General features: G+C 62.9%; 43 protein-coding genes and 1 tRNA gene (1 of these 44 cut by a window edge). 18 read left to right on the top strand and 26 right to left on the bottom strand.

Translation table 11 applies throughout. The features are described from left to right. The 3 genes in view from J3P97_RS12500 to J3P97_RS12490 are tightly spaced (at most 10 nt apart) and all read right to left on the bottom strand, a layout consistent with a single transcriptional unit that may run on beyond the window. Nucleotides 1–192, bottom strand: the 5' end (the start) of a protein-coding gene (locus tag J3P97_RS12500) for a DUF1028 domain-containing protein (RefSeq protein WP_434604794.1). It extends 483 nt beyond the left edge of the window; only the first 192 of its 675 coding nucleotides appear in the window; it begins with the start codon at nt 190–192; the stop codon falls past the left edge of the window. 10 nt (nt 193–202) lie between these two features. After that, complete coding sequence (locus J3P97_RS12495) at nt 203–613, bottom strand: RidA family protein (RefSeq protein WP_092327904.1); 411 nt, start codon at nt 611–613, stop codon at nt 203–205. Next, nucleotides 613–1,917 carry a flavin-containing monooxygenase gene (locus J3P97_RS12490; RefSeq protein ID WP_434674323.1) on the bottom strand — a complete coding sequence of 435 codons (1,305 nt, stop codon included), beginning with the start codon at nt 1,915–1,917 and terminating at the stop codon, nt 613–615. The genes J3P97_RS12495 and J3P97_RS12490 overlap by 1 nt, the downstream gene beginning before the upstream one ends. 428 nt (nt 1,918–2,345) lie before the next feature. On the opposite strand from J3P97_RS12490, the gene J3P97_RS12485 reads away from it, so the two are divergent. The 6 genes from J3P97_RS12485 to J3P97_RS12460 are packed head-to-tail and all read left to right on the top strand — an operon-like array spanning nt 2,346 to nt 7,311. Continuing rightward, the gene (locus tag J3P97_RS12485; protein WP_434674322.1) at nt 2,346–2,768 is read left to right on the top strand and encodes a nuclear transport factor 2 family protein; all 423 of its coding nucleotides are present in this window, start codon (nt 2,346–2,348) and stop codon (nt 2,766–2,768) included. Then, nucleotides 2,765–3,520, top strand: a complete 756-nt coding sequence (locus tag J3P97_RS12480) for an SDR family NAD(P)-dependent oxidoreductase (RefSeq protein ID WP_434604788.1) — start codon at nt 2,765–2,767, stop codon at nt 3,518–3,520. The genes J3P97_RS12485 and J3P97_RS12480 overlap by 4 nt, the downstream gene beginning before the upstream one ends. 3 nt (nt 3,521–3,523) lie before the next feature. After that, on the top strand, nt 3,524–4,771 hold the full coding sequence (locus J3P97_RS12475; RefSeq protein ID WP_434674321.1) for an NAD(P)/FAD-dependent oxidoreductase: 1,248 nt from the start codon (nt 3,524–3,526) through the stop codon (nt 4,769–4,771). Continuing rightward, on the top strand, nt 4,768–5,583 hold the full coding sequence (locus J3P97_RS12470; protein ID WP_434674320.1) for a DUF1365 domain-containing protein: 816 nt from the start codon (nt 4,768–4,770) through the stop codon (nt 5,581–5,583). The genes J3P97_RS12475 and J3P97_RS12470 overlap by 4 nt, the downstream gene beginning before the upstream one ends. Continuing rightward, nucleotides 5,555–6,823 carry a class I SAM-dependent methyltransferase gene (locus tag J3P97_RS12465; RefSeq protein ID WP_434604782.1) on the top strand — a complete coding sequence of 423 codons (1,269 nt, stop codon included), beginning with the start codon at nt 5,555–5,557 and terminating at the stop codon, nt 6,821–6,823. The genes J3P97_RS12470 and J3P97_RS12465 overlap by 29 nt, the downstream gene beginning before the upstream one ends. Then, a complete protein-coding gene (locus J3P97_RS12460; protein WP_434674319.1) occupies nt 6,820–7,311 on the top strand; it encodes a DUF2878 domain-containing protein in 492 nt (163 codons plus the stop codon). Before J3P97_RS12465 ends, J3P97_RS12460 begins: the two co-directional genes overlap by 4 nt. Before the next feature lie 16 nt (nt 7,312–7,327). Here the strand turns inward: J3P97_RS12460 and J3P97_RS12455 are convergent, their stop codons facing one another. The 3 genes from J3P97_RS12455 to J3P97_RS12445 form a co-directional block, all read right to left on the bottom strand. Beyond that, a complete protein-coding gene (locus tag J3P97_RS12455; protein WP_434674318.1) occupies nt 7,328–7,633 on the bottom strand; it encodes a DUF6482 family protein in 306 nt (101 codons plus the stop codon). Beyond that, nucleotides 7,630–8,196, bottom strand: coding sequence for a chalcone isomerase family protein (locus J3P97_RS12450; protein ID WP_434674317.1), 567 nt, complete (start codon nt 8,194–8,196; stop codon nt 7,630–7,632). The genes J3P97_RS12455 and J3P97_RS12450 overlap by 4 nt, the downstream gene beginning before the upstream one ends. Nucleotides 8,197–8,286: 90 nt before the next feature. After that, nucleotides 8,287–9,342, bottom strand: a complete 1,056-nt coding sequence (locus tag J3P97_RS12445; protein ID WP_434674316.1) for a LacI family DNA-binding transcriptional regulator — start codon at nt 9,340–9,342, stop codon at nt 8,287–8,289. A gap of 127 nt (nt 9,343–9,469) precedes the next feature. On the opposite strand from J3P97_RS12445, the gene J3P97_RS12440 reads away from it, so the two are divergent. The 3 genes from J3P97_RS12440 to J3P97_RS12430 all read left to right on the top strand — a co-directional run bounded on the left by J3P97_RS12440 (nt 9,470) and on the right by J3P97_RS12430 (nt 12,615). Beyond that, nucleotides 9,470–10,393, top strand: a complete 924-nt coding sequence (locus tag J3P97_RS12440) for a TIM barrel protein (protein ID WP_434674315.1) — start codon at nt 9,470–9,472, stop codon at nt 10,391–10,393. Nucleotides 10,394–10,413: 20 nt separating this feature from the next. Further along, a complete protein-coding gene (locus J3P97_RS12435) occupies nt 10,414–11,583 on the top strand; it encodes a Gfo/Idh/MocA family protein (protein WP_434674314.1) in 1,170 nt (389 codons plus the stop codon). Nucleotides 11,584–11,712: 129 nt separating this feature from the next. Then, nucleotides 11,713–12,615, top strand: coding sequence for a sugar phosphate isomerase/epimerase family protein (locus J3P97_RS12430; RefSeq protein ID WP_434674313.1), 903 nt, complete (start codon nt 11,713–11,715; stop codon nt 12,613–12,615). Nucleotides 12,616–12,625: 10 nt separating this feature from the next. On the opposite strand, the gene J3P97_RS12425 is transcribed toward J3P97_RS12430, so the two are convergent. Next, nucleotides 12,626–13,084, bottom strand: a complete 459-nt coding sequence (locus J3P97_RS12425) for a metallophosphoesterase family protein (protein WP_434674312.1) — start codon at nt 13,082–13,084, stop codon at nt 12,626–12,628. 128 nt (nt 13,085–13,212) lie between these two features. On the opposite strand from J3P97_RS12425, the gene J3P97_RS12420 reads away from it, so the two are divergent. From J3P97_RS12420 to J3P97_RS12400, 5 genes are all read left to right on the top strand, one after another. Beyond that, nucleotides 13,213–14,781, top strand: coding sequence for a sensor domain-containing diguanylate cyclase (locus tag J3P97_RS12420; RefSeq protein WP_434568608.1), 1,569 nt, complete (start codon nt 13,213–13,215; stop codon nt 14,779–14,781). A 104-nt stretch (nt 14,782–14,885) separates the two neighbouring features. Continuing rightward, entirely contained in the window at nt 14,886–16,889 is a 2,004-nt protein-coding gene (locus J3P97_RS12415) for a peptidase U32 family protein (RefSeq protein WP_434674311.1), read from the top strand. A gap of 347 nt (nt 16,890–17,236) precedes the next feature. Further along, entirely contained in the window at nt 17,237–18,976 is a 1,740-nt protein-coding gene (locus tag J3P97_RS12410) for a dipeptidase (protein ID WP_434674310.1), read from the top strand. A 212-nt stretch (nt 18,977–19,188) separates the two neighbouring features. Then, the gene (locus J3P97_RS12405; RefSeq protein ID WP_434674309.1) at nt 19,189–21,846 is read left to right on the top strand and encodes an excinuclease ABC subunit A; all 2,658 of its coding nucleotides are present in this window, start codon (nt 19,189–19,191) and stop codon (nt 21,844–21,846) included. A 455-nt stretch (nt 21,847–22,301) separates the two neighbouring features. Further along, the gene (locus J3P97_RS12400) at nt 22,302–27,914 is read left to right on the top strand and encodes a putative Ig domain-containing protein (protein ID WP_434674308.1); all 5,613 of its coding nucleotides are present in this window, start codon (nt 22,302–22,304) and stop codon (nt 27,912–27,914) included. A gap of 870 nt (nt 27,915–28,784) precedes the next feature. Here J3P97_RS12400 and J3P97_RS12395 read toward each other — a convergent pair. The 4 genes from J3P97_RS12395 to gabP all read right to left on the bottom strand — a co-directional run bounded on the left by J3P97_RS12395 (nt 28,785) and on the right by gabP (nt 34,900). Beyond that, complete coding sequence (locus J3P97_RS12395; protein WP_434568613.1) at nt 28,785–30,134, bottom strand: TolC family outer membrane protein; 1,350 nt, start codon at nt 30,132–30,134, stop codon at nt 28,785–28,787. 2 nt (nt 30,135–30,136) lie between these two features. Further along, a complete protein-coding gene (locus J3P97_RS12390) occupies nt 30,137–31,507 on the bottom strand; it encodes an HlyD family type I secretion periplasmic adaptor subunit (RefSeq protein WP_305494847.1) in 1,371 nt (456 codons plus the stop codon). Next, complete coding sequence (locus J3P97_RS12385) at nt 31,500–33,221, bottom strand: type I secretion system permease/ATPase (RefSeq protein ID WP_434674307.1); 1,722 nt, start codon at nt 33,219–33,221, stop codon at nt 31,500–31,502. The genes J3P97_RS12390 and J3P97_RS12385 overlap by 8 nt, the downstream gene beginning before the upstream one ends. Before the next feature lie 278 nt (nt 33,222–33,499). After that, the gene (gene gabP / locus J3P97_RS12380) at nt 33,500–34,900 is read right to left on the bottom strand and encodes a GABA permease (RefSeq protein ID WP_434568616.1); all 1,401 of its coding nucleotides are present in this window, start codon (nt 34,898–34,900) and stop codon (nt 33,500–33,502) included. A gap of 400 nt (nt 34,901–35,300) precedes the next feature. Here gabP and J3P97_RS12375 point away from each other — a divergent pair, with 400 nt between their 5' ends. Beyond that, on the top strand, nt 35,301–36,404 hold the full coding sequence (locus tag J3P97_RS12375; RefSeq protein WP_434674306.1) for a sigma-54 interaction domain-containing protein: 1,104 nt from the start codon (nt 35,301–35,303) through the stop codon (nt 36,402–36,404). A 206-nt stretch (nt 36,405–36,610) separates the two neighbouring features. Here J3P97_RS12375 and J3P97_RS12370 read toward each other — a convergent pair whose 3' ends face one another. The 6 genes from J3P97_RS12370 to sfnG all read right to left on the bottom strand — a co-directional run bounded on the left by J3P97_RS12370 (nt 36,611) and on the right by sfnG (nt 43,067). Then, nucleotides 36,611–37,936: an ABC transporter substrate-binding protein gene (locus tag J3P97_RS12370; RefSeq protein WP_434674305.1), complete on the bottom strand. Its 1,326-nt coding sequence runs from the start codon at nt 37,934–37,936 to the stop codon at nt 36,611–36,613. A gap of 48 nt (nt 37,937–37,984) precedes the next feature. Then, the gene (locus J3P97_RS12365) at nt 37,985–39,052 is read right to left on the bottom strand and encodes a branched-chain amino acid ABC transporter permease (protein WP_434674304.1); all 1,068 of its coding nucleotides are present in this window, start codon (nt 39,050–39,052) and stop codon (nt 37,985–37,987) included. A 9-nt stretch (nt 39,053–39,061) separates the two neighbouring features. After that, nucleotides 39,062–39,943, bottom strand: a complete 882-nt coding sequence (locus J3P97_RS12360) for a branched-chain amino acid ABC transporter permease (protein WP_434674303.1) — start codon at nt 39,941–39,943, stop codon at nt 39,062–39,064. A gap of 67 nt (nt 39,944–40,010) precedes the next feature. Further along, nucleotides 40,011–40,793: an ABC transporter ATP-binding protein gene (locus tag J3P97_RS12355; protein ID WP_434674302.1), complete on the bottom strand. Its 783-nt coding sequence runs from the start codon at nt 40,791–40,793 to the stop codon at nt 40,011–40,013. Next, complete coding sequence (locus J3P97_RS12350; RefSeq protein WP_434674301.1) at nt 40,790–41,956, bottom strand: AMP-binding protein; 1,167 nt, start codon at nt 41,954–41,956, stop codon at nt 40,790–40,792. The genes J3P97_RS12355 and J3P97_RS12350 overlap by 4 nt, the downstream gene beginning before the upstream one ends. A 13-nt stretch (nt 41,957–41,969) precedes the next feature. Further along, nucleotides 41,970–43,067 (bottom strand): dimethylsulfone monooxygenase SfnG, encoded by a 1,098-nt coding sequence (gene sfnG / locus J3P97_RS12345; protein WP_434674300.1) that lies wholly within the window; start codon nt 43,065–43,067, stop codon nt 41,970–41,972. Nucleotides 43,068–43,448: 381 nt separating this feature from the next. Between sfnG and J3P97_RS12340 the strand changes: the two genes are divergently transcribed. Then, nucleotides 43,449–44,693: an acyl-CoA dehydrogenase family protein gene (locus tag J3P97_RS12340; protein WP_434674299.1), complete on the top strand. Its 1,245-nt coding sequence runs from the start codon at nt 43,449–43,451 to the stop codon at nt 44,691–44,693. On the opposite strand, the gene J3P97_RS12335 is transcribed toward J3P97_RS12340, so the two are convergent. Further along, entirely contained in the window at nt 44,635–45,660 is a 1,026-nt protein-coding gene (locus J3P97_RS12335; RefSeq protein ID WP_434674298.1) for an alpha/beta hydrolase, read from the bottom strand. The genes J3P97_RS12340 and J3P97_RS12335 overlap by 59 nt on opposite strands. Next, on the bottom strand, nt 45,660–46,100 hold the full coding sequence (tspO, locus tag J3P97_RS12330) for a tryptophan-rich sensory protein TspO (RefSeq protein ID WP_434674297.1): 441 nt from the start codon (nt 46,098–46,100) through the stop codon (nt 45,660–45,662). Before tspO ends, J3P97_RS12335 begins: the two co-directional genes overlap by 1 nt. Nucleotides 46,101–46,347: 247 nt before the next feature. Between tspO and J3P97_RS12325 the strand changes: the two genes are divergently transcribed. After that, nucleotides 46,348–47,487 carry an epoxide hydrolase family protein gene (locus J3P97_RS12325; RefSeq protein ID WP_434674296.1) on the top strand — a complete coding sequence of 380 codons (1,140 nt, stop codon included), beginning with the start codon at nt 46,348–46,350 and terminating at the stop codon, nt 47,485–47,487. 66 nt (nt 47,488–47,553) lie between these two features. On the opposite strand, the gene J3P97_RS12320 is transcribed toward J3P97_RS12325, so the two are convergent. Both J3P97_RS12320 and J3P97_RS12315 read right to left on the bottom strand, forming a co-directional pair. Continuing rightward, nucleotides 47,554–49,866, bottom strand: coding sequence for a hypothetical protein (locus tag J3P97_RS12320; RefSeq protein WP_434674295.1), 2,313 nt, complete (start codon nt 49,864–49,866; stop codon nt 47,554–47,556). 24 nt (nt 49,867–49,890) lie between these two features. After that, nucleotides 49,891–49,965: transfer RNA gene (locus J3P97_RS12315), tRNA-Lys, on the bottom strand. Between the two features lie 533 nt (nt 49,966–50,498). Here J3P97_RS12315 and J3P97_RS12310 point away from each other — a divergent pair. Next, nucleotides 50,499–50,780, top strand: coding sequence for a fructose-bisphosphate aldolase (locus J3P97_RS12310; RefSeq protein WP_434623957.1), 282 nt, complete (start codon nt 50,499–50,501; stop codon nt 50,778–50,780). Nucleotides 50,781–51,182: 402 nt separating this feature from the next. Here J3P97_RS12310 and J3P97_RS12305 read toward each other — a convergent pair whose 3' ends face one another. From J3P97_RS12305 to J3P97_RS12285, 5 genes are all read right to left on the bottom strand, one after another. Continuing rightward, nucleotides 51,183–51,404: a formate dehydrogenase subunit delta gene (locus tag J3P97_RS12305; RefSeq protein ID WP_434674294.1), complete on the bottom strand. Its 222-nt coding sequence runs from the start codon at nt 51,402–51,404 to the stop codon at nt 51,183–51,185. Continuing rightward, nucleotides 51,401–54,277 (bottom strand): formate dehydrogenase subunit alpha, encoded by a 2,877-nt coding sequence (gene fdhF, locus J3P97_RS12300; protein ID WP_434674293.1) that lies wholly within the window; start codon nt 54,275–54,277, stop codon nt 51,401–51,403. The genes J3P97_RS12305 and fdhF overlap by 4 nt, the downstream gene beginning before the upstream one ends. Then, nucleotides 54,274–55,833: a formate dehydrogenase beta subunit gene (locus J3P97_RS12295; protein WP_434674292.1), complete on the bottom strand. Its 1,560-nt coding sequence runs from the start codon at nt 55,831–55,833 to the stop codon at nt 54,274–54,276. Before J3P97_RS12295 ends, fdhF begins: the two co-directional genes overlap by 4 nt. Beyond that, nucleotides 55,827–56,309: a formate dehydrogenase subunit gamma gene (locus tag J3P97_RS12290; RefSeq protein ID WP_434674291.1), complete on the bottom strand. Its 483-nt coding sequence runs from the start codon at nt 56,307–56,309 to the stop codon at nt 55,827–55,829. Before J3P97_RS12290 ends, J3P97_RS12295 begins: the two co-directional genes overlap by 7 nt. A 310-nt stretch (nt 56,310–56,619) precedes the next feature. Then, nucleotides 56,620–57,513, bottom strand: a complete 894-nt coding sequence (locus tag J3P97_RS12285) for a LysR family transcriptional regulator (protein WP_434568629.1) — start codon at nt 57,511–57,513, stop codon at nt 56,620–56,622. Nucleotides 57,514–57,671: the final 158 nt, after the last annotated feature.

Below are 57,671 nucleotides of genomic sequence, written 5' to 3'. Positions count from 1 at the left end.
CGCCGTCTGGCCGGCGGCCAGTTCATCAAGAATCAGCGGCCCCAGGGCCGGCAAGGTGATGTTCTGGCTCGACACGGCACCGGCACCGGCCCGCAGCCAGGGGCAACGGGCGCCGACGGCGATGCTCGATGAGCTGATGGCGATGCCCAGCTGGCCGGTCTCGGCGCAGCGCCCAACGATGGAAAACGTCATGTCGTGCTCCTCATTCGGGAATGACCGCAATCACGTCGATTTCCATCAGCCATTGCGGCTGGCCGAGGGCGCTGACCACCAGCCCGGTGGAAATCGGGAACACGCCCTTGAGCCATTTGCCGACCTCCTGGTACACCGGCTCGCGGTAGCGCGGGTCGATCAGGTAGGTGGTGGTCTTGACGATATGGCTCAGGTCGCTGCCGGCTTCCTCCAGCAGTTGCTTGACGTTGCGCATGGCCTGTTCGGCCTGGGCCCGTGGGTCGCCGAGGCCCACCAGTTGACCGCTGAAGTCAGTGCCAACCTGACCGCGCACATACACGGTATTGCCGGCGCGAACCGCCTGGCACAGGTCGTTGTCCAGCGTCTGGTTCGGATAGGTGTCTTTGGTGTTGAACATGCGGATGCGAGTATGAGTAGGCATCAGCGGACTCCCATGAGGCTGGTTTTCGAAGGTTGCGACTGGCGCTGGGAGGCATCCCGGTAATCGAGATAGGTGCGCTGCTTGATGATGTGGTCGCTGATGTGCCGGGCGTCGTGCCACACGCCCCAGATGAACGCCGAGCCCCGCCGCGACAGCCATGGCAGGCCGACGAAATAGAGGCCCGGCTCGCTGCAGACCCCGCGCTGATGCCGTGGCTTGCCGTTGGCTTTGAACGCATCGACTTTCAGCCAGCTGTAATCCACCGAATACCCGGTGGCCCAGATGATGGTGCTGATGCCCGCCTCGATCAGATCCAGTTCCAGGATCGGCTGGGTCATGCATTCGGGGTCGGGCAACAACCGACGTGCCTCGGGCTCGGGCGGCAGGTCCAGGCCGTTGCGCGCGATGTAGGCATCGGCGGCGTCAAGCAGTGCCAGGTAGTTTTCATCGCCACGGGCAATGTTTTCATTGAGGTTGGGTTCAAAACTCACCGTGCTGCCGTTGAACGCGCGGGTCAGTCCCACCAGCGTGATGCCCTCATGGGCCAGCCGCCGGAAATCCACGGTGTGCCCGCCCCGCGCGCCACTCACGGCGATGGTCACGTGCTCCTTGCCCGGCTTGACCGCTTCGGCGTCCCACTCGCCCAGCACCCCCAGCCACCAGCAGAAATCGCGGTTGCGATAGGCCCGCGGCGGACGATCATGGGCGCCCACCGAGAGGTAGACCCGCTTGCCGGCGCGCTGCAATTCATCGGCGATCTGCACCCCCGACGACCCGGCGCCGACCACCAGCACAGCGCCTTCGGCCAACTGCGCGGGGTTGCGATATTGCGCCGAATGAATCTGCGTCACCGTGGCCATGTCAGGCGCGATGGGCGGGATGACGGGCCGCTGAAATGGCCCGGTGGCGACCACCACGTTGGTAGCCTCGATCCGGCCGTCCGACGTTTCAATGGCGAAGCCCGGGCGACCGGCATTGCGCTCGACGCTGCGCACCTCCACGCCGGTGCGGATCGGTGCGTCGAATTTGCGCGCATAGGCTTCGAAGTACTCGGCCACCTGGTCCTTGGAAGCAAAGGCGTCCGGATCGAGCCCTTCGAATTCCAGTCCTGGAAAGCGGTCATGCCAGGCCGGGCCATTGGCAACCAGCGAATCCCAGCGCGCCGTGCGCCAGGCTTCGGCAATGCGGTTGCGCTCCACCACCAGATGCGGCACGCCCTGGCGGCTCAAATGTTCACTCATGGCGACACCGGCCTGGCCGGCGCCTATTACAAGCGTATCGATAAGTAGGGTTTCAACGGGCATGTCTGGGCACTTCCGGCAGAGGGTCTGGTTCAGGTCGGCATGGCGCCGCCTCGGGTTCTGGTTTCTTGTTGTTCGAAACGAGCTGTCGAGGCGATTGTGTTGGCAGGTGGGGATTTGCGAAACGAGGCTTTTTATTGCGGCTGGGAAGGAAAAAACTGGCAGGCAAAAAACTGCGCCAAGCAAGGGCGGCGCGGGCAAAAACGGGTAGATAAAAGCGCTTTAACGGTGCATTCAGACCGGTCGAGCCGCAAACGCCTTGAGCTCAGTTTCTCGTGTTGGCGTTGAACGGCTGGGTATCCAGCCACGCCTGAGTAAATTGTACTAAATCGCAAAATACTTATACAAAACGCTTTAACTCGTACAATCCATGCAGTACGCTCCGAAAACTTGTACATGAACAACATTATGTACAACTTTCGGAGCCTGACATGTCCGCATTTCTCAAGGGTTTCGCCCACGTCTTCGCCGCATTGGACGCCAGTCGCCTGGACCAGCTCGACAGGCTCTACAGCGCCGACGTGCTGTTCCAGGATCCGTTGCACCGGATCGAAGGCCTGCCTGCCCTGCGCGAATATTTCGCGCAGCTCTACGCCAATGTCAGCGACCTGCACTACGACTTCCATGGATATGACGAAATCGCTCCCGGCGAAGGTTACCTGCGCTGGACCCTGCGCTTTCGTCACCCACGCTTGAACGCCGGCGCGCCGGTCGAATTGCCCGGCTGCAGCTACCTGCGCTGGAATGATCGGGTCTATTCGCACCGGGACTTCTTTGATGCCGGCGCCCTGCTCTACGAGCACTTGCCCGTGTTCGGGCCGCTCATTCGCTGGCTCAAGCGGAGGCTGGCATGAGCCGCATCTGGCTGACCGGCGCCAGCAGCGGCATCGGTGCCGAACTGGCGAAGGTGTTGCTTGAACAAGGTCATCGCCTGGCGTTGAGCGCGCGGCAAGCCGGCCCGCTGCAAGCATTGGCCGACCGTTATCAGGATCAGGTCCTGGTGCTCCCGGGCGACTTGACCGACCGGGATCAGGTAGTCGCGATCATCCAGCACATCGACCGGGAATGGGGCGCCCTCGATCAGGTGATTCTCAATGCCGGCACGTGCGAATACCTGGAGCCGGGACACTTCGACGCGCGCCTGGTGGAACGGGTGCTCAATACCAACCTGCTGGGCACCTGCCACTGCCTGGACGTCGCCCTGCCCTTGTTGCGTCGAGGCCAGAACCCGCATCTGGTCGCGGTGTGCAGCGCAGTGACCTGGCTGGCCCTGCCGCGCGCCGGTGCCTACGGCGCATCCAAGGCCGCGTTGCGCTACCTGTTTGAATCGTTGCGCATCGACCTGGCAGACGAGGGCATCGACGTCACGCTGGTCAGCCCCGGATTCGTTGATACGCCGCTGACCCAGCGCAATGACTTCGCGATGCCCATGTGCTGGCCGGCCGAACGCGCGGCCCGGCACATCGCACGGCGACTGCCTGCCCGCCCTCTGGAAATCGCGTTTCCGGGGTTGTTCATCGTGGTCATGCGTCTGCTCGGGCATCTGCCCGCACGCTGGCGGCTGGCGCTCGGCCGGCGCCTGGCGCGCAAATCCGGGGAGGCTTGAAGCATGCGCATCGCAATTATCGGCAGCGGTATCTCGGGCCTCACCTGCGCCTATCTATTGTCTCGCCAGCATCAGGTCAGTCTGTTCGAAGCCGACAACCGGATCGGCGGGCATACCCATACGGTGGATGTCGAATGGGCGGGCCAGCGCTATGGCGTAGACACCGGCTTCATCGTGTACAACGACTGGACCTACCCCAACTTCATTCGCCTGATGGACCAGTTGGGCGTGGCTTCGCGCCCGACGGAGATGAGCTTTTCGGTGCATGACCCGGCCAGCGGCCTGGAATACAAGGGCCACACCCTGGGCAGCCTGTTCGCCCAACGACGCAACCTGCTGTCGCCGGGGTTCTGGGGCATGCTCCTGGATATCCTCAGGTTCAACCGGCAGGCGACCGCAGACCTGCTGGCGCAGCGCATCGATGCCTCGACCCGGCTGGGAGATTACCTGCACGCCCAAGGTTACGGCCGACGTTTCATCGAGCAATACATCCTACCCATGGGGTCGGCGATCTGGTCGATGTCACCGGCTGGGATGATGGAATTCCCGCTGCAGTTTTTCCTGCGTTTCTGTCACAACCACGGCCTGCTGTCGGTTGACCAGCGTCCACAATGGCGGGTGATCGAAGGCGGATCGCGCGGCTATATCGAGCCGTTGTGCGCGGGTTTGCGCGAGCATATCCACCTCGATTGCCCGGTGCGCCGGGTAAGCCGTGACGCCGATGGGGTCACCGTGCACAGCCGTCGTGGTATCGAACGGTTCGACAAGGTGGTATTCGCCTGCCACAGCGACCAGGCCCTGGCTTTGCTGGAAACAGCCAGCGTCGCTGAAGCCGAGGTGCTCGGTGCGCTGGCCTACGCCCGCAACGAAGTGCTGCTGCATACCGATACCCGCCTGTTGCCGCAGCGCCGAAATGCCTGGGCGAGCTGGAACTATCGGCTTGGCGGCCCGCGCGAGGCGCCGGCCGCGCTGACCTACAACATGAACATCCTCCAGGGCCTGGATGCCCCCGTGACGTTTTGCGTGAGCCTCAACCAAAGCGAGTCGGTGGACCCGGCCCAGGTACTCGCGCGCTTCGACTACGCCCATCCCCAATACAGCCTCGCCGGCGTGGCCGCACAGGCACGCCAGGGCGATCTGCAAGGACGCCAGCACAGCTATTTCTGCGGTGCGTACTGGGCCAACGGTTTTCATGAGGACGGCGTGGTCAGCGCGCTTGCCGTGGCGCGGCATTTCGGAGAAACCCTTTGAACAGCAGTCTGTGTCACGGCTGGATCGGCCACCGGCGCCAGACGCCACGGGTGCACGCGTTCCGCTACCCGATCGGCATGCTTTACCTGGACCTCGCCGAGCAGGAACAGGTGCTCGGCCTGTCGCGCTTGCTGCGCCCGTGGCGCATGGCCCCGTTGTGCTGGCGTGAACGTGATTACCTGCCGGCCCTGACCCGTGAAGGTATTCCGCTGATCCAAGCGGTGCGGACGATCGTCGAGCAGGCTCTGGGATCGGCTCCCAAAGGCGCGATCCACCTGCTGACCCAACCGCGCAGCTGGGGCCTGTCGTTCAACCCGGTGAGCTTCTATTTCTGCCACGAAGCCGACGGGCGCCTGGCGGCAATTCTCTGCGAAGTGCGCAACACCCCCTGGCGCGAGCGCCACCATTATGTGTTGCCGGTAAGCCCTGGCGAGGCCCATGCGTTCCAGGTCGCCAAGGCGTTCCATGTTTCACCCTTCCTGCCACGGGACATGGATTACCGCATGCGCTTTTTGATCCAGGACACCTGCATCCGCGTACGCATGGAGAACTGGCGTGCCGGCCACAAGGTGTTCGAGGCCGACCTTGCCTTGCAACGTGCGTCCCTGGACGCGCCGGCATTGCGTCGTTATTTCCTGGCCTTCCCGTGGATGAGCCTGCGCACCGTTAGCGCCATTTACTGGCAGGCGCTGCGCCTGCTTTTCAAACGCACGCCCCTGCACGACCACCAGGCCAGCCATGGCGACCTGAGTGTCGGCGAACCTGTCCATGAGGATCCTGACGATGTCCGAACCCACCCTGAGCGTCACTAAGGCCGGCGGTACCTGCCCATTGAGCGGCGGTCTGTTCAAACAGGCCGTACTCGCGCAACTGCGCCGTTTGCGTCATGGCCACCTGCGCCTGATGCTGGAGGGCGAGCCCCTGAGCTTCGGCGACGCGACCAGCCCATTGGTGGCCGACATCGAGATACTCGACAACGCCGTTTGGGGCATGGTCGCTGGCAACGGTTCGATCGGTGCCGCCGAGGCTTATATTCAGGGTTACTGGCGCAGCAATGACTTGACTGCCGTCACTCGCCTGTTCGTCGCCAATCTCAGCGTGCTCGACGCGATGGACAGCGGCCTCGCTCGCCTTGGGCGGCCGTTGCTGCGCGGATTGCACTGGCTCAACCGCAACAGCCGTAAAGGCTCGCGGCGCAACATCATGGCCCACTACGACCTGGGCAACAGCCTGTTCGAACGCTTGCTCGACCCGACCATGATGTATTCGGCGGCCATGTTCGAAAATCCCGACCAGAGCCTCGAACAGGCGCAGATCAACAAACTCCAACGCATTTGTCGCAAGCTCGACCTGCGCCCAGGTGACCATCTGTTGGAGATCGGCACCGGTTGGGGCAGCCTGGCTATCCATGCCGCCACCCACTATGGCTGTCGGGTCACCACCACGACGCTTTCCGAGGAGCAGTACGCGCACACGTGCCAACGTGTCGAGGCGCTCGGCCTGCAACAGCGCATCGAAGTGCTGCGCAAGGACTACCGCGACCTGGAGGGACGCTTCGACAAACTGGTGTCGATCGAGATGATCGAAGCGGTCGGCCATCGCTACCTGCCCGAATACTTCCGCTGCTGCGCCGCGCTGCTCAAGGACGACGGGTTGATGCTGTTGCAAGCCATCACCATCCGTGACCAACGCTACGAGCAGGCCCGCCGCTCGGTGGATTTCATCCAGCGCCACATTTTTCCAGGCGGCGCGTTGCCCTCGCTGTCGGTGTTGTTGCAAACCGCCAGCTCCCAGACGCCGCTCAACCTGTTGCACCTGGAGGACTTCGGCGAGCACTACGCGCGCACGCTACGGCACTGGCACGACAACTTCCGGCAATCGCGCCAGGCCTTGCTGGAGCTGGGTTATGACGAGACGTTCCAGCGCCTGTGGGAGTTCTACCTGTGCTACTGCGAAGGCGGATTCCAGGAGCGTGCGATCGGTGTCGCGCAACTGCTGTTCGCTGCGCCAGCGGCTCGCCCGGTGCCCTTGCAGGAACACCTGCAAGGATGAAGAGCCGCAGCTGGTTGATAGGCAATGCGCTCTGGCTGCAATTGGGCTGGTGGGGCTGTGTATTGGGTGCGCAACAGCCCGCATGGCTGCTGGCGGTCGTCGCCGGGTTAGGCGTCCACCTGGGGTTGTGTCCCGATCCGAAAAGCGAGTGCCAGGCGCTGTTGCGTGTCGGGGCGAGCGGGATGCTGTTGGACGGGAGCCTCGGCGCCCTGGGCCTGTTCGGGTTCAACGAGAGCCCCTTGCCCTTGTGGCTGGCCCTGCTCTGGCTGGTCTTCGCCACGGGTTTACGGCATAGCCTGGCCTGGGCAGGAAGACCCGTATGGCGTGGCGCCCTGGCGGGCATGCTCGGTGGCCCTCTCGCCTATTGTGCCGGCGCTCCGCTGGCTGACGTGACGCTGCCGCTGGGCGTAACCGGCACCGCGTTGATCCTGGCACCGTTATGGGCGATGTGGCTGCCATTGGCCGTGCGTCTGGCCGACCCGCGCTGATCCGGCGCGGCGGTTCTTACCAAGGCTCATCGAGGAAAATCGGCAACCGTAACGGCGCGATCGGCTCTTCACGCTGGCCGCACATTTCATCATGGACGACCTGCTGCACCAGCATGCAAGGCAAGCGTGGAACGTCACGCAGCAGCTCGCGCAGATGCGTCGTGGAGCGCACATGCAACGTACGCCCCGACTCATCGAGCAATGTGCGTGTTTGTCCATCCAGCTGAACTCGCAGCAGGTAGATGCCGCCCTCCAGCGACAGCAGCTCCAGCCCGACGACTCGCCCCTCCACAGCCAGCGCAACCAGATCCTTCAGGGTCATGGCGTACTGCTCCTGGCGCGGGTTGGATCAAGCCCGAGCAAACGCTGACGCAGTTCGGGTTCACGGGTACGAGGATCAAGCCAGATGGCAAAAAAATGTCGGGCAAACAGCGGATCGTTGACCTCTTGAGATAGGCGCCCATCGACATAAAAGCGTGCCCCTTTTCCAGGCAGGTTCAGCCCGGTGATTCGGGTGCCAGGCTTGACGTCGACAAAGGCCCGCCGCATATGCGCCGCCCAGGCGTCCATGCGCTGCGCCCCGAAGGGCGTAGCGCTGACGCGCTGGATTTCTTCGAGACTGGTTTCAACCAAGGCGTGCCGGGGGATCGTGCGTCGGTAAACCAGTTCCAAGGCAAAAGGAGTGTCCAGGCTCGGAGTAGGCGCCGCGCTCCAGAGCCGGGCCTGATAGAGATCAAAACCATACCAGCGAAACTCCGCCTCACCGACCAGACGGGCTTGGGGCAACTCAGCCCGCCAATCCGCAGCGGCGTGGTTGGCGCACAACGCCAAGGCGAGACTGACGATAGCGAGCAGCCCTCTGTCGGCTGCGAAAAAGCTGTGCATTGACGAATTTCCGGATTCTCAGAGGTCTCCGATAATTGTACAAAATGCACAACTTGTACAGATACTGTATAAAAATTGCAGAACGCTTCGCTAAACGCTTTCCTGCACATCAACCTGAAGCGGAACCACTCTCCTGGTCACCGGCCCTGTCGGCGCGGTTGTTGCGGCCTCGACCAAGGCATCGACAGCCTGTTCGGCCAGCGTCACCACCGGGTGGGACAACACTGCCTGGACCAAGCCGGTTTTCAACGCTTCGCGCGTGAGCGGCGTGAGGTCATGACACACCACGACGGGCAGGCGCTGTTGCTGTGCCTGGAAGCTGCGCAAAGCCCGCAGCACTCCGGCAATGCCGCCGCCCGCCACATAAAGCCCCGCCAGATCGGGCTCAGCCGTGAGCAAGTCGAGGGTGTTGCCATAGGCGAACTCATCGTCTTCCAGGGTCAGGCGCGAGGCCAGCAGTTCCCATTCGCTCGAATGCTCCACCAGATAGCTGCGAAAGCTCAGCTCGCAGAGTTCCTGGCACTGGAAGCGCTGGCTGCTGAGCATGACCACCGCCGGTCCGGGCTGCCTGGCGAGGCGGCCGATGAACCAGCCCGCCGTACGGCCCGTGAGGCGGTTATCGAGACCGGCATAACCGGTGCCGGCGGTACTCGACAATTCCGACAGCAGCGCAACCACCGCAATGCCCGTCTCGCGCAGCTGGCCAACGGCCTCGCGTACCCGAGGATGGTCGACTGCCACCACCCCCAGGCCGTCCACCTGATCGCGCAGCGCCAGGATGCGTTGCGCCACGTTGACCGGGTCGAGATCGTCGAGATAACCGATGACCACGCGAATCCGCGCGCGGGTGCAAGTCGCGGCGGCGTTTGACAGCGCGTGAGCCAGCCCCTGGTAAAAGGGCACGCCGCTTTTTTGCAACAAGAACCCCAGACGCAACGTGGGACGGTCGTTGAGCACACGCTGCTCGATCACGCCCTTGGCATGGAAGCCCAGTCGTGCGGCGGCGGTGGCGATGCGCTGGGCGGTATCGGCCCGCACATCGGCACGCAGGTTCAGCACCCGATCGACGGTAGACAGGCTGACCCCGGCTTCGCGAGCGACATCGGCCATGGTGGGACGCAGTTTGCGCCGTGGATTTTCTGACATGTCTTGACACCTCTGCCCGGCATCATGAGGGGTTTTGACAGATTAAGCCACGCCCCCATGGCCGCCCTTCCGGCAACCCAATAGCATCAGGGCCAAGCCAATAAAAACAATGTCGCCGGAGTGCTCCATGACGATCCACATCTGCACCGCGCCTTGCTGCTGGGGCGTCGACGACGTCAACAACCCGTTCCTGCCGCCATGGCAACGCGTGCTCGACGAGGCCGCCAAGGCCGGTTATCGCGGTATCGAGCTTGGGCCCTACGGATTTCTGCCGCTGGACGCCGGCATCCTCGAACCAGCCTTGTCCAAGACTGGCCTGCAAGTGGTCGCGGGAACGATTTTCGATGATCTGGTGAGCCCGCCCAACCTGCCCGAACTGCTGCGCCAGACCCATGGCATCTGCACGCTGCTCAAACAATTGCCGCCGATGAAGCAGCAAGCAGGCCAGCGCTTTGCCGGTCCCTACCTGGTGATCATCGATTGGGGCCACGACGCGCGCGACTACGCCGCCGGACACTCGGACCGCGCGCCCCGCCTGGACGATGCGCGCTGGAGCGCAATGATGACGCACATTCGCGCCATCGCCGAGATCGCCTGGCACACCTACGGCATCCGTGCCGTCATCCATCCTCACGCTGGCGGCCATATCGAATTTGCCGATGAACTGGCGCGCCTGGTGGATGACATTCCCCATGAAACCGCCGGGCTGTGCCTGGATACCGGCCATCTCTATTACGCAGGGATGGACCCGGTCGCATCGCTGCGCACCTACGCCCATCGCCTGGACTACCTGCACTTCAAGGATATCGACCCGACGGTTTTCGATCAGGTGCTGAACGAACACATCCGTTTTTTTGCCGCCTGCGCCCGTGGCGTGATGTGCCCCATCGGGCGTGGTGTCATCGATTACCCGGCGTTGCACAGCCTGGTGCAAGAGCTGGGTTACCACGGCTGCATCACCGTTGAACAGGAACGCGACCCACGCAACGCCGCGGCCAGCCTGGACGACGTGGCAGCCAGTCGCGCTTACCTCGCCAACATCGGCTTCTGACCCGCACAAGGACCTCTCTCATGATCAACGGCAGCAAAACCCTTGCACGGCCTATCCGCTGGGCCATGGTCGGCGGCGGCGAGCACAGCCAGATCGGCTACATCCACCGCTCGGCCGCCCTGCGTGATCGCCACTTCGAGCTGGTTGCCGCCGCGCTGGACATCGACCCCGACCGTGGCCGGGCCTTTGGCGAACAGTTAGGCATCGACCCAGCGCGCTGCTACGCCGACTACCTGAGCCTGTTCGAACTTGAGGCGCAACGGCCCGATGGCATCCAGGCGGTATCGATCGCCACACCCAACGGCACGCATTACGCCATCACTCGCGCCGCGCTTGAAGCCGGTTTGCACGTGGTCTGCGAGAAACCGCTGTGCTTTACCCTGGAAGAGGCCGAAGCGTTGCGAACCCTGGCGCGATCCAGAGGACGCATCGTCGGCCTCACCTATGGCTATGCCGGGCACCAGTTGATCGAACAGGCCCGGGCGCTGATCGCCGCACAGGAGCTGGGTGAAATTCGCATGGTGCACATGCAGTTCGCCCACGGTTTTCACAGCGCACCGGTGGAGGCGCAGAACCCGGCGACCCAGTGGCGCGTCGACCCGCGCCAGGCCGGGCCCAGCTATGTGCTGGGGGATGTCGGCACTCATCCGCTGTACCTGGCGAAGGTGATGCTGCCCGAGCTCAGGATCAAGCGCCTGATGTGCAGCCGGCAAAGCTTCGTCGCCAGCCGCGCGCCGCTGGAAGACAACGCCTACACCTTGATGGAATACGAAGGCGGCGCCATGGGCATGGTCTGGTCAAGCGCGGTCAATGCCGGTTCCATGCACGGCCAGAAGATCCGCGTGATCGGCTCGCGGGCAAGCCTGGAATGGTGGGATGAGCGCCCCAACCAGCTCAGCTTCGAAGTCCAGGGCCAACCCGTGCAAACCCTGGAGCGCGGCATGAGCTACCTCCACCCAGACGCCCTGCTGGATGACCGTATCGGCGGTGGCCATCCCGAAGGGTTGTTCGAGGCCTGGTCGAACCTTTATCGGCGGTTCGCCCTGGCCATGGACGCCGCCGACCGTGGCGACGCCGAGGCGCTCGCCGCCCTGCGCTACCCCGGCATCGACGCCGGCGTGGACGGCGTGCGCTGGGTCGAACGCTGCGTGGAATCAGCCAACCAGGATTCAGCCTGGGTTGCCTATTAACCCCCCGTGGCGAGGGAGCTTGCTCCCGCTCGATTGCGCAGCAATCGCAAAAAAAGGGGCCGCTGCGCAGCCCAGCGGGAGCAAGCTCCCTCGCCACGGGCAACCGGTGTTACCTCATGGAGAACAACAATGAAAATCGCCCTCGATCCCTACATGCACCGTCACCTGAGCCTGCCGGACCTGTGCCGCAAGACCGCCGAGCTCGGCTTCGAATACCTTGAACTGTCGCCCCGGGAAGACTTCCTGCCGTGGTGGGTCCGCCCACGCGCCCACAAGGAGCGCATCGCCGAATTCAAGAAAGCCTTGCGCGACCATGATCTGCACCTGGCGTCGCTGCTGCCGATGTACCGCTGGGCCAGCCCCCACGAGGATGAGCGCCGGGCCGCAGTGAACTACTGGAAGGAAGCGATCCAGGTCGCCGTGGAGATGGGTTGCACGACGATGAATTCGGAGTTCGGGCGCGGACCGTCGCCGGATCGCGGGCACAAGGTCAGTTGTTGCGGCGGCGTACACAGCCATGAGTCCAGCGAAGCGGCCTGGTGGCGCTCCATGGAAGAATTGGTGCCGATCCTGGAATCGGAGGGGGTCACATTAAACGTCGAGCCTCATCCGGAAGACTGGTGCGAGACGCTGCACCCGGCCCTGGACATGCTCAAGACCCTCGGCTCGAACAACGTCAAGTTCCTCTATTGCACGCCGCACACGTTCTATTTCGGCGACGACATGAAAGCCATGATCGCCGAAGCCGGATCGATGATCGCCCATGTCCACATCGCTGATACCTACAACCACAAGGCTTCGTCGGGGCTGCGCTACATCGTCAACCCGCCCGGGGCGAAAGTGACCGTGCACCAACACATGGACATGCACCAGGGCGAGATCGACTGGGACCTGTTCTTCGGCGAGTTGGCCAAGACCGGCTTCGACGGCATCGTTACAGCGTGCGTGTTCGGCTGGGAAGAACGCGCGGATGACTCGGGGCGGTTCATGCGCCAGGAAATCCAGGCGTACGTGGACAAGTACTTCAAGTAGTCCGGGCCGATCAGGCGAGCAACGGCACGATACGCGGCTCGATCGCCTGTTCGCTTACCTCCAGCAACGCCAGCGTCACCGGCAGCTTGAACCGCCGCCGGCCGGCGCTGCCAGGGTTGAGGTAAAGCCGCTCGCCGCGCCATTCGATCAAGGGTTTGTGCGAATGGCCGGTGATCACCAGCCTCACATCGGCATCAAGCAGCGCCGGCACATCGGCGATGTCATGGACCAACAGCACCTGCCACCCGCCGAGTTCGAATTGCAGGCTGTCGGCGATATTCCCTGCCCAATCGGCACCGAGGTCGTTGTTGCCCCGCACTACGTGCAGCTCGCCAATGGCGGCCAACGTCTCGAGGATCTCCGGGCTGCCGATATCACCGGCATGAATAATCCGCTCGCAGCCTTGCAGCGCGGCCGTTGCTTCGGGGCGCAGCAGGCCATGGGTATCTGAAATCACGCCCACTTTCATGAAACCTTCCTCCCCTACGGTGTGTCGTCAGCTGTAGCTGCCTCGTCGCAGTTAGCTAACGTGCTGAAATCGAATAGGATAGGCTGCGCGCTGAAGCGCCAAGCCCTGTCGTGTAGAAGGATATATCAATGCTCGGACGCAAACGGCCGGAGCCCGGGATTGAAAGCCCCGATCAAGCCTTTTCCCCGCAAGCTGTGCGGGCCGGGGCTGCATTTCGGCTGACCGTGAGTTTCATGCTCGTGGTAATCGTGGCTTTCCTCGCGGTCGAAGGCTGGCGCACCTGGCGAGACTATCGGGCGGCTTTTGCATCTGCCCGCGATTCGGTGACGAACCTGGCGCGGGCGACGGCCCAACACGCCGAAGACACCATCCGACAAGTGGACGTGGTCACCGCCGCCCTCGCCGAACGCGTGGAAGGCGACGGCCTGCAGAACATGGACATCCCGCGCATTCATCGGCTGCTGGTGCAGCAGGCCGCGATCATGCCGCAGTTGCACGGACTGTTCATCTACGGCCCGGACGGCCAATGGCTGGTGACGGACAAGGAAGTGATTCCGGAAATGGCGAACAACGCCGACCGCGACTACTTCCAGTACCACCGCACCCACGAGGATCGAGGCGTACGTATTGGCGATGTGGTCAAGAGCCGATCCACCAACGACCTGATCATCCCCATCTCCCGCCGCTTGAACAACCCCGATGGCTCGTTCGCCGGGGTGATGCTCGGGACGGTCAAGGTCAGTTATTTCGTCGACTACTACGGCGACTTCAAGATCGACGGCAAAGGCGCGCTGGTCCTGGCCAAGCGCAGCGGTACGATCCTGGTCCGCCGGCCTTTCGTCGCGGCGGTGATCGGCAAGAGCCTCGTCAACAGCGTGATCTTCCGGGAGCATCTGCCGACTTCCAACCAGGGCGTCGCCGAAGCCAGGGCCGTCGTCGACGACACCGAGCGTCTGTATGGCTACCGGGCCCTGACCACCTACCCGCTGGTGGTGGAAGCCGGCCTGTCGCGGGAATCGATCATTGCCCCGTGGCGTCGTGACCTGCTCAAGACCGGCCTGGTACTGGTATTCCTGATCGCGATTCTGGTCGGCTTCGGGCTCATCGTCCTGAGCCAGTTGCGCTACCGCATGACCATGGAAACGCAGATTCGCAGCGCCCACCAGGCCATGCGTGACATGGCGTTGACCGACAGCCTGACCGGGCTGGGCAATCGCCGGCGGCTGGACATTGCCCTGGCCGACGAGCTACGCCTGGCCAAACGCCAAGGCTCGTCCCTGGCCCTGATCATGCTCGACGTCGATTACTTCAAACGCTACAACGACAAGTACGGCCATGCCGCTGGCGACGATTGCTTGCGGGCGATTGCCGGCGCGATCGGACAGACCATCAAGCGACCGGGAGACCTGGCCGTCCGCTATGGAGGTGAAGAGTTCACCGTGCTGCTACCGAACACGGACAGCGCAGGTGCGGCCAAAGTGGCGCAGCAAATCCTTGAATCCGTCAGGGCCTTGAACATTGAGCACGGCGACCACCCGCTGGGGATCGTGACGATCAGTGCCGGCATCACCACCTGCCAGCCGAGCAGCGAGGACGTCAGCCCTGCGATGCTGATCAAGGCCGCCGACGCCTTCCTGTACCTGGCGAAGAACACCGGGCGAAACCGCTGGTGCAGCGCCGGCGCCTCCCAGGCCTGACCGCATATCGTCGATTTCAGCCAACACTGGCCTGCACAGGTGCCGATCCGGCGGCTGGCGGCTACAATGCGCGCTTCGACCGTGACCAGCCTGACTAAAAAAACATGTCCTTGCCTAAACATCATCTGGAATTGCTCAGCCCCGCCCGCGACGTGACCATCGCCCGCGAGGCCATTCTGCATGGCGCCGATGCCGTGTACATCGGTGGCCCGAGTTTCGGCGCGCGTCACAACGCCTGCAACGAGGTGAGCGATATCGCCGGGCTGGTGGAATTCGCCCATCGCTACCACGCCCGGGTGTTCACCACGATCAACACGATCCTGCACGACAACGAGCTGGAGCCGGCCCGCCAGTTGATCCATCAGCTCTACGACGCCGGCGTCGATGCGCTGATCGTCCAGGACCTCGGCGTGATGGAGCTGGACATCCCACCGATCGAGCTGCACGCCAGCACCCAGACCGACATCCGCACCCTGGCCCGGGCAAAGTTTCTCGACCAGGCCGGTTTCTCGCAGCTGGTATTGGCCCGCGAGCTGAACCTGCAGGAAATCCGCGCCATTGCCGACGAGACTGATGCGGCCATCGAGTTCTTCATTCACGGCGCGCTGTGCGTGGCGTTTTCCGGCCAGTGCAACATTTCCCATGCCCAGAACGGGCGCAGCGCCAACCGCGGCGATTGCTCCCAGGCCTGCCGCCTGCCCTACACCCTCAAGGATGACCAGGGCCGGGTTGTCGCCTATGAAAAACACCTGCTGTCGATGAAGGACAACAACCAGAGCGCGAACATCCGCGCCCTGGTCGAAGCGGGCGTGCGCTCGTTCAAGATCGAAGGTCGCTACAAGGACATGGGCTATGTGAAGAACATCACCGCCTACTATCGCCAGCGCCTCGACGATGTCCTCGAAGACCGCCCGGACCTGGCCCGCGCCTCCAGCGGCCGCACCGCGCATTTCTTCGTGCCGGACCCGGACAAGACCTTCCACCGTGGCAGCACCGATTATTTCGTCAGCGAGCGCAAGATCGACATCGGCGCCTTCGACTCCCCGACGTTCACCGGCGTGCCGGTGGGCGTGGTGGAAAAGGTCGGCAAGCGCGACCTGCAAGTGGTGACCTTTGATCCGCTGTCCAACGGTGACGGCCTCAACGTGCTGGTCAAGCGCGAAGTGGTTGGCTTCCGGGCCAACATCGCCGAACCCAAGGGTGAATTCCTCGACGAGGACGGCAAGCAGCGCTACCGCTACCGCGTCGAGCCCAACGAGATGCCGGCCGGCCTGTACCAGTTGCGCCCCAACCATGCGCTGAGCCGCAACCTCGATCACAACTGGCAGCAAGCACTGCTCAAGACCTCCGCCGAGCGTCGCGTCGGCCTGGCCTGGGTCGCTCGTCTGAGCGAGGAACGCCTGGAGTTGACCGCCACCAGCGAAGAAGGCATCAGCGCCAGCGTCGCCCTGGACGGTCCCTTCGGCCTGGCGAACAAGCCGGAGCAGGCCCTGGAGCAATTGCAAGACCTGCTCGGCCAATTGGGCACCACCGAATATCACGCCACATCGATCAAACTGGATGCGCCCCAGGCTTATTTCATTCCCAATTCCCAGCTCAAGGCCCTGCGTCGCGAGGTCATCGAAGCTTTGACCGTAGCGCGTGTCGCGGCGCACCCACGGGGCGGACGCAAGGCCGAGACTATGCCGCCGCCGGTATACCCGGAGTCGCATTTGTCATTCCTGGCCAACGTCTACAACCAGAAGGCCCGGGACTTCTACCACCGCCACGGGGTCAAGCTGATCGACGCGGCGTTCGAAGCCCATGAGGAAACCGGCGAAGTCCCGGTGATGATCACCAAGCACTGCCTGCGGTTTTCCTTCAACCTTTGCCCCAAGCAGGCCAAGGGCGTCACCGGCGTACGCACCAAGGTTGCGCCGATGCAGTTGATCCATGGTGATGAAGTGCTGACGCTGAAGTTCGACTGCAAACCCTGCGAGATGCATGTGGTGGGCAAGATCAAGGGGCACATCCTTGACCTGCCGTTGCCCGGTAGCACGGCGCAGCCGGTGGTCGGTCATATCAGTCCGGAAGACTTGCTCAAGACGATTGTGCGTGGAGCGCATTGAGCCAGATGGATCTCGATTGACTGTGCTGTTCTGTTCGCGAGCAGGCTCGCTCCCACAGTAGCCTTGAGCTTCTCCCGGACTGCCCCCTGGTTGGTGTCCAACTTTTTGATGGCAGTCCACCCTGTGGGAGCGAGCCTGCTCGCGAAAGCGGTGAGTCAGCTTGGAGAAATTCTGAATTTGCAGCCTCATCGCTCGCTCCCACAGGGGATTTTCATTTCTGCGCCGTTTTCGCTTTGTCGGGCGACAGATTCTGTTCAAAGGGCTCCCCTATCGCGCATTCATGATGCTAGGTTGTAAGTGATTGTTTCATACCGTCACTTTTTCCCTGCAAAGGAATGCCTCCCACCATGAACTTCCCGTTCAAGCGTCTCGCTATCGCCACCCTCGTCCTGTCCAGCCTGTCGTCTTTCTCGATGTCGGCCTACGCCAACATTTCCGCGCAACAGAGCGCGACCCTGGTCAAAAATTTCACTGATAGCTCGGTCAACGATTTCCGCCAGTTCCTCGCAAGCGTCGCCAATAGCGAAGTGGCAAAAACCGCCAACCTCGGCCCGGCCATCAGCGCCTTCCAGGGCAACAAGACCCTGTCGGCGGAACAGCAGAACGAAATTCATCGCCTGCTGGGTATCTACGCCCGGGTAAAGTACGGCAAAGCCGCCACCGAAACCTTGCGCCAATTGGTGGAAATCCCGACCTATCGCAAGGACGGCGTTGCCCAGCATGAGAACCCTGAATTTCTCAAGATCGCCGACAAGATCAAGAGCCTGGCCGAGTTCTTCAACCTGAACTTTCGCAACATCGACAACCGCGTCTACGAGATATCCCTCGAAGGCTCGGGTGACGAAGTAGTGGGCATTCACGCCCATGCCGATGTAGTGCCGGTCACGCCGGAAAACTGGGTGCTCAAGGACGGCACCAAGCTTGATCCCTTCAAGGTCACCTTGGTGGGTGACCGCATGTATGGCCGCGGCACCGAAGACGACAAGAACGGCATCGTCGTGGCGCTCTACGCCATGAAGATCATCAAGGAAGAAAAACTGCCACTGGCGCGCGACTTCAAGCTGCTGGTCGATACCACCGAGGAAACCACCGGCGACGCCATTCCTTATTACTTCGAGCGTAACCCGACCCCGAACTACAACCTGGCGCTGGACGGCAGCTACCCGGTGGTGATTGCCGAGAAAGGCTATGGCACGGTCATGGCGAATTTCCCGCGCCGGGCGGCACAGGGTCAAGGTGCCGAGATCACGGCGTTGACGGGCGGCATGGCGACCAACCAGATCCCGTCGACTTCGGTGGCAACCTTTACCACGGACAAGCCCGCCGAGCTGGCTGCCAGCCTGGTCAAGGCGGGCACCGACTTTGCCAAGGCCAATGGCGGCGACTTTCAAGTGGCCAGCGAGGTCGTCGATAACACAGTCAAGCTGACCTTCACCGGCGTTTCGGCACACTCCTCCGAGCCCGAGTCAGGCGTCAACCCGGTCGCCAGGATGCTGATATTCATCAATGGCCTGAACGGCACCGTTGGACTCAAGCACAATCACATCACCGACGCCGCCCGCTATGCCGCCGACAACTGGGGCCTGGATTACCTGGGGAAAAAACTCGGCATCGGTTTTTCCGACGCGTTCATGGGTCCGCTGACCGCCTCGCTGACCTACGTCGGGATGGATGACAAGGCCTTCAAGCTCGCGGTCAACCTGCGGGTGCCCGTGGGCAAGCCGACGCAAGCGCTGAAGACTGAAATTGACGACAGACTTTCGGCCTGGGCGAAGAAATCCAAGGTTGCCGTGGCCTTCGAAAACTCCATCGATGAGCCGATGTACCGCAATCCCGAAGGTGAATGGGTCAAGGCGCTGCTCGCCGTTGCCACCGAAAATCTCGGCATGGAACACAAGTTCGGCACGTCTGCCGGCGCCACCTCGGTTCATGATCTGCCCAACGGCGTACAGTTCGGCCTGGCCATGCCCGACGTCAAGTACACCGGGCACAACGATAACGAGTTCAAGACCGTCGAGCAGTTCCTGCTGGACCTGCAGGTCGTGACCGAGATGATGGGGCGGATCGGGCAGTTGCCGAAGCTCTAAAGATGCGTGGCGAGGGAGCTTGCTCCCGCTCGGTTGCGCAGCGACCGCAAGATTTTTGGGGCTGCTGCGCAGCCCAGCGGGAGCAAGCTCCCTCGCCACGGGGTTCTCCTTGATCGTTCAAGCTGAGCCAGCGCTTTTCGCAAGCAAGCTCACTCCCACTCGCCACACCACAACGCCCCGAAGCGCACCACGACATACTCAAGGAATACCCGATGCCGCCACGCTCCGCCCCCGCTTCAACTGCTGCCTTGCCCGCGGGTACCGGTTTCGTCCGGGTGCGTGGCGCCCGCGAACACAACCTCAAGAACGTCGACGTGGACATCCCCCGCGATGCCCTGGTGGTGTTCACCGGCGTGTCGGGTTCCGGCAAGTCATCGCTGGCCTTCTCCACGGTTTATGCCGAAGCCCAGCGCCGCTATTTCGAGTCGGTCGCGCCGTACGCGCGGCGTTTGATCGACCAGGTGGGCGTGCCGGACGTGGACAGCATCGAGGGCTTGCCGCCGGCGGTTGCCTTGCAACAGCAACGCGGCACGCCCAGCGCACGTTCCTCGGTGGGCAGCGTCACCACGCTGTCGAGCCTGATCCGCATGCTCTACTCCCGCGCCGGCAGCTACCCGGCGGACCAGCCGATGCTGTACGCCGAGGACTTCTCGCCCAACACCCCGCAGGGCGCCTGCCCGGAGTGCCACGGGCTGGGACGGGTCCATGAGGTGACCGAGGCGTCCATGGTCCCCGATCCGTCGCCGACCATCCGCGAACGCGCCGTGGCGGCCTGGCCCATGGCCTGGCAAGGCCAGAACCTTCGCGACATCCTGGTGACCCTGGGTTATGACGTCGACGTTCCCTGGCGCGACCTGCCGAAAAAGCAGCGCGACTGGATTCTGTTTACCGAAGAGACCCCCACCGTCCCGGTATATGCAGGGCTGACCCCAGCCCAGACCCGCGAAGCGCTCAAGCGCAAGCTCGAACCCAGCTATCAAGGCACCTTCAGCGGGGCCCGACGCTATCTGTTGCACACCTTCATGCATTCGCAAAGCGCGCAGATGCGCAAGCGCGTGGCGCAATACATGCGCGCCAGCCCCTGCCCGATGTGCGAAGGCAAGCGCCTCAAGCGTCAGGCATTGACCGTCACCTTCGCGGGCCTGGACATAGCGCAGTTGTCCAACCTGACGCTGCTGGAACTGGCCGAAGTGCTCAAGACCGTCGCGGCCCCTGACTATCTGGAGCAACCCGAAGAGCCGGGCGATGTGCTCACCCACAGCCAGACCCGAGAGGCCCGCGAGCAACGCGCCGCCCGCGGCGACAACCCGCACGCCGGCGGGCCGGATGCGCGCCACACGCCGAACCGGTCCCTGGAAAAGCGCCTGGCGGCCCAACGCATCGCCGCCGAATTGTTGGAGCGGATCGTCACGCTGATCGACCTGGGCCTTGGCTACCTGGCCCTGGAGCGCAGCACGCCGACGCTGTCCTCCGGCGAATTGCAGCGCCTGCGCCTGGCCACCCAGCTCAATTCCCAGCTGTTCGGGGTCATCTATGTCCTGGACGAACCTTCCGCCGGCCTGCACCCGGCCGACAGCGAGGCGCTGTTCGGCGCCTTGCAACGCCTGAAGGCCGCAGGCAATTCCGTGTTCGTGGTCGAACACGACCTCGACACCATGCGTCGCGCCGACTGGCTGATCGACGTCGGCCCGGACGCCGGTGAGCAAGGCGGCAAGGTCCTCTACAGCGGACCACCCGATGGCCTCGGTCAAGTGCCCGAGTCCCGGACCCGCGCCTACCTGTTCGGCGAAGACCGCGCCACTGCGCGCATCCCCCGCGAACCCGAGGATTGGCTGCGCCTGGAAGGCATCACCCGCAACAACCTCGACAACCTGAGCGCAGCGTTTCCACTCGGTTGCTTCACGGCGGTGACCGGCATTTCCGGGTCGGGCAAGTCCAGCCTGGTCAGCCAGGCCATGCTGGACCTGGTCGGTGCCCATCTGGGCCAGGCCAGCCCCAACGCGGAAGCCGAGGAGCAGAGCCTGGAAGACGAACCGGTGCAAACCAGTGGCGGCCGGGTCAGCGCCGGGCTCGACGCAATCAAGCGACTGGTGCAGGTCGACCAGAAACCCATCGGCCGCACGCCGCGCTCCAACCTCGCCACCTACACGGGGCTGTTCGACCACGTACGCAAACTCTTCGCCGCCACCGAACAGGCGCAGGCGCTGGGATTCGATGCCGGACGGTTTTCCTTCAACGTCGCCAAGGGTCGTTGTGAAACCTGTGAAGGCGAAGGCTTCGTCAGCGTCGAGCTGTTGTTCATGCCCAGCGTGTATGCGCCCTGCCCGACCTGTCATGGGGCCCGCTACAACCCGCAGACCCTGGACGTGACCTGGCAGGGGCTGGACATTTCCCAAGTGCTGCAACTGACGGTGAACCAGGCTCTAGAAGTGTTCGCCGAACAAGCGTCGGCCAGGCGCTCGTTGCAAGTCTTGCAAGACATCGGCCTGGGTTATCTGCGCCTTGGCCAACCGGCCACCGAGCTGTCCGGAGGCGAGGCGCAGCGGATCAAGCTGGCCACCGAGCTGCAACGCAAGGCTCGGGGCGCGACCCTTTATGTATTGGATGAGCCTACCAACGGTCTGCACCCCCAGGACGTGGATCGCCTGCTGGTGCAGTTGAATCGCCTGGTGGATGAAGGCCATACGGTGGTTGTGGTGGAACACGACATGCGCGTGGTGGCGCAGAGCGACTGGGTCATCGACATCGGCCCGGGAGCCGGGACACAGGGCGGGAACGTGGTGGTGTGCGGTGCGCCAGAGGTCGTTGCGGACTGTGACGAAAGCCGTACCGCGCCGTTCCTGAAACGAGCTTTGCAACCCGCACGATGAACCGTGGCGAGGGAGCTTGCTCCCGCTGGGCTGCAAAGCAGCCCCACAGGCAATCACTTCATTTCGCCAGGCACACCGCAGCGCCTGGTTTGCGGCGGCTGCGCCACCGAGCGGGAGCAAGCTCCCTCGCCACGAAAGCACTCTTCACATGGCGCAGCTAGCGCCTCATCACCCTGTGGGAGCGAGCCTGCTCGCGAAAGCGGTGTGTCAGCTTGCATCGAAGGGCCTGGAATAGCGTTTTCGCGAGCAGGCTCGCTCCCACAGGGAACATCGTTCGCACCAAAAAGCGTCAATGAAACGTTACACATCGACAACCCACACAACCGTCTATCAGTTTTTTGACACTTCGCCGATATGCGGTCACAACTTTTTCGCTCCGCTGGGTCATAACACGGTGGTCGCCGATGGAATATTGGCAGTCACTTAGGTTTTTAGCCTGATACGGAGATAAGTCCATGATTTTCAACGTACAAGATTTTGGCGCCAAAGGAGATGGCGTCACCGACGACACGGCGGCCATTCAAAGCGCGATCGATGCGGCAGCGGCCGCAGGCGGTGGCCAGGTGTACATGCCCACCGGCACCTACATCGTTTCGGGAGGCGAGGAACCCTCCGATGGCTGCCTGATGCTCAAAAGCAACGTCTACCTGTACGGCGACGGCATGGGCGACACCACGGTCAAGCTGGCCGACGGATCGGACACCAAGATCACCGGCATCATCCGCTCGGCCTATGGCGAGGAAACCCACGACTTCGGCGTCAGCAACCTCACCATCGACGGTAACCGCGATGCCACCACCGGCAAGGTGGATGGCTGGTTCAACGGTTATATTCCCGGCGAGGAAGGCTACGACTCCAACGTCACCCTCGACAGCGTCGAGATCAAGGACTGCTCCGGGTACGGCTTCGACCCGCATGAGCAGACCGTCAACATGGTCATCAAGAACAGCGTGTCCCACGGCAACGGCCTGGATGGCTTCGTCGCCGACTTCCTCAGCGACAGCACCTTCGAAAACAATATTGCCTATGACAACGACCGCCACGGTTTCAACGTCGTCACCAGCACCCACGATTTCACCATGACCAACAACGTCGCCTACAACAACGGCGGCAACGGCATCGTGGTGCAGCGCGGCAGCGAAGATATTCCCTCTCCCAGCAACATCACCATCACCGGTGGCGAGGTCTACGGCAACGGCGCCGAAGGCGTGCTGGTCAAGCTGTCCAGCGACGTGACCGTCACCGGCGTCGATATCCATGATAACGCCAGCGCCGGGATCCGCATCTACGGCAGCAACCATGTCGAGGTCATCGACAACACCCTCAACAACAACTCGTTGGGCGGCGCGGTGCCGGAAATCATCATCCAGTCCTACGACGATACCCTCGGTGTGTCCGGCAAGTACTTCAACGGCAGCGACAACCTGATCCAGGGCAACGTCATCAGTGGCAGCAACCTGTCTACCTACGGCGTCGCCGAGCGCAACGAAGACGGCACCGATCGCAACGCGATCATCGCCAACACCATCAGCCACACCAGCAAGGGCGCAACGCTGGTCTATGGCGATGGCAGCTATGTCAGCGCCACCGTGCCGATGACCACCGTGCAAGGCACGGCGGGCAACGACGTCCTCACGGGCACCGCCGCCAGCGAAATTTTCTACGGCGCGGCCGGCAACGACACCATCAATGGCGCGGCCGGGAGCGATATCCTGGTGGGCGGCGCGGGCGTCGACAAACTCACCGGTGGCACGGGCGCCGATACGTTCCGCTTCACCAGCCAGTCCGACAGCTATCGCAATGCAACGGCAAGCTTCGACGACACCATCACCGATTTCGACGTGACCCAGGACAAGATCGATCTTGCCGGCCTCGGCTTCACCGGCCTGGGTAACGGTCGCGGCGGCACCCTGCAAGTCAGCTACAACGCCAGCAGCGACCGCACCTATATCAAGGACTACGACGCCGATGCCAGCGGCAATCGCTTCGAACTGATTCTCTCGGGCAACCTGGCGAGCACCCTGACCGCGAGCAACTTCATCTTCAATCGGGTCATCACAGGCACCACCGGCAGCGACTCATTGTTGGGCAGCGACGCCGCCGATACCTTGCTCGGCCTGGCCGGCAACGACAGCCTCAGCGGTGGCGCGGGCGACGACAAGCTCGACGGTGGCGCCGGCATGGACACCCTCACGGGCGGCGCCGGGGCGGACACCTTCGTGTTCGCCAACCGGCTGGACAGCTACCGCAACTACAACACCGGTGGCGCCAACCTGGGCGATTTGATCACCGACTTCAACATCGCTGCCGACAAGATCGATCTCTCCGCCATGGGCTTCACCGGCCTGGGCGACGGCAAGAACAATACCGTCTACCTGGTGCTCAACAGCGCCGGCACCAAGACCTACATCAAATCCCTGGAGGCCGATGCCAACGGCAACCGCTTCGAAGTGGCACTGGACGGCAATTACCTCAACACCCTGACCAGCGCCAACTTCGTCTTCGCGACAACATCGCCGACCAACCAGGCACCGGTGCTGGCCACGCCATTGCTGGACCAGAACGCCAGTGAAAAGACGCCCTTCAGCTACGTGGTGCCGGCCACCAGTTTCACCGATCCGGACAATGACAGCCTCAGCTACACCGCCAAGCTGGCCGATGGCAGCGCCCTGCCCAGCTGGCTGACGTTCGATGCCGCCACGCGCACCTTCAGCGGCACGCCACCCGACACGGCATCGGGCACTTACTCGATCCGCGTCACCGCGACCGACGGCAGCAACGCGACCGTCAGTGACAGCTTTACCCTGGCGGTGCAGGACGTGCCCGGCTCGGTGGTAATCAACGGCACGCCGAACAACGACACGTTGACCGGCACCGTCGCCAACGAACAGATTTTCGGTGGCGCGGGCAACGACACCCTCAATGGCGCAGCGGGCAACGACATCCTGGTGGGCGGCACGGGCGTGGACAAACTCACCGGAGGCACGGGCGCCGATGTGTTTCGCTACACCTCCAAGCTCGACAGCTACCGCACCGGTTCCACCAGCGCCAGTGACCAGATCCTCGATTTCGACGTGGCCGCCGACAAGATCGATGTCGCGGCGCTGGGCTACACCGGCCTGGGCAACGGGCTCAACGGGACGCTGCAAGTCAGTTACAGCTCGTCAACCAACCGCACGTACCTGAAGGACCTCACGGTCGATGCCAACGGCAACCGCTTTGAAATCTCCTTGGCGGGAAATTTCGTCAGCAGCCTGACCGCCAATCACTTTGTCTTCGCCGACCAGAACACCCCGACCAACGTGGCGCCGGTGGTAGTCACTCCGCTACTCGACCAGAACGCCAGCGAAAGCACGCCGTTCAGCTACACGGTGGCCAACAACAGCTTCAGCGACGCCAACCAGGACGTGCTGACCTACACCGCGACCCTGGCCAATGGCAGCGCCCTGCCCTCATGGCTGAGCTTTAACGCCAGCACGCTGACTTTCAGCGGCACGCCCACCAGCACTGCATCCGGCAACTACGACGTGCTGGTCAAGGCCACCGATCCGTCCGGCGCATCGGTCAGCGACAGCTTTGCCCTGGTGGTCGCCGATGCGCCCGCCAACACCATCACCGGCACGGCCAATGCCGAAAGCCTCAACGGTACGGCAGGCGCCGACCTGATCCTCGGCCTGGGTGGCAACGACACCATCAAGGCTGGGACCGGTGCCGACATCATCGACGGTGGCGCCGGAAGGGACTCGCTGTATGGCGACGCCGGCGCTGACACGTTCCGCTACAGCAACCTGTCCGACAGCTACCGGGACTACGACACCGGTGGCGTCACGGCCACGGACACGATTTATGACTTCACCGTCGGCGTCGACAAGATCGACGTCTCCGGGCTGGGTTTCCTCGGCCTCGGCGACGGTAGCAACGGCACGCTCTACATGACGTTGAATGCGGCCGGCGACAAGACCTATGTCAAGTCCAGCCAGGCTGATGCCGATGGCAACCGTTTCGAGATCGCCCTGAACGGCAACTACCTCAACACCCTGACCGCCAGTGATTTCGTCTTTGGTGAACGCGCCCAGCAGGACATCCTATATCTGCCGACGCTCGGCCAATCCAACGCACGCCTGCTGCGCATGAGCGAGGATGACGATCAGTCCGGCACCTCGATGCTGGTCAATGACCTGAACAAGTACACCACCTATGACGTGCGCAGCCAGTTCAGCGACGCCGACGGCAACGGCATTGACATCGCAGTGGGTGGCAGCACGGTCAACGGCTTGTCGACCCTCGGCGCCGAGGAGCTGAAGTTGTGCTGGTGGCTGACCGACACCAACCAACCCGGGCCGGCATTGCTGCGCGCCGTGACGTTGTTGCGCGACCAGCTCACGGAACTCAAGGCCATCGACAACGTGACCATGGGGATCATCTGGGGCCAGGGCGAGGAAGCCGCCCAGGAAATCGCCCGCTCCACCGACAAGGCAGCGGCTGCGGCGGCCTACAAGGCGTCGACGCTGAAGGTCTTCGATTACCTGCACGCCCAACTCGGCAATTTCAACGTGTACCTGATGGAAACCGGTCACTACGAGCAGGACGCCGCGCGCGCCCGTGGTTACTCGGAGGAAAAGATTGCTTCCATCGTCGAGGGTGTGGGCTACGTCCGCGCCGTCCAGGAAGCCATCGCCGCCGAGCGCGCCGATGTGAAACTGGCGGTGGACTACAACGACCTGCCCTTGCGTTATGAAGTCGATCCGTTGGTGTATCCCGACGATGTCTGGCACCTGCACGAGGAGTCAGCGGAAATCGTCGGCCAGCGCCTGGCGGACTACATCGCCAATGACCTTGGCTTCCAGGGCAACCCCAACGACAACAACAGTGTGCAGGACATTTTCGACGGCGCGCAGAACGAGGGCGGGAAGATTTCCGGCACCGACCAGGCCGACACCCTGGTGGGCAGCTCCGGCAACGACATACTGGACGGTGACCTGGGTGCCGACTCGTTGACCGGCGGCGATGGTAACGACATCTACGTCGTCGACAACGCGTTCGACAGCGTGGTGGAAACCAACACCTCGACTTCGCAGATCGATACGGTACAGGCCTCGGTCAGTTGGACCCTGGGCGCCAACCTGGAAAACCTGGTGCTGACCGGCGTGTCGGACATCGACGGCACCGGTAACGAACGGCGCAACTTCATCACCGGTAATGCCGCCAAGAACGTGCTCGATGGCGCAGTGGGAGCGGACAGCATGAGCGGCGGCGACGGTAACGACACCTACTACGTCGACAACGCCAGCGATACCGTGATCGAGACCAGCAGCAACCCGGTGTCCGGCGGCATCGACGGCGTCCACAGCAGCCTCGCTACCTACACCTTGGGCAACAACGTGGAGAATCTGTACGTCGACAGCGCCGGGGCCGCCAACGGGATCGGTAATGCGCTGAACAACACGCTGTTCGCAGGTACGGGCGACAACATCCTGGACGGACGCGATGGTAACGACACTGTCTCCTACGACCGGGCCCTGGCCGGGGTGACCGTGAACCTGTCGACGTCCGCGCAACAGAACACCGTGGGTTCCGGGCTCGACACGCTGAAGTTCATCGAGAACCTGACGGGCAGTGCCTACGCGGATACGCTGTCAGGCAACAGCGCCGGGAACATCCTCAACGGCGGTGCCGGCAATGACACACTGGTGGGCGGCTCGGGCGATGACCGGCTGATCGGCGGCGCCGGCACTGATAACCTCACCGGCGGCACTGGCGCGGATACCTACGCGTTTACTGCGCTGTCGGACATGGGCGTCGGCGCCGCGCGGGATGTGATCAACGGCTTCAAGACGGCTGAGCTGGATAAACTGGACTTCACCGGCCTGGACGCCAACCCGCTGACCGCCAGCATCGATGCCTTTACCTTCATCGGCAGCAACGCCTTCGACGCCACCAACGCCACCGGCCAGCTGCGTTTTGTCGATGGCATCCTCTACGGCAGCATCAATGCCGACGCCACCGCCGAGTTCGAGTTCGATCTGGTGGGCGTCAAGGAGCTGCACGCCAGCGACTTCACCGCCTGAGCGAACGAGGGGGCTGCTGCGCAGCCCAGCGGGAGCAAGCTCCCTCGCCACAACAGCACTGATGAAGCAAATCCTTGTGGGCAGGAGGCATTGGGCCCCAGGGCAGTGCCCCTTGTGGGAGCGAGCCTGCTCGCGAAAGCGGTGTGCCAGGCTGAACGACATTGAATGTACTGCCGTCATCGCGAGCAGGCTCGCTCCCACACGGTGCATGCCAATACATCCGTGGCGAGGGAGCTTGCTCCCGCTGGGGTGCGCAGCAGCCCCAAAAAGGTTGATGGGGTCCAGCCTGACACAGCGCGGTGATTGGCTTTGGGGGCGCTTCGCACCCCAGCGGGAGCAAGCTCCCTCGCCACAACAGCACTGATGAAGCAAATCCTTGTGGGCAGGAGGCATTGGGCCCCAGGGCAGTGCCCCTTGTGGGAGCGAGCCTGCTCGCGAAAGCGGTGTGCCAGGCTGAACGACATTGAATGTACTGCCGTCATCGCGAGCAGGCTCGCTCCCACACGGTGCTTCCGTGGCGAGGGAGCAAGCTCCCTCGCCACAACAGCACTGATGAAGCAAATCCTTGTGGGCAGGAGGCATTGGGCCCCAGGGCAGTGCCCCTTGTGGGAGCGAGCCTGCTCGCGAAAGCGGTGTGCCAGGCTGAACGGCGTTGAATGTACTGCCGTCATCGCGAGCAGGCTCGCTCCCACACGGCGCTTGCCAATACATCCGTGGCGAGGGAGCTTGCTCCCGCTGGGGTGCGCAGCAGCCCCAAAAAGGTTGATGGGGTCCAGCCTGACACAGCGCGGTGATTGGCTTTGGGGGCGCTTCGCACCCCAGCGGGAGCAAGCTCCCTCGCCACAGAAGCGATGCGGCTCGGCCGGTTCCTTAGAACAGGCTTTGCACCTGTTCCAGCACTGCGCGGTTCATCTGGCCGGTGTGGGTGTGCAGGCTTACATAACTTTCGAGCATGTCCAGCTTGGTATCGAGCAGGTCGCGGCGTGCCTGGAACAGGCGTTGCTGAGCATCGAGGATGTCGACCGTCGAGCGCACGCCGCCCTGGAAACCCTTCTCGGTCGACGTCAGCGCCCGCTGGTTGGATTCCACCGCCCGTAGCATCGCCTTGCTCTTGGCGAAGCCCGCTACCACGCCCAGGTAGTCGGTTTCGATAGCCTCGGCCAGTTCCTGACGCTGCACATCGTAATCGGACTGGGCCCCGGCCAGCTGGGCCTCGGCCTTGGCCACCGATGCACGCACCGCGCCGCCGCGATACAACGGGATATCCAGCTGCACCCCGACGTAGTAAGTGTCCTGGCGCGGGTCAAGCTCCTGGTACTGGCGGGTTTCCCGACGGGTCAACTGAGTAGTGAGCGACAACGTCGGATAATGCCCGGCGCGCTGGCTGTCGGCCTGGGCCTCGGCGACTTTTACCGCCGCCAACCGCGCCGCCAGCTCCGGACTGGCCTCACGGGCAATGGTTGTCCAATACGGCAGATCCTGCTCCGGCGGGATCGGGCTGCCGGCGGGGAGTTCTTCGCGCATCGCCTGGATGTCGTCGATCGGCACGCTGGCCCGCCCCGACAGTGCTCGCAGCGCAGCCACGCGGCGGGCCTGGGCTTCGGTTTCCTGAGCCTCGACCAGATCGAGCCGGGCCTGGGCCTCGTCGATGTCGGTGATCGCCCCCTGGCCGCCCTCATAGAGCTTTTTGCTCTGGAGGACCAAGCCACTGATAGCGGTTTTCTGCTGGGCGATCAGCTTGAGTTCGTTCTCGGCCCGGGCCACGTCGAAATAGCCCTTGGCGACCCGATCGAACAGGGTCTGGCCGGCCACGTCGAATTGCTGGCTACCCAGCGCCCCCCGCGCCTTGCCTTCCTGATAAGCCGCCCAACGCCCCTTGTCATACAGCGCCTGCTGCGCCGCCAGGGTCACACTGTTCGCCTGGTAATCGTTGCTGTTGACGTAACTGCTGTCGTCGCCGCCATCGGTACGCCCGCCATAGCCATAACGCGACGACAGCGACACTTGCGGATAAAGACCGCCACGGCCGATCGCCTCCTCCTGCCGCGACGCATCGTAGGCGTGGGTCGCTGCCTGCAAGGTCGGATCGTTGAGGCGCGAGGCATCGTAAGCGGCGATCAGGCTCAGCCCGCCCTCCGCCGCCCAGACGGGGCCGATCACCGCCCAACTGGTGCACAGGCTCAACAGCACACGGACGCCATAACGGCAACGGTCGGTCATGCTCATTCCTCTTTGAAGGCCGCCAGCAAGCGTTCGCGCAAAGGTTTCATCAGGTAGTTCATCAAGGTCCGCTCGCCGGTCACCACGGTGACATCGGCAAGCATGCCGGGGCGCACCAGCAGCCCGGCGCCCTGCAGCGAAACGACCGTGTCGGCGGGAATCTCGACCTTGGCGGAGAAGTACGGCTGGTGGGTCTGCTGGTCGATCAACTGGTCCGCCGACACGGTGGTGATCGTGCCGGTCACCGTCGGCGTGTCCACCCGTTGCAACGCAGTAAAATGCACGTGCACCGGCAGCCCCGGGCTGAGCTTGTTGGCCATCAGCGGATCAAAACGCGCGGTGATCGCCATCGGCGCATCCAGCGGCACCACCTGCATCAGCGTCTGCCCAGCCTGGGCGACCCCGCCGACCGTATGGATCGACACGTCCATGACCTGCCCCGCCACCGGCGCGCGGATCGCCCCGTTATCCACTTCAAACTGCAAGGCGCGGATCTGATCGGCATAACCGGCGGCCTCGGCCGAGACCTCGCTGAGTTGGGTTTCGGCATCGCGCCGGAATTCCTGCTGCGCCTGCAAGGCCTTGAGCCGGCTTTCGTTGATTGCCTGGCGCGTGCGGCCGACATCGCCAATGCCGGAAGCGATCTGCCCGGCCAGTTGCGCCGCGTTGCGCTCGGCCTCGAAGAGTTTGTTGCGCGGCACGTAGCCTTCCCGGGCCAGCTCGCGCAAACCTTCAAGCTCTTGCTGCTGAAAACGCATCTGCGCGTCGTAGTTGCGCTTGACCCCTTCATAGCCCTGCAACTGTTGCTGCAAGGCGCCGACTTCATGTTCGATGATCTGCAGGCGGCTGCCCAGTTCGGCACGGCGCGTCAGGAACAGTTGCTTCTGCAGCGCCATGGCCGCCTTGACGCGCGGCTCCTCGGCGCGCTCCAGCAATTGCGCCGGCCACTGGATTTCATCGGCGCCGAGGCGCTCGGCCATCAAGCGCGCCTCGATGCTGCGGTCATTGAGCAGCTTGCCCAGGGTCACGTCCAACTGCGCTTGGGCCTGCACCGTGTTGAGCTGCACCAGCAACTGGCCCTGGCTGACGCGGTCGCCGTCGCTGACCAGCAGCTTTTCCACGACCCCGCCCACCAGCGATTGCACCGCCTTGCGCTCGCCCGCCACCACCACCGTGCCGCTGCCGACCACACCCTGGTCGAGCGGCGCCAGGCACGCCCAAAGCAGGAAACCGCCCAAGGTCAGGGCCAGGAAGACCACGCCGTAGCGCGCCGCGCCGCCGGCATCGGTACTGGCGTTGGGCAGCGTGTTGCTGCTGAGCACGCTCAAGCCGTGGTCGCCGTGGGCCGGAGTCGCCGGTTTCAAATCACGCATCTTTACCCGCCTCCCGCACGGCCGTCGGCCTCGGGCCTGGCATCAGCGCCTTGAGCACCCGATCGCGCGGGCCAAACGCCTGCTGGGTACCGTCCTTCAGCACCAGGATGTGATCAACCACCGCTAACACGTTGGGCCGGTGAGTGATCAACACCACCGTGCTGCCGGCGCCCTTGAGCACGCCGATGGCCTGCACCAGCGCGAGTTCGCCGGCTTCGTCGAGGTTGGAATTGGGCTCGTCGAGGACGATCAGCGAAGGGCTGCCATAAAGCGCACGGGCCAGGCCCAGGCGTTGCTTCTGTCCGCCGGACAGGCCAAGCCCGCCGGGACCCAGCGGCGTGTCGTAGCCCTTGGGGAATCGCAGGATCATTTCGTGAATGCCCGCGTGACGACTGGCGGCGATGATCTTGTCGGCGTCCTGCTCGCCGAAACGGGCGATATTGTCGGCGACACTGCCATCGAACAGTTCGATGTCCTGGGGTAGATAACCGAGGTACGGGCCCAAGGCGTCATGGGACCACTGGCTGATCTCGGCATCGTCCAGCCGCACCGAGCCACCCATGGCCGGCCACACGCCAACCAATGCCCGAGCCAGGGTCGATTTGCCGCTGGCGCTGGGCCCGACCACCGCCAGTACCTCGCCCTTGTCCAGGCTGAAATTGATGCCGCGCAGGAGCGGCTGCGTCGCGCCGGGTGGCCCCACGTAGAGTTGCTCCAGGCGCACCGCGCCCGTTGGCGGTGGCAATGGCATACGCAGGCGATCGCGAGGATGTTGCGCGAGCAGCTGGCTCAGACGTTGGTAACTCTGGCGACCGGCGTTGAATTGCTTCCACGAACCAATGGCGATTTCCACCGGCGCCAGGGCACGCCCCAGCAACAACGACATGGCAATCATCATGCCCGCCGACAATTGCCCTTCGAGTACCAGCAGCGCCCCCAGCCCCAAGGCCAGGGACTGGCCGGAAATCCGCACGAAACGGGTCGCCGAGGTGATACGCGCACCGCGATCACTGGCATGCGCCTGCGCCGCGATGATCCGTTGCTGCAGCAGGCTCCAGCGCTGGCGCAGCGGCCCGAGCATGCCCAGGGCCTGGATGACCTCGGCATTCTGCAGGGTGCTGTTGACGTAGATCGACGATTGCACGCCCAGCCGATTGGCCTCACCCAGGCGCGTGCGGGTCGCCAGCTCGCCCCACAGTGCCAGGCCGACCAGCAACGCTGCGAGGATCAGGGTCAGCACGCCGAACCAGGGGTGGATGATGAACGCCACCAGCAGGAAAATCGGCAACCACGGTGCATCGAGCAAGGCGATCAGCCCCTGGCCGGTAATCAGTTGGCGCAAGGTGGCCAGGTCACTCAGCACCTGCGCCGGGTTGGCGTTGTGCTCGCGCAGGCTGCGGGCGAACGCTGCATCGAAAATCCGCTCGCCCAAGGCATCGTCCAGCCCGGCGCTCATGCGGATCATCACTTCGCCACGCACCCACTCGATCAACGCGCTGAACATGAACAGCCCGAGAGCGATCAAGGTGAGCATGAACAGCGTGGTTTCGTTGCGACTGGTGAGGACCCGATCGTAGACCTGCATCATGTACAGCGATGGCACCAGCACCAGCAGATTGATCACGCCGCTGAAGAGGGCCAGGGACCAGAATACCCGGCGATAACTCAACAAAGCGGCGTCGATGTCATGCCGAGGATCAAGAAAAAAACCCATAGAGAATCAACCCGCAAAAGGAATAAACGGTCCCGGCGCAATCCATTGCGAGCTATTTGCCTTGAGGCGTCAGAAAAAAAGCGCCATGTAGCTGACATTGTCGCCATCGGTGGCGAACGTCGGCGCTACGGGCGCCAAGTACTGACAACGTAAGCAAGGGTTAGTTGCTGGAGGGAGTTTGGGTTTTTAGGGATCAGTAAAGGAAGGGGCTGCTGCGCAGCCCAGCGGGAGCAAGCTCCCTCGCCACGGGAATGTCTTAGGCCGAGAGTCTAGGGACGCTAGCCGAGGGAAACCGCCTCTTCAGGCTGCGGCGATTGCCGCGAAGTCACCAGGCCGACAAAGGAAATGACCAAGGCCAGGCCTAGGGTGGTGCTCACTTCGCTGCGGTGCTCGGGAGTCACCATCATCACCGCCAGGGCCGCGCAGATGAACACGATCACCGCCCAGGTGAGCCAGGGAAACAGCCACATGCGAAAGCCCAGCTCGACGCCTTGGCGAAGCAGCTTGCGACGCATACGCAACTGGGACACGGCGATCGCCAGGTACACCAGCAAGGCGATGGCGCCGGAGCTGGCGAGCAGGAACTGGAACAACCCGGCCGGCATGAAGTAGCTGAACACGGTGATGCCCAAGCCCAGTACCGTACTGGCTATCACCGCTGCCCGGGGCACGCCAGCGGACGAAGTCACTTCCACCGCCCTCGGCGCATCACCACGCCGGCCGAGGGAATAGAGCATGCGTGAAGCAATGTAGATAGAGGAGTTCATGCAACTGGCTACGGCAATCAATACCACCACGTCCACCATGAATTTGGCGTGGGGAATGTTCATCAACTCCAGTGCCCGCTGGTAGGAGCCCACCGAGGCCAGGAGCGGATCGTTCCAGGGCACCACGGAAATCACCACGAAGATCGACAGCAGATAAAACACGCCGATGCGCCAGATCACCGAGCGCGTGGCCTTGGCGATGTTCTGTGCCGGGTTGCTGGATTCGGCGGCGGCAATCGTTACCGCCTCCGTGCCAATGAAACTGAACATGATGGTGATGAATGCCCCGACCACGGCGGACAAGCCATTGGGCGCGAACCCGCCATGCTCCTCCATCAAGCGACTCAAGCCGCTGGCTTCGCGCTCGGGAATCCAGCCCATCAGCACGGCGAATCCCAGGGAGATGAAACCGATGATCGCGATCACCTTGGCCATGGCGAACCAGAACTCGAACTCGCCGTATTTGGACACGCTGAACAGATTGGTCACGGCCAGGGCGATGATCGACACCGAGGCAAACAGCCAGGCATCAACGGAGGGAAACCACTGGTTGAGTACATGACCCGCGGCGAGCGCCTCGATGGGAATCACCAGCACCCAGAACCACCAGTACAGCCAACCGATGGTGAAGCCTGCCCAGCGCCCGATCGCCTGGTCGGCGTAGGTGGAGAACGAGCCGGTGTCTGGCCGGGCTACCGCCATTTCGCCAAGCATGCGCATGACGAGCACCACCAGCAGACCGGAAAAAAGATAGGCCAACATGACGGCCGGACCGGCAGCGGCGATCGCATGGCCTGAGCCGACAAACAGGCCGGCGCCGATGATCCCGGCGATTGAAAGCATGGTGACGTGACGAGGCTTGAAGCCCTGCGCCAAGTGGCCGTTCGAATCCTTGAAGCTCGGGCTGGTCATGGTTTTTTATTCTCTTGTCGACATTGAGGCGTGTCGAGGGACCTTCGGTGCTGCTGGTTTCGCTCCTCCTCAAAGCGGCACACCCTGGATGTCTGATCCGTCCCTCGCGAATTGGGCTCTGCAGTAAAGTTGAGCCACGTTACCCGCCTACACTCCCGAGTTAGTTACCTATGAGCGCCGCCTTTTTGCCTGATCTCGCCAAACCCGGTCCTGCGTAAGGCTCTGCGGCTGACGACGAAGGCGGCCCATCGCCTTAAGCATATAACTCTATGTTATTTGTTTTATTTTTTTTAGATCATTTAGATTAAGCCTTAAGCCCAATGGCTTCGCACGGTGATACCACCAAGGAGCGTTGGTCCTCACCCAATCATCACCGCACTCTCATAAACGGGCCACCGTCATGCAGCTTCTTACGCTTCCTCCCTCCCCCGGCCTGGCTACCTCGATCCGCGCCACGGCCCAAGTGTTCGCCGATCCCAGCTCCCAGGCACTGCTGACGCACTTGCAGCAAGTCGCGCCCAGTGACGCCAGCGTGTTGATCATTGGCCAGACCGGTACTGGCAAGGAGCTGGTCGCCCGCCACGTCCATAACCTCAGTGCTCGACGCGACAAACCGTTCGTGGCGGTGAACTGCGGGGCGTTTTCCGAGACGCTGGTGGAGGCCGAGTTGTTCGGCCATGAAAAAGGCGCGTTCACCGGCGCCTTGACCGCCAAGGCCGGGTGGTTCGAAGAAGCCGACGGCGGCACGCTGTTCCTCGATGAAATCGGTGACCTGCCCTTGCCGATCCAGGTCAAGCTTCTGCGCGTTCTACAAGAGCGCGAAGTGGTCCGCCTCGGCTCGCGCAAGCCCATCAGAATCAATGTGCGGGTGCTGGCGGCCACCAACGTGCAACTGGAAAAAGCCATCAACGCCGGGCATTTTCGCGAAGACCTGTATTACCGACTGAGTGTGGTCAGCCTGGTGCTCAAGCCGTTACGCGAGCGTCCCGGCGACATCCTGCCGCTGATTCGCCATTTCATCGCCGAGTACAGCCGCCGGCTCGGTCATGGCGAGGTGACGCTGGATGCCCAGGCCCAGCGCAAACTACTCGACTACTCGTGGCCAGGAAATATTCGCGAACTGGAAAACGTCATCCATCACACCTTGCTGATCTGCCGTAACAAGGTGATCGGCGTGCAGGACCTGCACCTTTCGAACTTTCGCATCGAGCGCCAGGACGCGTCCCAGGACAACACGCCGCAAACCACCGAGGCACTGCTGGAAAAGGCCTTCGGGCAACTGCTTGAGCAAGCGCACGGCGATGTCTATGAAAAAGTCGAAGCGGCCCTGCTGCGCACCGCCTACCGCTACGCCAGTTGTAACCAGGTCCACACCGCAAGCCTGCTGGGCCTGAGCCGCAACGTCACCCGCAGCCTGCTGATCCGGATCGGTGAGTTGGTGGTCAACCGACGCCGTGGGGCACTGAGTACGCGGGATGGTCGAGTGGTGAACCTTTCAACCTGAGCCAACGTTCACCTGTGGCGAGGGAGCTTGCTCCCGCTGGGCTGCGAAGCAGCCCCAACCTGTCGCTGTGATGTCAGATCCACTCAATCAGCTGCATTGGGGGCGCTATACGCCCCAGCGGGAGCAAGCTCCCTCGCCACGGGTTCGCTGTCTGGACGAAACGCCATCACCACGCCGGGCGGCTTTCGCAAAAGCGACCCAAGTCGTCAGGATTCCTTGCTGCAATCGCGCGGCGTGATGCCTTTTTCCTTGGCGTATTGCTGCGAAGACGCTTCGATGATCGGCCGCAGCAACGCGCGGTCGGCCTGCACCCAGTCACTGATCAGCTTCCACTGCGTGCCGTCCCACTGCTGGAAGCGCACCGCGCCGCCGCCCTCGTGGTCCGAGCAGGACAATTGCAACGGCTGCACCAACCCCAGCGCCCCCAGCTCCTGGAGACGTGCATCATCGAGCTTGAGATTCTCGAAGCCCCAGCGCACCTGCTCGCCGGTCAACGGTTGCTGGCCGAACTTCTGCTGGGCAATGCGCAGCGCCTCGACGTTGAGGATGCCGTTGACCACGCCGAGGTTGTAATACACCGTGCCGAAACGCTTGGGATCAGCCAGGTCGCCATGGCCGGCGTCGACCACGTCCTTCTTGATGCCTTGCAGCACCGGGAAACCGGTGCCTGACGGGTGCGTGGTGATGGCGATGAAACCCTTGGCCGCGGCACCGGCCGGCGCGGCGTCATCCTCGGAGTTGCTCCAGATGTTGCCGATGATGTGATCGGCCGGGAACCCGACTTTCTGCGCGGTTTTCAGCGCCACCGGGTTCATCACGCCCCAGCCGCGCAGTATTACCCAGTCGGGTTTTTCCCGTCGGATATTCAGCCACTGCGACTGTTGCTCGTTGCCCGGATGCGGCACTTCGAGCAAGGTCAGCGCAAAACCGTATTTATCCGCCAGGGTCTGCAACACCTCGTTGGTTTCCTTGCCGTACGGCGAGCCGTGGTACAGGGTGGCGATCTTCAGGCCCTTGAGCTTGTCCAGCCCACCGGCGCGCTGGCCGATGTAGTTGATGATCGCCGACACTTCGGAATACGGGTTCAATTGCAGCGGGAAGACATAGGGAAATACGCTGCCATCGGTGGAGTCGGTGCGGCCGTGGTTGATGGTGATCAGCGGCAGTTTGTCGGCGGTGGAGCGCTCCAGCGTGGCGTAGGCAATGCCCACTGACAGCGGGTTGGTCGCAGCCGCCGGTGCGCCATTCAAACCTTTCTTCAGGCGCTCGTAGCACTCGACGCCCTTCTCTACCACGTACTCGGTTTCGCATTCGCTCCAGGTCAGCCTCACCCCGTTCACGCCGCCGTTGGCGTTGACGTACTTGAGGTAGTCGATGAACCCGCCAAAAAACCCCGTGCCGCCGGCCGCATAGGGACCGACGCGATAGCTTTGCAGCGGGAAATATTGCTCGTTGTCCGCCTGCACGGTGAACGCGGCGGCGGTGAGGCTCAGGGCCAGTGCGAGGGCGCTGGCGATTGATCGTTTGAACATCGGATTTTCCTTGTTATGGAGCCATAGAGAAGTCAACGGTGGCGCTGGTCAGTAGCGCAGCGGCCACAGCCGCGCACGCTGGCGAAGTCGTTGCCAGAGGCGCGCAAGGCCCTCCGGTTCCTTGATCAGGAACAGGATGATCAGCGCGCCGAAAAACATTTTTTGCAGGTTTTCCACCTGGCCGGCATCGATCAGCCCGCCGGGCAGCAGCGACACCAGGTTGGAAAGCAGCACCGGAAACAGCACGATGAAGGCCGCCCCGAGGAAGTTGCCCAGCAAGCTGCCGAGCCCGCCGATAATGATGATGAACAGGATCTGGAATGAGCGATTGAGATCGAAGCCATGGGGTTCGACGGTGCCCAGATAGGCGAAGGCCCAGAGCGCGCCGGCCACGCCGAGGTAAAAGCCGCTGATGGCAAAGGCCAGCAGCTTGGTTTTCGCCAGGGGAATGCCGATCACCGCCGCGGCCGTGTCCATGTCGCGCACGGCCATCCACTGGCGTCCCAATTCACTGCTTACCAGGTTCTTGCCCAGCCAGAACAGCGCCACCACCACCGTCAGGGTCAGCAGATAACGGCCGGCCGGCGCGTCCAGGTTCACGCCGAAAATATCCAGGCGCGGCGCGCTGATCACCCCCGACGCGCTGTTGTTGGAAAACCAGCCAAAACGGGTCAGCGTCCAGGTCACGAAGAACTGCGCCGCCAATGTCGACACCAGCAGATAGAAGCCCTTGATGCGCAGGCTCGGCAGGCCGAACAGGAGCGACACCAGCGCCGCCGTCAGCCCGCCCAAGGCAATGCTGAACAACAACGGCAAACCGCCGACACGCACTTCAAGGTTGTAGGTGGCGAACGCCCCCACGGCCATGAACGCCGCAGAACCCAGGGACAACTGCCCGGCGTAACCGGTGAGCAGATTGAGCCCCAACCCGGCCAGGGACAGCACCAGAAACGGAATCAATATCGCGCTGAGCCAGTAGTCATTGCCCAGCCACGGCACCACGACGAATGCAACCAACAACAGCGCCGCCAGCCCGTGGCGATCCTGGCGCAAGGCAAAGATCCGGCGGTCTCCGGCATAACGGGTGTTGAACTGGCCTGCTTCTCGATAAAACATGCTGTTCTCCTAGACCCGTTCGATGGCGCGTTCGCCAAACAGCCCGGCCGGACGCACCAGCAGGAACAGCAGCGCCAGTGCGTAGGGAAACCAGTTTTCAATGCCGCTGCCGATGAACGGCCCGAGATACACCTCCGCCAATTTTTCCGAAGCGCCGATGATCAGCCCGCCGACAATCGCCCCGCTGATCGAGGTGAACCCGCCGATGATCAACACCGGCAAGGCCTTGAGCACCACCAGCGACAACGAGAACTGCACCCCCAGGCGAGCGCCCCAGAGCAGGCCGGCGACCAGCCCGACGAACCCCGCCACCGTCCACACCACGACCCAGACCCGCTGCAAGCGAATACCCACGGCCAGCGCCGCCAGCGGGTCATCCGCCACGGCTCGTAGCGCCAGGCCCAAGCGGGTCTTGTTGAACAGCCAGGACAGCAGCGCCACCAGTGACGCGGCGGTCAGTGCGGCGAAAATATCGAACTGCGACAGCAGCATTCCGCCCAGTTCCAACGGTTCATCACTGATGCCCAGATCCAGGCCATGCACCTGGGCACCCCACAGCGCCTGGGCGAACCCTTCGATGACATAGGAAAGCCCAAGGGTGGCCATGAACAGCGTGATCGGCGATCGATTGACCAACGGGCGCAACACCACACGCTCCACTGCCACGGCGATCAGCAGCATCGCCGCCAGGCTGATGAGGAACGCCAGCCAGAACGGCACGCCGCGCTCCAGCAGGCTGACGAAGGTCAGCGCCGAGAACAGCACCATCGCCCCCTGGGCGAAGTTGAACACCCCGGAGGCCTTGTAGATCAGCACAAAACCGATGGCCACCAAGGCGTACATCACCCCGGCCAGCAGCCCGCCAATCAATACTTCAAAGAAAAATTCCATAGCGTTTCCTGTTTTGCGGGCGCAGCTTGCCGACCCTTCCTGACGGAAAGGCGTCGAATTGCAAAAATCAGTGTCGGGTGCCGAGGTAAGCCGAAATGACTTCGGGGTTCTGCCGCACCACATCCGGGGCGCCGTCGCCGATCTTGCGACCGTAATCGAGCACCACCACGTGGTCGCTGATGTCCATGACCACGCCGATGTCGTGCTCGATCAACACCACCGTAGTGCCCAGCTCACGGTTGATGTCGACAATGAATCGGCTCATCAGCTGTTTCTCCTCGGCGTTCATGCCCGCCATGGGCTCGTCGAGGAGCAACAACCGCGGCTCCGCCGCCAGGGCGCGGGCCAGCTCCACGCGCTTCTGCAAACCGTAAGGCAAGGTGCCCACCCATGCGTCGCGCCACGGCTGCAAACGCAAGAACTCGATGACCCGCTCGGCCGCTTCGCGCTGGCTGTCGTCCTCCTTACCGGCCCGCCCGATACGCAACGCCTGCTCGATCCAGGTACTGCGACGCTTGAGGTTGCGCCCGGTGAGCACGTTGTCGAGCACGCTCATGCCCTTGAACAGCGCGATGTTCTGGAACGTCCGGGCGACGCCCCGCACCGCCACGTCGTGGGCGCGCATGCCGCGGCGCTCGCGATTGTCGAAACGTATGCGCCCTTGCTGGGGTTGGTAGACCCCGCTGATGATGTTGAGCAATGAACTCTTGCCGGCGCCGTTGGGACCGATCAAGGCGCAGATCTCGCCGGCGGCAACGCTGAAGCTGATGTCGGTGATCGCTTTGACGCCTTTGAATGAGAGCGAAATGTTGTCCAGCTCCAGGAGCTGCGTGGCGGCCGTTCGGGTCATGTGGTCGCCTCCTTCCAGGCGCGTTTTGATTGGCGTTCGTCCCGTTCGTTGGTAGTGGACGCCTGCGAAATCGTCGGCACCTCCCAATGGGCCGCACCCTCCCACTGGCGGACGTTGATACCCAGGGCGTCAAAAAATGCCTGGGTCTCAGGCTTTAGCGCATCACCCACAAGCAACGGTGCGTGGATTCGTGAAAACCCAAGCACGTCGCGCAGAGGCCGGCGCACCAGCCAATGACCGATGAACCTTCGCAACGGCCCCGGACGTGCCGCCAGGGCCCAATCCACCAGTCTGCGTGCCCCATCGCCCGGTGCCGGCAGGCGCTCCAGCACATAGCCGTGCAGACGGTCGTAGGTTTCCGGGGTGCCGGCCACCAGCGTCGGGCCCAACTCACGTCGGTCGCGGTCACGGGTCGCCAGGTTTTCCGGGAAGTTCAAGCGAAAACCGGCGATCAGCCAGGGCGCGAGCAGATACCGCGCCTGGTCGCCCGAGGCGAAACCGCGCGCCGCCAATGCTTCTTCCTGCCGTCGCAGTCCTTCGCGCTGTACCAGTTGCTGCCCGTGTTGCAACAGCTCGGCGTGGCTGATGCATTGTTGCTCGATGGCTTGTGGCCCCCGGCGATAGAAAACGAACGCCGTTTGCTGCGCATGTGCCAGCGGGACGCCTTCATCGAGCATCCTCGCCTCGATCAACGTGGCGTAATCCAGCGCCTGATCAAACGCGACCGAGCCTGACAGTCCGCGCTTGTCCAGGTAAATCACCACGCCGGGGGCCACCTGCGCCGCGCCTAGACGCGACAACTCTTCGTACCCCTCGGCCAGCACAAAATCCGGCTGCAAATCGCCGAGCAGTTCGACCTGCCCCGCGACTCCGTCCAACGGGTCGAACAGGCTCGCCGTACCACCCAGCCATTGCGCCGCCAACGCCGCCACGATCGCCTGTGGTGTCGGGCGACTGATGATCGTCAGGGTCGCGCCGACCGAGAATTCCCGAGCTTGCAGGGCACTCGCCAGGCGCTGCACCTCATCGGCCAGCTGCCGCCAGGTCCGCACCTGCCAGACGCCCAGGTGCTTGTGGCGCAGGGCGACGTCCGTACCGTGCTCCAGCGCCTGTCGATGCAGCCAATGAGGCAACGTGTCGAAGGATTCAGTGAGCGTGCCCATGCTGCCTCCCCGCCTAAGCGACCGCCGCCGTCTTGACCGTCATTTTCCCCTGCTCCAGCTCACGCACCAGCGGCAGGACCCGCTTGCCGAAATACTCGACTTCCTCCTGGAAATGCAGGAACGCGGCCAGTACCAGGTCCACTCCCACGGCTTTCAAGGCGACGATGCGCTCGGCAATCTGCTGGGGTGTGCCGATCAGGTTGGTCTTGAAACCGTCGTTGTATTGCACCAGGTCTTCGAAGCTGGACTTGGCCCAGTTACCCTCGCCTTCGGGGCTGGCCTTGCCGGCCTGTTTTGCCGCGTCGCCAAAAGCGTTGACGGCTTCCGGGTCGGCCTGGTCGATGATCTGGGCCAGCACCGCGCGGGCCTCTTCCTCGGTATCGCGGGCAATGATGAAGGCGTTCACGCCGACCTTGACCGTGTGGTTGTTGGCCGCCGCTTTGGTCCGCAGGTCATCGACCTGGGCCTTGACCCCTTCCACTGTGTTGCCGTTGGTGAAGTACCAGTCGGACACCCGCGCAGCCATGTCCCGCGCCGCCCGTGAGCTGCCGCCCTGGAAAATTTCCGGATGCTGCTGCAGCGGCTTGGGCTTGAGCGTGTAGTCGCGAAAGCGATAGAAATCACCGGCGAAGGTGTAGTTGTCGGTGGTCCAGATGCCCTTGAGCGTGGTGATGAATTCCTCGGAACGGCGATAGCGTTCATCGTGCTCCAGCCAGGGCTCGCCGATGGCGGTGAATTCGCCCTTGAACCAGCCGGACACCACGTTGATCGCCACGCGGCCGCCGGTGAGCTGGTCGATGGTTGCGATCTGCTTGCCCAGCACCGAAGGCGTCCACGGCCCTGGCAAGACCGCCGCGATGACTTTCAGGCGCGTGGTGGCCGCCAGCAACGCGTGACTGAACGCCACCGATTCGTGCTGGTATTCGGCGCCATAACCGGCGGTAAAACGGATCTGGGTCAGGGCATAGTCGAAGCCGGCATCCTCGGCGATTTGCGCCAGCTTGCGGTTGTAATCGATCCCCCAGTCGGTGCGCTGCGGGATCTTGCTGACCACCAGCCCGCCGCTGACGTTGGGCACCCAGTAGGCAAACTTGATCGTGTCCTGGCTCATTGCGTGTACTCCCGGCTCGTTGAGATATAGGCGTCGTCGCCTTTGTACAACGGCTAGAGCAGCAACCGTGCCACTTGGTTTTTCCCTTTATTTTCAGCCACTTAATTCGCCTGCTCAGTTTTGCCACTGTCGTGCGGCGAGCAAGCTGCTGGATCGCTGTTGCACAGCCAACACCCGGCGTACTGCCGCGCAAAAGGTGGACTGTTGCCTGCCGAACAGTCGCCGGACAGATTGCTCGCGGGACGACAGCATTTATGCCGGTAAACCCGGCGAACCCCTTGTTTTCATTGGCTTCGAGCAGCGGCATGGAGCGTGCAATGGCTGTCGGCAACGGCAGGCCTTGGCCTTGCCCGCCCTCTTTTCCTCAGAAGGAACACCGCCATGACCGCACAGCAACAATACCTGCCGCATGTCCTGTCCACCGGCACCCACTACGAAGCCCTGGCCGAGCGCTTCCGGCCGATTTTCGCGCGTATCCAGGCCGGGGCGCTGGAACGCGAACAGACCCGCAGCCTGCCTTTCGAACAAGTGAAATGGCTAAAGGAAGCGGGCTTCGGCGCCGTAAGGGTGCCGGTCGAATATGGCGGCGCAGGCGCCTCGCTGCCGCAATTGTTGCAACTGCTGATCGAACTGGCCGAAGCCGACTCCAACCTGCCCCAGGCGCTGCGCGGACACTTCGCCTTTGTCGAGGATCGCCTCAACGCCCATGCCACCCGCCCACAGGATGTCTGGTTCAAGCGCTTCGTCGACGGTGACCTGGTGGGCAACGCCTGGACCGAAATCGGCGCGGTGAAACTTGGCCAGGTCATCACCCGGGTTTCCCGCCAGGGTGACCAATGGGTGGTCAACGGCACCAAGTACTACAGCACCGGCAGCATCTTTGCCGACTGGATCGACCTGTATGCCCAACGCGACGACACCGGCGCCGACGTGATCGCCGCCGTCAGCGTTCATCAACCGGGCGTCAGGCAAAGCGATGACTGGGATGGTTTCGGTCAACGGACCACGGGCAGCGGCACGTCAGTCTTCGAGAACGCCGTGGTAGAAGACGAAAACCTCATCGACTTCTCCACCCGCTTCAAATATCAGACCGCGTTTTACCAGTTGGTATTGCTCGCCGTGCAGACCGGCGCCGGGCGCGCCGCCGTCCGCGACATCAGCGAACAGGTGCGCCAGCGCACGCGGGTGTTCAGCACCGGCAACGCCAGTGAAGTGAGCCAGGATGTGCAAGTCCAGCAAGTCATCGGCAGGGCCTCGGCCCAGGTCTACGCCGCCGAAGCCACCACCCTGCGCGCCGCCGATGCCTCGCAGCGGGCCTATCAAAGTCGCTTCGACCTGGACGCCGAGAAGGAACACACCGCTAACCTCCTCGCCGAACTGGAATCGGCCCAGGCCCAGGTGGCGGTCGCCGACCTGACACTGCGCGCCACCAGCGACCTGTTCAACGCACTGGGCGCTTCCGCCACCAGCACCAGCAAAGCCCTCGACCGCCACTGGCGTAACGCCCGGACGGCGGCTTCGCACAACCCGCTGATCTACAAGGAACGCATCATTGGCGACTGGGAGATCAACGGGACGGAGCCGCCGTATGTCTGGCAGATTGGTGGGGGGTCGAAGCAGCGTTGAGCCGGGCCGTGATCCAGTCCCGACTCTGCTTGAGCACGCGCTCGGCGATCGCCGTCGGGAAATGAATGAACCCGTGGGGGCAGGATGGTAGAAGATGCGCTTCAACCGTAGCGGCCTTGCCCCACAACTCAGCCAGGCCAAGCGTGTCGTCCCTGAGCGGGTCCAACTCGCCAGTGAACAGCAGCGCCGCTGGCATCCCCGTGAAGTCACCATAGAGCGGCGACAGCGGCGCCTGGCGTCGCTCCTCATCGCTCAGGCCCGGCGTCAGCAGGCGCAAGGCATCGACCATACCGGGCCCGTCCAACACCAGCGTCTCAGCGCCGGCGGCGTGGACGCTGGGGGTCCCGGCCAGATCGTAGACGCCGTAGTACAGCACCGCACCGCGTATGCGCCCAAGCAAATCCGGCCATTGCTTGAGCGCCAGCAGCGTTGCCACGGCCAAGTGGCCTCCAGCCGATTCACCCACAACGATCACCGGCAGATCGGCGAATTCCTCCTTCTCGGCCAACAGCCAACGTGCTGCTGAGAGGCAATCCTCCATCAGGCCTTCCACCTGTGTGCTGACCGCGAGCCGATAATCCACCGAGACCACCGCGACCCCGCATTCTTGGACCATGGCGATGTTGAACGGGTCATTCATCTGGGCATTGCCGATGACCCACCCGCCACCGTGGAAATCCAGCACGACGCCTCTGGCTTTTCCTTTCGGCCGGATTATCCGCACTGGGACCGCGACGTCGCCCTCGCCTATCCGGCGTTTTTCAGCCACCAGCCCATGCTTGTTCAACTTGCCGTCGCCGTTGATCTGACTGGCACGCAACAGCGCTTGAATGAGGCGCGGGGTGACACGATTGCGGATGCGAAAGCGTGGCAGCCACGCCAGTTTCCTGTTGAAACTGCGCACCTGCGCCAGCTCATTTTCGTCTGCTGGCCATAGCTTTGCGGTATTCAACGGGCGACTGCTCATCAGCGGTTATTGCGCAGGATCGAGAAATTCAAGGCAGCGGCTACGCAAAGCCACGCCAGGTAAGGAAACAGAATCAACCCGGTGATCACGTCCAGGCGCAACGCCAACACCACCATCACGGCCACGACCAGCCAGAGCAGCGTGATCACCGCCATACCGGCCAGGACCTGATGGGCGCCGAAAAACACCGGAGTCCACAGAGTATTGAGCGCAATCTGCGCCGCCCATAAAGCCAATACGAATTGGCTCCCCGGGATCAGGCTCAAGCGATATCCGGCCCAGGCAAGCAGCAGGTAGATGACTGTCCAGGCCACGGGAAACAACCAGTTGGGGGGTGTGAAGCGGGGTTTGACGAGGGATTCGTACCACTGGCCCGGTTTGAAAATGACACCGGTGCTTGCCGCAGCGCAGCAGGCGAGGAGGAAAATAAAGAAGGTCATTGGGCGTCCTTGGCTGGGGTCAGTTATCGAGGGGTGAGCATGATCGGCAGCGATTGGTTGCGATTCATCGCCATGTCCTTCTCAAAGACTCGCTGGCCTTGGTAAAAATTCAACGCGTTCGGGGCAGTTGTATCAGGAAGGAAGGTTGAGCGCTGGGCCAGGCGCGATCAATTGCCGCGAATCCGGCAAATCGCCTACGCTAGGCCCATGACTGGGCGGGCAGCTGCCACCCACTTGGGAGCAAGAAATGTTCGCCAGACCTTTTTCCATCGACATTCCTGAAAGCGCACTTGATGACCTGCGCCATCGCCTGCAAAACACTCGGCTGCCGGTGCCACTGGCCGGTCAGGGCTGGAGCGAAGGCATGGACATGGACGTGCTTGGAGAACTCCTCCGCCAGTGGTCAATAACCTTCGACTGGCGTGCCCAGGAAGCCGCGCTCAATCGCCTGCCGCAATTTGTCGCCACGCTCGGCGAGCAGCAGGTTCATTTCGTCCATCAGCGCGGCGTCGGACCCAATCCGATGCCGCTTGTGCTCACCCACGGCTGGCCCGGGTCGTTCATCGAGATGCAGCGCATCATCGAACTGCTGACGGATCCGGCCAGCCATGGCGGTGATCCAGCCGATGCGTTCGATGTGGTGGTGCCGTCCTTGCCCGGCTACACCTTTTCCGCGCCGTTCAAACAGGCGGGTTGCGGGCCTTTCGAGGCGGCGGGTTTGTGGAGCGAGCTGATGACGGGGCTCGGCTATGAGCGGTTCGGAGCCCAGGGCGGCGATGTCGGCGCGGCTGTAACCAGTTGGTTGGGCATGCGCTTTCCCGAGCGACTGACCGGCATCCACCTCAACTACATTCCCGGCGCCTACCGCCCGCCCCTGGGCGAAACCGATCCGCCGTTGAGCGAAGAAGAAACCGCTTACCTGCAACGCGCCGCGGCCTTCAGCGAAGCCGAAGGCGCCTATGCGCACATCCAACGGACCAAACCGCAAACCCTGGCCGTGGGCCTCAGCGGCTCTCCGGCGGGGTTGCTGGCCTGGATGGGAGAAAAGATTCTCTCGTGGTGCGATACGAGCCCCGCCATCAGTCATGAATGGCTGCTGACCAATGTGACGCTCTATTGGCTGACGAACTGCATCGGTTCGTCGTTTCGCCCGTATGTGGAAGGCAGCAAGCGGCCCTTGCTGTTCAACAGCGGCGAGCGGGTGAAACCACCGCTTGGGGTCGCGCTGTTTCCCAGGGAACTGCCGCTGCCGCCACGCAGTTGGGTGGAGCGTGGCTATAACGTCAAGCGCTGGACGCCGATGCCGCGCGGTGGTCACTTTGCTGCGTTGGAGCAGCCGGAGTTGCTGGCGGAGGATATTCGGGCGTTTTTTCGGGACTACCGTTAAGCACCTCGAGCTTTGCGATGAGCAGGGCAATCTCCCAACCGGGCTTGCCCTTCGTCGGCTCACGTCTTATCGCAACCAATGCGACTCAGTCGTCCACCCCAGAAAAACGCGCGCACCTTCAATGGTTCGATCCTGTTGCGGCAAGCGACGTCCCGCTGTTGCCAGACGCAGCCCAACCATTACAGATCGGAACTTTTCCTGAAAAGCAGCCGGCTGGCTAACGAAATGCGCTTCGATGCCTTCGATAGCAGACCCCATTTCAGACTCGTCGAGCATCGACAGGTAAAAAATCATTTGGCGCCAGGCATACGCCGTGTTCTTGAGCATGATCAAGCGCCCGTGATAATGCTCGATACGCATCTGCTGGCGTCTGCAAATCCATTCAAAACAGGCCTGGGCGAGTGAGCTCAAGCGTGGGTGCAACAGTGTTTTCAGATCGAGCTCGCAAAACAGCATCGAGAGGTTCTGCGTGGTAACTATCTGTTGCTGTTCAATGATGGTGCCGTTGGTTGCGGGACGCCAGGTACCCAGCTCTGCGTTTGCGCGCCGCGCGCACAGGGTCGTCAAGGCGTCGATGTTTGTTGACGAGCGCCGCCAGACGGGTTGGCTCGCCCTCGACTTGGGTTTGTCGGGAAGCGTCGCGAGGCTGTGGGTATCGATATCGTAGTAACGGGCGTACAGGGTATCTGCCAGCGCCCTGCCCGCCCGCCTGGCGACGTCGATGAACTTGTTGGAAAACTCTCCCATGAATATGTCCGAAGCGACTTCGTCCACGAATGGCAGATCCAGCCCGGCTGTTTCGGCGAGGGCACGCAGTTCTTTGAGCAGCTTGTTGGGCAGGATCGCCTGGGGAAAGGCAGTCAGCGTCAGCGCTGATGCTTCGATAAGCGCCTGCCGAGCGATGTCCGCGTCGAGAGAGTGACGTTGGCGCTGGCCTTCCATGAGCGCCACCCAGGGCAGTTCGTCCAGCCTGACCTGACTTTGCAGATCGACTAATAACAACGAGCGGCGCTGGCGAAAAGCACGATACGTACCGGCGTATAGATTGCCCAAAATCGGATCGCGAAACCCGGCGCTACGTATTTCAGCGGTCATTACCGGCAATACCCGCGCAACGGTGTCGCCCGACGTAATCAAGCCGCGTTCGATCAGTTCGGCAATGGTACCGCTACCGCAGCGCTCCGCGCGCCGGCAAATCGATGGTGGGAGATCAGCCCCTTCGGGAAGGGCGAATATGTCTGCCTCCACTGCGGTGATCGGCTCGAGCAAGGAGGTCAAGTCCGATACGCCGTCATTGGGAGGATAATGCTCCATTCGCTTGGCAACAGCTTCGGCAAACACCTGATGCCATGGCGCGGCTACGTCCCGGCGCTGTTTTGACCGATACTCACGATGACTGTTGGAGTCGGGCAGACCATGCTTGCGCACAAAATCGCCAATGATCTGACGAATCCGGCCGACTTGACGGCCCGTAAGCGAGCTTGGATCGCCTGAGCATTGTTCGAGCAGTTTGAACAGTTCCGAGAGGCGTGGTTTCGAAGTTCCAATAGCATGCCCTTCAGCTTCCTGGACCGCATTAAAACGAGCGCAAAGCGAAGCGGCCCGTGCGTGCCATCCCTCCGGATACACCCTGCACGGCCACTCGTCATGGTAAGTCAAAAGGAAATGGGAGACGGCGGCGTCGTACAGTGGCAGGCAGATTTCGATCACCTGCTTCTGCACCGCCAGACGTGGCTGAGCCCGCAGCTTCAAGAGCCGTTGGCGAATCTCACCAACGTTGAATACATGGACTTGCGCCGAAGAAGTTTGCGGTTCTGCGCAAGGCGATGGAAAGAAGCGCAAGCGATCGAAGAACGGGGTGATGGTCTCGATGAGTGCCCAGGCCTCATCCACTTGATGTTGATCAAGCAGCCACGCCACGCTCAGCAGGGCCGACTCTTCCGGAACATCGACGCGGTAATTGCCCGTCCCCAGATACCCCCGCAAGACGTCGAGCCCTTCATCCGTCAGATACCACGCATTGAGATCCAGACGTTCAAAACCCGGACGGATGCCCGGGATCGATGCTGCCAGTAGTTGCTCGTGCTCATTCAGCTCACCACCGGCCAGCAGATGCCCCGTGGCAAACCCGCCCGTGGCGACCTCCAACGTCACCCAGACGGGAATATCCGCCATCGGCATGCGGGCGCCGTACCGCAGAGTCCCCTGCGCGGCGTGCGCTAATACCTGCTCCCAACGGGCGATCCGCTGAGCCAACTTGGCCTGGGCTTCTGGCCCGGGATCGGCGCTTTGGGCGACGAGTGCCTTGGACAATTGGAAGGCAGCATAGCCCACGCCGATGCCCTGTGTTCCGTCAGATTCGGTGTCGTCCTTGAGCATACGCGCTGATGACCCTGCGAATAATGGGTCCGGGGGCTGGGTTCGAACCAGCGCCCACCCGGTTAAGAGCCAGGTGTTCTACCGCTGAACTACCCCGGAGCAGAGCGGGCATTGTCGGCCAGCATCGCCGAGATGTGAAGCGTCTTGGATGACAGGATATGTGGCGCGATTTTGCGGTCTGCAAATCTTGTGGGAAATGTCTTCTCGTGGCGAGGGAGCTTGCTCCCGCTGGGCTGCGAAGCGGCCCCAAATCAGCTGCGCCATTTCGTCAGGCACGCCGCATCGCCTGGTTTTGCGGCGGCTGCGCCACCGAGCGGGAGCAAGCTCCCTCGCCACGGGGTCGGTGTGCGTCCTACGGGTCGGTTGTGGGGGTTGGGATCGACTTCTATAGTTGGGTCGTCGCTGGCTTTGGCTGGTGGCTGGGTTTCGCAGCCCGAGTGAACAATCTGGATACCGTCAAATGATTTCAGGCAAACTTGCCCGTGTTCATTTTATGGCGGTTGCGCGCGGGAGATCTTCGGGTCTGCCGAGTTTTGGATTCGTTCCTCGGTCTGCGAACCCTCGCGCAACTGCCACCCATATGATTCGCAGCAGAAAGGTGGCTATTCTTCCTATCGAATGAGTTCAACCTAATGACAACGAATCAAGCATCTTCCCGCTACACGCCCCTCACCCCGATCGCCACTACCTACCCGGTCCTGCTGATCGACACTCACGCGCCACTGCCCGAGCTCCACGCCTGTGTCAGCGAGCGGCTGCACGCCACGCTCGATTACCTGACGCTGGTGGCTTGCTCCAGCCTGCGGGACTCATCCACCAGTGATATCAACACTCTGACCAACGTTGCCCGGATCCTCGTGCAGGACGTGGCCGACGTGTTCGGCGTCATTGAACGACGCGGTCTCGAAGGCTGATTCCATTGTGGGAGCGAGCTTGCTCGCGATGACGGTGCCAAGTCAGACACTTTCGTCACTGAACGACCGCTATCGCGAGCAAGCTCGCTCCCACACTGGATTTTCGACAGACACAGATCTCACGGTACACATAGGACCCTGTGGGAGCGGGCTTGCCCGCGAAGAGGCCAGCCCATCCAACATCTTCATTGCCTGACATACCGCCATCGCGAGCAAGCTCGCTCCCACACTGGATCTTCGACAGACACAGATCTCAAGGTACACATAGAATTCCTGTGGGAGCGAGCCTGCTCGCGAAGGCGCCGGCAAATTCAGCATCTTAATTGGCTGACAGTCCGCCTTCGCGAGCAGGCTCGCTCCCACAGTTGGATCGGAGTACGACAGCAAGAACCAGGCCGGCTGTCAGGTGGCACCCTCCGGCTCCTTCAACGCCAGCAACACCAACGGATGCAAAACCGCATCCGGATGCTTCTCCTCCCAACCCTGCAAATCCCTGCGCATGCCCGGCGTCCAGAAGTTCTTGATGTGCTGGCGGATGCCGCTCACCGCCAGCGACTGATCAGGCTCCGTGGCGAAGTAGCGGGCAATCTCGTTGGCCATCTTGATCAGGTTCTGCGAGCTCATCGGCGCACCTCGGCTTTCTCGGCGTGACGACGTTCCTTCAGCAGGCGCCGCTGTTCATCGCTGAAGGCCTGATAACGCTTCTGCCATTCCGAAGGCTGGCTGACCCGCACGATTTCCACCGCCGTGACTTTGTATTCCGGGCAGTTGGTGGCCCAGTCCGAGTTGTCGGTGGTGATCACGTTGGCCCCGGACTCGGGAAAGTGGAAGGTGGTGTAGACCACCCCCGGCGCCACCCGCTCGGTGACCCTGGCGCGCAGCACTGTCTGCCCGGCGCGACTGCTGATACCGACCCAATCGTCCTCGGCGATGCCGCGATTCTCAGCGTCGGTCGGGTGGATTTCCAGGCGATCCTCCTCGTGCCACGCCACGTTGTCGGTGCGCCGGGTCTGTGCGCCGACGTTGTACTGGCTGAGGATCCGTCCGGTGGTCAGCAGCAGCGGATAACGGCCATTGACCTTCTCCTCGGTGGGCACATAGCCGGTGAGCATGAAGCGCCCTTTGCCGCGCACAAATTGGTCGATGTGCATGGTCGGCGTGCCGTCCGGCGCGGCATCGTTGCACGGCCACTGCAAGCTGCCGTGACGCTCCAGTTCAGCGTAGCTGACACGACTGAAGGTCGGCGTCAGGCGGGCGATTTCATCCATGATTTCCGAAGGGTGGTTGTAGTGCATCTGGTAGCCCAGGGCGCCAGCCAGGGCAATGGTGGCTTCCCAGTCGGCCTTTCCGGCCAACGGGTCCATGACCTTGCGAACGCGGGAGATACGGCGTTCGGCGTTGGTGAAGGTGCCGTCCTTCTCGAGGAACGAGCTGCCCGGCAGGAACACGTGGGCGAACTTGGCCGTTTCGTTGAGGAAGATGTCCTGCACGATCACGCATTCCAAAGCGGTCAGCGCCGCAGTCACATGCTGGGTGTTGGGATCGCTCTGGGCGATGTCCTCGCCCTGGCAGTAAAGCGCCTTGAAGCTGCCGTCCAGCGCCGCCTCGAACATGTTCGGGATGCGCAGGCCCGGGTCGGGTTGCAACGTCACGTTCCAGGCCTGCTCGAACTGGGCCCGCACCGCTTCATTGGAGATGTGCCGATAGCCCGGCAGCTCATGGGGGAAAGAGCCCATGTCGCAGGAGCCCTGGACGTTGTTCTGCCCACGCAGCGGGTTCACCCCGACGCCCTCGCGGCCGATATTGCCGGTGGCCATGGCGAGGTTGGCGATGCCCATCACCGAGGTGCTGCCCTGGCTGTGTTCGGTGACACCGAGGCCGTAGTAGATGGCCGCGTTGCCGCCGGTGGCGTAGAGCCGCGCGGCGGCGCGGATCTGCTCGGCGGGCACGCCGCACACCGGGCCGAGGATCTCGGGCGCATTTTCCGGCAGGCTGACGAAATCGCGCCAACGGGCAAAATCTGTCGCCTCGCAACGCTCTTTGACGAAAGGCTCGTCAACCAGCCCCTCGGTGACAATCACGTGGGCCAACGCGTTGAGCATCGCCACGTTGGTGCCCGGACGCAGCTGCAGATGCAGCTCGGCACGGGCGTGAGGCGAATCCACCAGGTCGATGCGCCGCGGGTCGATGACAATCAACCGCGCGCCTTGGCGCAGGCGTCGCTTGAGCTGGGAGCCGAACACCGGGTGCGCATCGGTGGGGTTGGCGCCCATCACCATGATCACGTCGGCTTTCATCACCGAGTCGAAATTCTGCGTACCGGCCGACTCGCCGAGCGTTTGCTTGAGGCCATAACCGGTCGGCGAATGGCAGACCCGCGCGCAGGTGTCGACATTGTTGTTGCCGAACGCCGTGCGCACCAGTTTCTGCACCAGGTAGGTTTCTTCGTTGGTGCAGCGGCTGGAGGTGATACCGCCGATGGAATCGCGCCCGTACTTGAGCTGGATGCGCCGCAGTTCGCTGGCGGCGTAGGTGACCGCCTCCTCCCAGCTGACTTCCTGCCACGGGTCGCTGATGTGCTTGCGGATCATCGGCTTGGTGATGCGGTCCGGATGCGTCGCGTAGCCCCAGGCGAAGCGGCCCTTGACGCACGAGTGGCCGTGGTTGGCCTGGCCGTTCTTGTCCGGGACCATGCGCACCAGTTGTTCGCCTTTCATCTCGGCGCGGAACGAGCAGCCCACGCCGCAATAGGCGCAGGTGGTGACGACGCTGCGCTCCGGCTGGCCGATTTCGACGACGCTCTTGTCGATCAGCGTCGCTGTCGGGCAGGCCTGGACGCAGGCGCCGCAGGACACGCATTCGGAGTCGAGGAAGTTGTCACCGCCGGCCGCTTCGACACGGGAATCAAAGCCGCGTCCGCTGATGGTAAGGGCGAAGGTGCCCTGGATTTCCTCGCAGGCACGCACACAGCGGCTGCAAACGATGCACTTGCTCGGGTCGTAGTCGAAATAAGGGTTGGACACGTCCTTGGCTTCGGCCAGGTGATTGGCGCCTTCGTAGCCGTAGCGCACCTCCCGCAAGCCCACCTGCCCGGCCACGGTCTGCAACTCGCAGTTGCCGTTGGCCGGGCATGTCAGGCAGTCCAGCGGGTGATCGGAGATGTACAGTTCCATCACGTTGCGACGCAGCGTGGCGAGCTTTGAGGTCTGGGTGCGGACCACCATGCCGTCGGTCACCGGCGTGGTGCACGAGGCCGGGTAACCGCGCATCCCGTCGATCTCCACCAGGCACATGCGGCAGGAGCCGAAGGCTTCCATGCTGTCGGTGGCGCACAGTTTCGGGATGGTAGTACCGAGCAAGGCCGCCGCGCGCATCACCGACGTGCCGGAGGGAACGCTGATTTCACGGCCATCGATGGTCAGGCTGACCTGCACGTCGCTTACCCGGGCCGGGGTGCCCAGGTCGATGTCGCTGGCGGGATCGAAGATGTTGATCATTGGTCGGCCTCCGTGGTCGCCAGACCGAAGTCGGCGGGGAAGTACTTGAGGGCACTGGCGACGGGGTAGGACGTCATCCCACCGAGGGCACAGAGCGAGCCGTATTGCAGGGTGTCGCAAAGGTCTTGCAGCAACGCCGCCTGTTCCTGGCGGACGTTGGCATCGGTGCTGGCGATCAAGCGATCCACCACCTCGACGCCACGGGTCGAACCGATGCGACACGGCGTGCATTTGCCACAGGATTCCTCGGCGCAGAATTGCAAGGCGAACCGGGCCATCCGGGCCATGTCCAGGCTGTCGTCGGCAACCACCACGCCACCGTGCCCGAGCATCGCGCCCATGGCGGCGAACGCTTCGTAGTCCAGCGGTGTGTCGAACTGCGCGGGTGGTACCCACGCGCCCAGCGGGCCGCCGACTTGCGCGGCCTTCAACGGCCGACCGCTGGCGGTGCCGCCGCCATACTCCTCCACCAACTCGCGCAGGCTCAGGCCAAATGCGCGCTCCACCAGCCCGCCGCGACGAACGTTGCCGGCCAGCTGGAACGGCATGGTGCCCAGTGAGCGGCCCATGCCGAAGTCGCGATAGAACTGCGCGCCCTTCTCCAGGATTACCGGCACCGAGGCCAGGGTCACCACGTTATGAACCAGCGTCGGCAAGCCAAACAGGCCCTGCAACGCCGGCAGCGGCGGCTTGGCACGCACCATCCCGCGCTTGCCTTCGAGAGATTCCAGCAGCGCTGTTTCTTCGCCACAGATATAGGCGCCGGCGCCCACTCGCACTTCCAGCTCGAAGGCGCGGCCACTGCCACCGACATCGGCGCCCAGGTAACCGGCCTCGCGGGCGATGTGCAGCGCTTCGTTCAGCGTGCTGACGGCGTCGGGGTATTCCGAGCGCACATAGATGTAGCCCATGGTGGCGCCAACGCAGATCCCGGCGATGACCATGCCTTCGATCAGCAGGAACGGATCGCCTTCCATCAACATACGGTCGGCGAACGTGCCGGAGTCGCCTTCGTCGGCATTGCAGACCACGTATTTTTGCGGGCCCTGCGCGTCGCGCACGGTGCGCCACTTGATGCCCGCCGGGAACGCCGCGCCGCCCCGGCCGCGCAGGCCGGAATCGAGTACTTGGGCAACCACCTCGGCGCCGTCCATCCGGATCGCCCGGGCCAGGCCGAGAAACCCGCCCTGAGCCCGGTAGTCATCGAGAGACAAGGGCCGGGTGATGCCGGCACGCGCAAACAACAGGCGCTGCTGGCTTTTCAGATACGCAATGTTCTCCACCAGCCCCAAGGCTGAAGGATGCCCGCCCGGGTCGTGGCCAAGCGCGTCGAGCAGGCCTGGCACGTCTTGCGCGGTGACCGGGCCAAACCCCAACCGCCCTTCGGGCGTTTCAAGCTCTACCAGGGGTTCCAGCCAATACAGCCCGCGAGAGCTGGTGCGCAGCACCTCAAGCGGCAATTGACGACGCTCGGCCTCGCGCACCAGCGCATCCGCCACCTTGTCCGCACCGACGGCGCGGGCCACTGAATCACGGGGAATGCAGAGGGTCAGCATGGGCCATCCTCCAGGCAACCGTTCACCAACTGGCGCAGGCGTTCTGGGGTCAGCCGTGCGTGCAGCTCCCCATCCAGCTCCAGGGCCGGCGAGCACACGCAGGCGCCCAGGCAATAGACCGGTCGCAGGCTGATCGCCCCGTCGGCACTGGTGCCGTGATCGTCCAGCGCCAGTTGTTCGCGCAACTGCGCAGCCAGGCCTTCGGCCCCCATGCTCTGGCATGACTCCGCCCGGCACAGGCGCAGGGTATGGCGCGCCGGCGGCGTGGTGCGAAAGTCATGGTAGAAGCTGATTACCCCGCGCACTTCAGCCTGGCTGAGATTGAGGGCATGGGCGATTTCAGGGACCGCGGCGTCGGGAACGTACCCGCAACCTTCCTGGATGGCATGAAGGATGGGCAACAAGGCACCGGGGGTGTCCTTCTTGCGCGCCAGCACGCCGTGAATCAGAGGCAGGTGAAGCGTCTCATCAGGCATAAACGTACCTCGGCATCTCGAACGACACCACCGCGTGGCGGTAGTCGTCCGGAGTCTTGGCTAGGGCGTGCGGCCCACGTCACGGTAGCGTGGCAAATCCGATCGCCATTCCTGCTCTCCGGCCAGGTGTCTTTGGCGCACCTGGTCCGGGGCATCTTCACAGCTTGCCACTCCCGGGGGGCGGCGATTGCACGTGGACGACGAAACGTGTCCTGAAAGCGACTATTGGTTAGCTTGCTTTTCGAAAAAACCGTTCCTGACAAGATAGACGATGCAACGACTCTCTGACGGACCCGAGCGCCTGCCAGTGTCAGTTGATATTACGCAATGCATTGGCAACCAGGGTAAACGCGGGCGACGGTTGCCGTCGGCTGGGGTAATAAAGGTAGTACCCGGGAAACGGCGCGCACCAATCCTCCAGTACGCGCACCAGCCGGCCCGCCTGGAGGTGCGGTTCGAATTCTTCTTCAGGCAGGTACGCCACCCCCAATCCGGCCAGCGCGGCTTCGACGATGTGGGTCGATGTGTTGAAGATCAACTGCCCATCCACCCGGACGTTCACTTCCTTGCCGCGCCGCTCGAAATCCCAGACATATAGCCCGCCCGACGTCGGCATACGCTGATTGATGCAGCGATGGCCGAGCAGGTCGCGCGGGCTCTTCGGAATGGCGCGACTGGCGAAGTATTCAGGTGAAGCGACAGCCGCCATCCGCAACGCAGGGCCTATCGGCACGGCCACCATGTCTTTGTCGATGGTATCGCCCAGGCGCACCCCCGCATCAAAGCGATCCGCGACGATGTCCCGGAACCCGTAACACACATCGAACTCGACGTTGATGTCCGGGTACTCGTGCAGCAATCCGGTCAGCTTGGGCAGCAAGGTCGTGCGTAATACGTGATCGCCACAGGTGATGCGCACGGTGCCTGCGGGCTTGTCGCGCATTTCCGTAAGCCTGTCCAGCTCGGTTTCTATTTCATCGAAACGATTACCGATGGCTTGCAGCAACCGTTCGCCGGCGATGGTTGGCGATACGCTGCGGGTGGTTCGCGTCAGCAAGCGGATCTGCAAACGCGCCTCCAGGCCACTGATCGCCTGGCTCAGCGCCGACTGGGTGACACCTAACGCACCGGCAGCACGAGTAAAACTGCCCTCCCTCGCCACGGTGACGAAAGACAGCAGATCGTTGAGATTGCGTTTGACCATGGCGAAGCACTTCAAGAGCTATTGATTAGCCATTCTTATAGCCTTGTTAAGCACTCATTAGCTAGTCGCATCAGTGCTCGCGCGTCACCATGGGCCCCATGAACAGAACCCGACACAGAACCCCGATGCGCTCTGCCAGCCTTGGTTTGCTTGCCTCT

The organism is Pseudomonas sp. R1-15, from assembly GCF_051132085.1.
Lineage (GTDB): Bacteria > Pseudomonadota > Gammaproteobacteria > Pseudomonadales > Pseudomonadaceae > Aquipseudomonas.
Note: the sequence above shows the minus strand (reverse complement) of the source record. Positions and strands in the feature narration are given on the sequence as shown.

Excerpts from the sequence above, each read along its gene's own strand:
- J3P97_RS12450 (WP_434674317.1), bottom strand. The coding sequence starts at position 8,196 with ATGCACAGCTTTTTCGCAGCCGACAGAGGGCTGCTCGCTATCGTCAGT.
- J3P97_RS12405 (WP_434674309.1), top strand. The coding sequence starts at position 19,189 with ATGCCGCCACGCTCCGCCCCCGCTTCAACTGCTGCCTTGCCCGCGGGT.
- J3P97_RS12360 (WP_434674303.1), bottom strand. The coding sequence starts at position 39,943 with ATGGAATTTTTCTTTGAAGTATTGATTGGCGGGCTGCTGGCCGGGGTG.
- J3P97_RS12335 (WP_434674298.1), bottom strand. The coding sequence starts at position 45,660 with ATGAGCAGTCGCCCGTTGAATACCGCAAAGCTATGGCCAGCAGACGAA.
- J3P97_RS12485 (WP_434674322.1), top strand. The coding sequence starts at position 2,346 with ATGTCCGCATTTCTCAAGGGTTTCGCCCACGTCTTCGCCGCATTGGAC.
- J3P97_RS12350 (WP_434674301.1), bottom strand. The coding sequence starts at position 41,956 with ATGGGCACGCTCACTGAATCCTTCGACACGTTGCCTCATTGGCTGCAT.
- J3P97_RS12375 (WP_434674306.1), top strand. The coding sequence starts at position 35,301 with ATGCAGCTTCTTACGCTTCCTCCCTCCCCCGGCCTGGCTACCTCGATC.
- J3P97_RS12385 (WP_434674307.1), bottom strand. The coding sequence starts at position 33,221 with ATGGGTTTTTTTCTTGATCCTCGGCATGACATCGACGCCGCTTTGTTG.
- J3P97_RS12305 (WP_434674294.1), bottom strand. The coding sequence starts at position 51,404 with ATGAGCTCGCAGAACCTGATCAAGATGGCCAACGAGATTGCCCGCTAC.
- J3P97_RS12465 (WP_434604782.1), top strand. The coding sequence starts at position 5,555 with ATGTCCGAACCCACCCTGAGCGTCACTAAGGCCGGCGGTACCTGCCCA.
- J3P97_RS12310 (WP_434623957.1), top strand. The coding sequence starts at position 50,499 with ATGACAACGAATCAAGCATCTTCCCGCTACACGCCCCTCACCCCGATC.
- J3P97_RS12325 (WP_434674296.1), top strand. The coding sequence starts at position 46,348 with ATGTTCGCCAGACCTTTTTCCATCGACATTCCTGAAAGCGCACTTGAT.
- J3P97_RS12455 (WP_434674318.1), bottom strand. The coding sequence starts at position 7,633 with ATGACCCTGAAGGATCTGGTTGCGCTGGCTGTGGAGGGGCGAGTCGTC.
- J3P97_RS12370 (WP_434674305.1), bottom strand. The coding sequence starts at position 37,936 with ATGTTCAAACGATCAATCGCCAGCGCCCTCGCACTGGCCCTGAGCCTC.
- J3P97_RS12415 (WP_434674311.1), top strand. The coding sequence starts at position 14,886 with ATGTCCTTGCCTAAACATCATCTGGAATTGCTCAGCCCCGCCCGCGAC.
- J3P97_RS12365 (WP_434674304.1), bottom strand. The coding sequence starts at position 39,052 with ATGTTTTATCGAGAAGCAGGCCAGTTCAACACCCGTTATGCCGGAGAC.
- J3P97_RS12295 (WP_434674292.1), bottom strand. The coding sequence starts at position 55,833 with ATGCTGACCCTCTGCATTCCCCGTGATTCAGTGGCCCGCGCCGTCGGT.
- fdhF (WP_434674293.1), bottom strand. The coding sequence starts at position 54,277 with ATGATCAACATCTTCGATCCCGCCAGCGACATCGACCTGGGCACCCCG.
- gabP (WP_434568616.1), bottom strand. The coding sequence starts at position 34,900 with ATGACCAGCCCGAGCTTCAAGGATTCGAACGGCCACTTGGCGCAGGGC.
- J3P97_RS12320 (WP_434674295.1), bottom strand. The coding sequence starts at position 49,866 with ATGCTCAAGGACGACACCGAATCTGACGGAACACAGGGCATCGGCGTG.
- J3P97_RS12445 (WP_434674316.1), bottom strand. The coding sequence starts at position 9,342 with ATGTCAGAAAATCCACGGCGCAAACTGCGTCCCACCATGGCCGATGTC.
- J3P97_RS12490 (WP_434674323.1), bottom strand. The coding sequence starts at position 1,917 with ATGCCCGTTGAAACCCTACTTATCGATACGCTTGTAATAGGCGCCGGC.
- J3P97_RS12475 (WP_434674321.1), top strand. The coding sequence starts at position 3,524 with ATGCGCATCGCAATTATCGGCAGCGGTATCTCGGGCCTCACCTGCGCC.
- J3P97_RS12440 (WP_434674315.1), top strand. The coding sequence starts at position 9,470 with ATGACGATCCACATCTGCACCGCGCCTTGCTGCTGGGGCGTCGACGAC.
- J3P97_RS12435 (WP_434674314.1), top strand. The coding sequence starts at position 10,414 with ATGATCAACGGCAGCAAAACCCTTGCACGGCCTATCCGCTGGGCCATG.
- J3P97_RS12460 (WP_434674319.1), top strand. The coding sequence starts at position 6,820 with ATGAAGAGCCGCAGCTGGTTGATAGGCAATGCGCTCTGGCTGCAATTG.
- J3P97_RS12285 (WP_434568629.1), bottom strand. The coding sequence starts at position 57,513 with ATGGTCAAACGCAATCTCAACGATCTGCTGTCTTTCGTCACCGTGGCG.
- sfnG (WP_434674300.1), bottom strand. The coding sequence starts at position 43,067 with ATGAGCCAGGACACGATCAAGTTTGCCTACTGGGTGCCCAACGTCAGC.
- J3P97_RS12410 (WP_434674310.1), top strand. The coding sequence starts at position 17,237 with ATGAACTTCCCGTTCAAGCGTCTCGCTATCGCCACCCTCGTCCTGTCC.
- J3P97_RS12430 (WP_434674313.1), top strand. The coding sequence starts at position 11,713 with ATGAAAATCGCCCTCGATCCCTACATGCACCGTCACCTGAGCCTGCCG.
- J3P97_RS12425 (WP_434674312.1), bottom strand. The coding sequence starts at position 13,084 with ATGAAAGTGGGCGTGATTTCAGATACCCATGGCCTGCTGCGCCCCGAA.
- J3P97_RS12340 (WP_434674299.1), top strand. The coding sequence starts at position 43,449 with ATGACCGCACAGCAACAATACCTGCCGCATGTCCTGTCCACCGGCACC.
- tspO (WP_434674297.1), bottom strand. The coding sequence starts at position 46,100 with ATGACCTTCTTTATTTTCCTCCTCGCCTGCTGCGCTGCGGCAAGCACC.
- J3P97_RS12495 (WP_092327904.1), bottom strand. The coding sequence starts at position 613 with ATGCCTACTCATACTCGCATCCGCATGTTCAACACCAAAGACACCTAT.
- J3P97_RS12355 (WP_434674302.1), bottom strand. The coding sequence starts at position 40,793 with ATGACCCGAACGGCCGCCACGCAGCTCCTGGAGCTGGACAACATTTCG.
- J3P97_RS12290 (WP_434674291.1), bottom strand. The coding sequence starts at position 56,309 with ATGCCTGATGAGACGCTTCACCTGCCTCTGATTCACGGCGTGCTGGCG.
- J3P97_RS12400 (WP_434674308.1), top strand. The coding sequence starts at position 22,302 with ATGATTTTCAACGTACAAGATTTTGGCGCCAAAGGAGATGGCGTCACC.
- J3P97_RS12420 (WP_434568608.1), top strand. The coding sequence starts at position 13,213 with ATGCTCGGACGCAAACGGCCGGAGCCCGGGATTGAAAGCCCCGATCAA.
- J3P97_RS12390 (WP_305494847.1), bottom strand. The coding sequence starts at position 31,507 with ATGCGTGATTTGAAACCGGCGACTCCGGCCCACGGCGACCACGGCTTG.
- J3P97_RS12395 (WP_434568613.1), bottom strand. The coding sequence starts at position 30,134 with ATGACCGACCGTTGCCGTTATGGCGTCCGTGTGCTGTTGAGCCTGTGC.
- J3P97_RS12480 (WP_434604788.1), top strand. The coding sequence starts at position 2,765 with ATGAGCCGCATCTGGCTGACCGGCGCCAGCAGCGGCATCGGTGCCGAA.